51 protein-coding genes (1 of these 51 running past the window's edge) are annotated in these 57,671 nt (G+C 37.0%); 10 read left to right on the top strand and 41 right to left on the bottom strand.

Annotated features, from left to right (window positions below; all coding sequences use genetic code 11):
• The 7 genes from OM074_RS10615 to OM074_RS10585 all read right to left on the bottom strand — a co-directional run.
• Positions 1-172, bottom strand: the beginning of a protein-coding gene (locus OM074_RS10615) for a hypothetical protein (RefSeq protein ID WP_301199453.1). It extends 773 nt beyond the left edge of the window; only the first 172 of its 945 coding nucleotides appear in the window; its start codon is at positions 170-172; its stop codon lies beyond the left edge, outside the window.
• A 362-nt stretch (positions 173-534) separates the two neighbouring features.
• Positions 535-1,917: an RNA/DNA-binding domain-containing protein gene (locus OM074_RS10610; protein WP_301199452.1), complete on the bottom strand. Its 1,383-nt coding sequence runs from the start codon at positions 1,915-1,917 to the stop codon at positions 535-537.
• A 125-nt stretch (positions 1,918-2,042) separates the two neighbouring features.
• A complete protein-coding gene (tnpC, locus tag OM074_RS10605; RefSeq protein WP_301199451.1) occupies positions 2,043-3,668 on the bottom strand; it encodes an IS66 family transposase in 1,626 nt (541 codons plus the stop codon).
• Positions 3,669-3,739: 71 nt separating this feature from the next.
• Complete coding sequence (gene tnpB / locus OM074_RS10600; RefSeq protein ID WP_301199450.1) at positions 3,740-4,099, bottom strand: IS66 family insertion sequence element accessory protein TnpB; 360 nt, start codon at positions 4,097-4,099, stop codon at positions 3,740-3,742.
• 2 nt (positions 4,100-4,101) lie between these two features.
• A complete protein-coding gene (tnpA, locus tag OM074_RS10595; protein ID WP_301199449.1) occupies positions 4,102-4,464 on the bottom strand; it encodes an IS66 family insertion sequence element accessory protein TnpA in 363 nt (120 codons plus the stop codon).
• A gap of 288 nt (positions 4,465-4,752) precedes the next feature.
• Positions 4,753-5,427, bottom strand: coding sequence for a hypothetical protein (locus OM074_RS10590; RefSeq protein WP_301199448.1), 675 nt, complete (start codon positions 5,425-5,427; stop codon positions 4,753-4,755).
• A 185-nt stretch (positions 5,428-5,612) separates the two neighbouring features.
• Positions 5,613-6,500: a phospholipase D-like domain-containing protein gene (locus OM074_RS10585; RefSeq protein WP_301199447.1), complete on the bottom strand. Its 888-nt coding sequence runs from the start codon at positions 6,498-6,500 to the stop codon at positions 5,613-5,615.
• A gap of 1,057 nt (positions 6,501-7,557) precedes the next feature.
• Here OM074_RS10585 and OM074_RS10580 point away from each other — a divergent pair.
• The 7 genes from OM074_RS10580 (at position 7,558) to OM074_RS10550 (ending at position 15,458) form a co-directional block, all read left to right on the top strand.
• Entirely contained in the window at positions 7,558-7,962 is a 405-nt protein-coding gene (locus OM074_RS10580; protein ID WP_301199446.1) for an endonuclease domain-containing protein, read from the top strand.
• Between the two features lie 771 nt (positions 7,963-8,733).
• A complete protein-coding gene (locus OM074_RS10575) occupies positions 8,734-9,285 on the top strand; it encodes a helix-turn-helix domain-containing protein (protein ID WP_301199445.1) in 552 nt (183 codons plus the stop codon).
• Between the two features lie 276 nt (positions 9,286-9,561).
• On the top strand, positions 9,562-11,490 hold the full coding sequence (locus OM074_RS10570; RefSeq protein WP_301199444.1) for a DUF4914 family protein: 1,929 nt from the start codon (positions 9,562-9,564) through the stop codon (positions 11,488-11,490).
• A 368-nt stretch (positions 11,491-11,858) separates the two neighbouring features.
• Entirely contained in the window at positions 11,859-12,488 is a 630-nt protein-coding gene (locus tag OM074_RS10565) for a glutathione peroxidase (protein WP_301199443.1), read from the top strand.
• 70 nt (positions 12,489-12,558) lie between these two features.
• A complete protein-coding gene (locus OM074_RS10560) occupies positions 12,559-12,999 on the top strand; it encodes a MarR family winged helix-turn-helix transcriptional regulator (protein ID WP_301199442.1) in 441 nt (146 codons plus the stop codon).
• Positions 13,000-13,384: 385 nt separating this feature from the next.
• Positions 13,385-14,650, top strand: a complete 1,266-nt coding sequence (locus OM074_RS10555) for an aminotransferase class I/II-fold pyridoxal phosphate-dependent enzyme (RefSeq protein WP_301199441.1) — start codon at positions 13,385-13,387, stop codon at positions 14,648-14,650.
• Between the two features lie 79 nt (positions 14,651-14,729).
• Positions 14,730-15,458, top strand: a complete 729-nt coding sequence (locus OM074_RS10550; protein WP_301199440.1) for a TetR/AcrR family transcriptional regulator — start codon at positions 14,730-14,732, stop codon at positions 15,456-15,458.
• 36 nt (positions 15,459-15,494) lie between these two features.
• Here OM074_RS10550 and OM074_RS10545 read toward each other — a convergent pair whose 3' ends face one another.
• From OM074_RS10545 to OM074_RS10380, 34 genes are all read right to left on the bottom strand, one after another.
• Positions 15,495-16,790 (bottom strand): cryptochrome/photolyase family protein, encoded by a 1,296-nt coding sequence (locus OM074_RS10545; protein ID WP_301199439.1) that lies wholly within the window; start codon positions 16,788-16,790, stop codon positions 15,495-15,497.
• 480 nt (positions 16,791-17,270) lie between these two features.
• Positions 17,271-20,633 (bottom strand): sensor histidine kinase, encoded by a 3,363-nt coding sequence (locus tag OM074_RS10540; protein ID WP_301199438.1) that lies wholly within the window; start codon positions 20,631-20,633, stop codon positions 17,271-17,273.
• 328 nt (positions 20,634-20,961) lie between these two features.
• Positions 20,962-21,438 carry a YkgJ family cysteine cluster protein gene (locus tag OM074_RS10535; RefSeq protein WP_301199437.1) on the bottom strand — a complete coding sequence of 159 codons (477 nt, stop codon included), beginning with the start codon at positions 21,436-21,438 and terminating at the stop codon, positions 20,962-20,964.
• Positions 21,439-21,681: 243 nt separating this feature from the next.
• Positions 21,682-22,842 carry a hypothetical protein gene (locus tag OM074_RS10530; protein WP_301199436.1) on the bottom strand — a complete coding sequence of 387 codons (1,161 nt, stop codon included), beginning with the start codon at positions 22,840-22,842 and terminating at the stop codon, positions 21,682-21,684.
• Between the two features lie 2 nt (positions 22,843-22,844).
• A complete protein-coding gene (flxY, locus tag OM074_RS10525) occupies positions 22,845-24,137 on the bottom strand; it encodes a flexirubin biosynthesis putative acyl-CoA ligase FlxY (protein WP_301199435.1) in 1,293 nt (430 codons plus the stop codon).
• Positions 24,119-25,360 carry an alpha/beta hydrolase gene (locus tag OM074_RS10520; RefSeq protein ID WP_301199434.1) on the bottom strand — a complete coding sequence of 414 codons (1,242 nt, stop codon included), beginning with the start codon at positions 25,358-25,360 and terminating at the stop codon, positions 24,119-24,121. Before OM074_RS10520 ends, flxY begins: the two co-directional genes overlap by 19 nt.
• A 1-nt stretch (position 25,361) precedes the next feature.
• Positions 25,362-26,228: a 4Fe-4S binding protein gene (locus OM074_RS10515; protein WP_301199433.1), complete on the bottom strand. Its 867-nt coding sequence runs from the start codon at positions 26,226-26,228 to the stop codon at positions 25,362-25,364.
• Positions 26,218-27,894 (bottom strand): C45 family autoproteolytic acyltransferase/hydrolase, encoded by a 1,677-nt coding sequence (locus tag OM074_RS10510; protein ID WP_301199432.1) that lies wholly within the window; start codon positions 27,892-27,894, stop codon positions 26,218-26,220. Before OM074_RS10510 ends, OM074_RS10515 begins: the two co-directional genes overlap by 11 nt.
• Before the next feature lie 2 nt (positions 27,895-27,896).
• Positions 27,897-29,462: a phytoene desaturase family protein gene (locus OM074_RS10505; protein WP_301199431.1), complete on the bottom strand. Its 1,566-nt coding sequence runs from the start codon at positions 29,460-29,462 to the stop codon at positions 27,897-27,899.
• Positions 29,463-29,464: 2 nt separating this feature from the next.
• Positions 29,465-30,949: a phytoene desaturase family protein gene (locus OM074_RS10500; RefSeq protein ID WP_301199430.1), complete on the bottom strand. Its 1,485-nt coding sequence runs from the start codon at positions 30,947-30,949 to the stop codon at positions 29,465-29,467.
• Between the two features lies 1 nt (position 30,950).
• Positions 30,951-34,787, bottom strand: coding sequence for a trifunctional MMPL family transporter/lysophospholipid acyltransferase/class I SAM-dependent methyltransferase (locus tag OM074_RS10495; protein ID WP_301199429.1), 3,837 nt, complete (start codon positions 34,785-34,787; stop codon positions 30,951-30,953).
• Positions 34,780-35,976 (bottom strand): DUF2062 domain-containing protein, encoded by a 1,197-nt coding sequence (locus OM074_RS10490; RefSeq protein ID WP_301199428.1) that lies wholly within the window; start codon positions 35,974-35,976, stop codon positions 34,780-34,782. The genes OM074_RS10495 and OM074_RS10490 overlap by 8 nt, the downstream gene beginning before the upstream one ends.
• A gap of 2 nt (positions 35,977-35,978) precedes the next feature.
• Positions 35,979-36,344: an ApeI family dehydratase gene (locus OM074_RS10485; protein ID WP_301199427.1), complete on the bottom strand. Its 366-nt coding sequence runs from the start codon at positions 36,342-36,344 to the stop codon at positions 35,979-35,981.
• Position 36,345: 1 nt separating this feature from the next.
• A complete protein-coding gene (locus OM074_RS10480) occupies positions 36,346-36,933 on the bottom strand; it encodes a hypothetical protein (RefSeq protein WP_301199426.1) in 588 nt (195 codons plus the stop codon).
• Entirely contained in the window at positions 36,896-37,528 is a 633-nt protein-coding gene (lolA2, locus tag OM074_RS10475; protein WP_301199425.1) for a flexirubin biosynthesis/transport protein LolA2, read from the bottom strand. The genes OM074_RS10480 and lolA2 overlap by 38 nt, the downstream gene beginning before the upstream one ends.
• Positions 37,529-37,558: 30 nt before the next feature.
• A complete protein-coding gene (locus tag OM074_RS10470) occupies positions 37,559-38,299 on the bottom strand; it encodes a polysaccharide deacetylase family protein (RefSeq protein ID WP_301199424.1) in 741 nt (246 codons plus the stop codon).
• 2 nt (positions 38,300-38,301) lie between these two features.
• On the bottom strand, positions 38,302-39,285 hold the full coding sequence (locus tag OM074_RS10465) for a beta-ketoacyl synthase chain length factor (RefSeq protein WP_301199423.1): 984 nt from the start codon (positions 39,283-39,285) through the stop codon (positions 38,302-38,304).
• A 1-nt stretch (position 39,286) separates the two neighbouring features.
• A complete protein-coding gene (locus tag OM074_RS10460; RefSeq protein WP_301199422.1) occupies positions 39,287-40,465 on the bottom strand; it encodes a beta-ketoacyl-[acyl-carrier-protein] synthase family protein in 1,179 nt (392 codons plus the stop codon).
• A 29-nt stretch (positions 40,466-40,494) separates the two neighbouring features.
• Positions 40,495-40,752 carry a phosphopantetheine-binding protein gene (locus tag OM074_RS10455; protein ID WP_301199421.1) on the bottom strand — a complete coding sequence of 86 codons (258 nt, stop codon included), beginning with the start codon at positions 40,750-40,752 and terminating at the stop codon, positions 40,495-40,497.
• Between the two features lie 20 nt (positions 40,753-40,772).
• A complete protein-coding gene (locus OM074_RS10450) occupies positions 40,773-41,321 on the bottom strand; it encodes a hypothetical protein (RefSeq protein ID WP_301199420.1) in 549 nt (182 codons plus the stop codon).
• On the bottom strand, positions 41,314-42,432 hold the full coding sequence (locus tag OM074_RS10445; RefSeq protein WP_301199419.1) for a beta-ketoacyl-[acyl-carrier-protein] synthase family protein: 1,119 nt from the start codon (positions 42,430-42,432) through the stop codon (positions 41,314-41,316). The genes OM074_RS10450 and OM074_RS10445 overlap by 8 nt, the downstream gene beginning before the upstream one ends.
• Complete coding sequence (locus OM074_RS10440; protein WP_301199418.1) at positions 42,432-42,851, bottom strand: acyl-CoA thioesterase; 420 nt, start codon at positions 42,849-42,851, stop codon at positions 42,432-42,434. Before OM074_RS10440 ends, OM074_RS10445 begins: the two co-directional genes overlap by 1 nt.
• 3 nt (positions 42,852-42,854) lie before the next feature.
• The gene (locus tag OM074_RS10435; protein ID WP_301199417.1) at positions 42,855-43,505 is read right to left on the bottom strand and encodes a hypothetical protein; all 651 of its coding nucleotides are present in this window, start codon (positions 43,503-43,505) and stop codon (positions 42,855-42,857) included.
• 146 nt (positions 43,506-43,651) lie between these two features.
• Positions 43,652-44,065 (bottom strand): hotdog family protein, encoded by a 414-nt coding sequence (locus OM074_RS10430; protein ID WP_301199416.1) that lies wholly within the window; start codon positions 44,063-44,065, stop codon positions 43,652-43,654.
• Positions 44,066-44,091: 26 nt separating this feature from the next.
• Entirely contained in the window at positions 44,092-45,159 is a 1,068-nt protein-coding gene (locus tag OM074_RS10425) for a methyltransferase (RefSeq protein WP_301199415.1), read from the bottom strand.
• Positions 45,159-46,058: a lysophospholipid acyltransferase family protein gene (locus tag OM074_RS10420; RefSeq protein ID WP_301199414.1), complete on the bottom strand. Its 900-nt coding sequence runs from the start codon at positions 46,056-46,058 to the stop codon at positions 45,159-45,161. Before OM074_RS10420 ends, OM074_RS10425 begins: the two co-directional genes overlap by 1 nt.
• Positions 46,058-46,297, bottom strand: coding sequence for an acyl carrier protein (locus OM074_RS10415; RefSeq protein ID WP_301199413.1), 240 nt, complete (start codon positions 46,295-46,297; stop codon positions 46,058-46,060). Before OM074_RS10415 ends, OM074_RS10420 begins: the two co-directional genes overlap by 1 nt.
• A gap of 8 nt (positions 46,298-46,305) precedes the next feature.
• The gene (locus OM074_RS10410; RefSeq protein WP_301199412.1) at positions 46,306-47,532 is read right to left on the bottom strand and encodes a beta-ketoacyl-[acyl-carrier-protein] synthase family protein; all 1,227 of its coding nucleotides are present in this window, start codon (positions 47,530-47,532) and stop codon (positions 46,306-46,308) included.
• Positions 47,533-47,547: 15 nt separating this feature from the next.
• Positions 47,548-48,273, bottom strand: coding sequence for a flexirubin biosynthesis SDR family reductase FlxB (flxB, locus tag OM074_RS10405; protein WP_301199411.1), 726 nt, complete (start codon positions 48,271-48,273; stop codon positions 47,548-47,550).
• A 53-nt stretch (positions 48,274-48,326) separates the two neighbouring features.
• Positions 48,327-49,874 (bottom strand): flexirubin biosynthesis tyrosine ammonia-lyase FlxA, encoded by a 1,548-nt coding sequence (flxA, locus tag OM074_RS10400; protein WP_301199410.1) that lies wholly within the window; start codon positions 49,872-49,874, stop codon positions 48,327-48,329.
• A 139-nt stretch (positions 49,875-50,013) separates the two neighbouring features.
• A complete protein-coding gene (locus OM074_RS10395) occupies positions 50,014-50,949 on the bottom strand; it encodes an alpha/beta hydrolase (protein WP_301199409.1) in 936 nt (311 codons plus the stop codon).
• Positions 50,950-51,160: 211 nt separating this feature from the next.
• Entirely contained in the window at positions 51,161-51,778 is a 618-nt protein-coding gene (locus OM074_RS10390) for a thiamine diphosphokinase (protein ID WP_301199408.1), read from the bottom strand.
• Positions 51,779-51,780: 2 nt separating this feature from the next.
• Positions 51,781-52,389 (bottom strand): nicotinamide riboside transporter PnuC, encoded by a 609-nt coding sequence (gene pnuC / locus OM074_RS10385; protein ID WP_301199407.1) that lies wholly within the window; start codon positions 52,387-52,389, stop codon positions 51,781-51,783.
• Positions 52,390-52,416: 27 nt separating this feature from the next.
• Complete coding sequence (locus OM074_RS10380) at positions 52,417-54,879, bottom strand: TonB-dependent receptor (protein WP_301199406.1); 2,463 nt, start codon at positions 54,877-54,879, stop codon at positions 52,417-52,419.
• Positions 54,880-55,233: 354 nt separating this feature from the next.
• Between OM074_RS10380 and OM074_RS10375 the strand changes: the two genes are divergently transcribed.
• The 3 genes from OM074_RS10375 to OM074_RS10365 all read left to right on the top strand — a co-directional run bounded on the left by OM074_RS10375 (position 55,234) and on the right by OM074_RS10365 (position 57,493).
• Positions 55,234-55,713, top strand: a complete 480-nt coding sequence (locus OM074_RS10375; RefSeq protein ID WP_301199405.1) for a DUF6452 family protein — start codon at positions 55,234-55,236, stop codon at positions 55,711-55,713.
• Entirely contained in the window at positions 55,691-56,488 is a 798-nt protein-coding gene (locus OM074_RS10370; protein ID WP_301199404.1) for a DUF6048 family protein, read from the top strand. The genes OM074_RS10375 and OM074_RS10370 overlap by 23 nt, the downstream gene beginning before the upstream one ends.
• A gap of 816 nt (positions 56,489-57,304) precedes the next feature.
• On the top strand, positions 57,305-57,493 hold the full coding sequence (locus OM074_RS10365) for a hypothetical protein (protein WP_301199403.1): 189 nt from the start codon (positions 57,305-57,307) through the stop codon (positions 57,491-57,493).
• Positions 57,494-57,671 lie beyond the last annotated feature (178 nt).

Here is a 57,671-nt window from a genome sequence, read left to right as displayed (position 1 = left end):
CCAAGGAACACCCATCATAAGCAACGCCGTCGCCCGACAATCCATATTCCTCTATCAACATATCCATTTCAGGCAATACTCCTATTTTTTGCACATCCTCCTCTTTATCGTTTTCGCAAGAAAAAATGGCGACTGCTAATAATGTCGCAAATAAAAATTTAATGATCTTCATGTTTGTATTTTATGTTTTAATTAATTGGCTTAAAAAAACCTTCCGGGTTTATTGGCATGATGTAAATAAACCCGGAAGGTTTGGCATTGGTGTTTTTCTTTATTTATTCAGCAAAACTACCCAAACACATACTTTGTTTGGATTGATATTCGGATGCTTATTTTTAATTCTTTTTCCAAAAGGAAGGCATATCTTTTCATGTATTTTGGGTGATTTGTTAATAAAGGATAGCGGACGGTGAGTGTATGATTTAGTAAGGAACTACGAAGTTCAAGTCTATCATGATGTCAGCCAAAAATAATACGGCCTAAAAACCAAGACATTAAATTCTTTCAGCGCTGCAACTTATACAAAGTGTTGCATTAGCTTTTCTTCTTCCAGGCAATAATCTTATTTCCAGTCTGACTCATTACCGGCTCAATTAAATCACTATCCCTAAGATTATAAAAATGACGTTTCATTACATTTTCTGATTTCACACCAGTAATTTCTCTTGCTTCACGATTCTTAATTTGAGCGTTTACTTCCAAATACTCCATAATCGTTTCTTCAGGGGAAGCTAAAGGTGTATGAGCAATTGTAACATTTACATAATTTCCTTCCTCCTGAATTATAGGTGGTTTTAATCTAAACTCCTCCATTCTTTGAAAGGCGGTGTTCAAACCTTCACCCATGTCTTTATTTGGGGGATTTTTATATTTATTCAAAACCCTTACAATTTTTGAATTACGAGAAAACCTAGCATCTAAAATATTATCGATTGTCACATACCCAGGTAGTTTCCCCGGACTTTTAATCTCAATCCTATTATTAAAAATCAAAACATGTATATCATCCGATATTGAATAATCACGATGAATAACTGCATTAACTAATATTTCCCAAATTGTTTCTGGTGGATAGCTAACTTTCATTAAACCTTTTGCTCCCATAATTTGAACAGATTCCATAATTTCAGTAATCTTTGAAGCGGCTTGATTAATCTGTTCATTCAAACAACCCTCAATAGAAAACTGTTCTTTCAAATGGATTCTTTCCGGCACCTCCTCAGAAGTATCATACCTACTTACTTTTATACCACACCTTTTGGGCAATAAAGGAATTGGATTATCGCTAAACATCAGTATGCCAGCGGTTCGTGGGTCATATGTCTTTCTATCAACAAGATTTTGATTAACTGTAAAATCAATAGCATCTGATTGTGGTGAATAATCATTTAAGAACTTATTAATTTCATTTGATTCAAAAATATCTTCAGCCAGCGCAGAATTAACAATTGTATCCTCAAAAGAAGATTCACCTTTAGAGAAAGACAATGCTTGTATTTGTGCAGGGTCTTTAATTGGAATTGATTGTGCAGATTGCCGTACATAAATAGTATTATCAGCGGTCTTATGCACAGATTCACTCTTTTCAATTATTATCCTTAAAGCATAATTATCATTACTATCTTTTAGAAATTCAAAAGAGTGGGGAATTGAAGGTGATAGTTCAATAATGTTTTGAAAAACGAAATTAAAAGTTTCTTTATCTTCAATTCCTTCCCACCTTTTTGAAATGTCAGGTTCGTCTTTTTTATCTTTAATTCCAATAATAAACTCTCCTCCGTCTGCATTTGCAAATGCTACTGAGATTTTTTGTATTTTATTTCCTTTGATTCCAAAGGCTTTATTATCATAAAAATGACTTTCCTCTCTATCCGAAAAATCTAGTATCTCTTTCTGTGACAATATTCTTTCTCTCATATTATTTATATTATTAGTGAATCGTAAGCAAGTGGTAAAGTGCGTATTGTAAAATTGAAATACTTGAAGTTCTTTAAAAGTTTATGCAAAACATTCAAAGAACTTTAAAAGTTTTTAGAGATACTTTAATTTGCTTTATCAGCATTAGGTTTAAAATTGTGCGGAAGAAGTTCTGCCAGATCTTTTGTGTAATCATTATCATAGTCATGCACATTATTCAGAAAATAGATAAGCCAGTCTCTAAAGTTGATATCACAAGCTTTACAACAACCAAGCATAGAGTATATAATAGCTGCATTTTCTGCTGCTTCATGATTTCCACAAAACAACCAATTCTTTCTGCCCAAGGCGATAGGTCTAATTGCGTTTTCAGCGAGGTTATTATCTAATTTATATCTTCCATCCAGATGATAACGGGTTAATTTGTGATATATGTTGTAGGTATATCCAATCGCTTTTCCAATCCTTCCTTTAGGTAGTACCTTAGGACACTCCTGTACTAACCATTTTTCAAAAGCTACCATAATTGGATATGCCAAACGAGTACGTAAGTCTGCACGTTGCTCATCCGAAAGATTTTCCTGATCAGCCTGTCTTTCCACATCATAAAGCAGACCTATTTGTTCCAAGGCATAAGAAGCCCTAGCCTTATCTTCTTTTAAAGCCTCTTCAAACTTCCTTCTGGCATGTGCCCAGCAACCAATAGGCAATACTCCCTTCTTATTTTCGTATATATCATAGACTGCATAGCCATCCGTTTGGATAACACCTTGGTAATCTTTAAACAGATGCAATGCGACCTTTTGTGCACGAGAACCCTGATCATAATAAAACAGGACTAGTTTAGGTATCACTGCACGTAACATCCAGATATATCCTTTTACTGTTTTGTGCTTTTCATCATTGACAATCGGGATGGTTGTCTCATCACTTTGAACATAACCGGATTTTAGAATCAATTCCATTAATCTATAATATGCAGGACGCATTAAATCTGCTACACCCGGTATCCAATCATTAACTGTGGATGCCGGAATGAATAAGCCTTCTTGTTTAAGCATTTGAAGCTGACGATAAAGAGGAAGGTGATATACATATTTATTAATGATAAGATCAGCTAATATTGAAGAACCTGCATAACTTTTAGCTATTGGTAAAGCTGGCATAGGGGCAGTAACAACAGTATTTTGTTCATTGCCGGTATCTGCTTTTAAGACATATTTATGACGGATGATTCTTCGTACATAATATCTGGCCGGATTTTTTTCTAAAATCTCAGTGATTTCAGGAGCAAGTTCAACGCAATTCTTATAGTCAATATGTTCGGGATATATATGGCATTCTTCCCTTGGAAGGCCTTCCGGAAGAGGTTTTCTAACCGGATGCTTCTTTTCTTTTACAACAACTCGTTTTAATTTGTACTGTTCTATCTCTTCCTTTGCTGTTGTTGCAAGATCTTTCTCCTCAGGTAGTAAATCGACTCCATCAAAATCAAGCTTTCTTTGTAAGGGATCTTCTTTGATATATTTTTCACTCGATTTCCCCCAAACTTTTCGTTGAAGCCACTGTATTTGTTGCTGCAGCTTATGGATAAGCTGGTCTTTTTCGCCTATTTGTTGTTGAAAAGAGCTTTTTTCTTCCGCAAAGTTTTTTAGGTCAGCAATCTGGCCTTTTAGCCTGGATGTCTCCCTGTAAAACTCATCTCGTTCAAGCAAAAGTTGTTGTAAAAAAGCCTCTTCTTCGTTTGTCATTTCTTCTTTTTGTAAGCACTGTAAATATACTTAAATTCAGCGATATACGGAAGAAAATAACAGTATGATAATTATTGTTTTTCAGGTTTTTTCCAACTCTTTTTATTTGGTTTTGCCACTGTAGGAGAACCTTGTACAATGCTCATTAAATCCTGCCAATTAACTTGTAATGTATTACTGTTTTCATCCATAAAAGGGAGTTTAAAGGATCCTGATTCCAGTTTCATGTGGTAAATGACTAATCCTCCACATTCCATATGCAGAATTTTCATGCTTGTACAATTCCGATTTATAAAGATAAACACATCCCCGTCCTGAACATTCCTGCCCATCTGATTTGTAATCATTCCGCTTAGCGTATAAAAACTTCTACGCATATCTGTAGGATAGGCATACAGATAATAATTCATTGATGAAGTAAGACTAAACATTTTTAATGAATTAACTCTATCAATGAACGTAATGTTTCTAGATCAGCACCATTATCTAGTCTTACCCGGACTCCATTTGGATAGCAAATTTCCAATAAACCTGTTTTATTTATATGTTCCGGTGATTGTTTTGAATTAATCAGGTACTGCTTTTTTCTATTATCCGAAATTGAAGCTTCATTTCTTTCAGTTTTCAGTACTACAGGTACAAATCCGTTTTTAGGTGGCAAGGTGTTTTTCAATTTATTTTGCCAGTAATAAAATGTACCTTCTGCCAACCCCAGGTTGCTACAGTAATCTTTTGCTGTTAATCCGGATGTAACAAAACCTTCGTAAATCTCTCTGAATTTATTTTCGTTTAGCATTTAAATAGTTTTTAAGCCTTCAAACTTAAAAAATGAAATGCTTGATTTTAGACGGGGTTCAGCGGCTGGTTACAGTGAATCCTTTCTCAATTAATACCAATGGTGGATAGATGAAGCTTATGGAGATTAAACAAGCAAACCTTTCAAGACGTTACTGAGCTAAAATTTTATTTGTTTTTATCTTTTCATAATTAAAGCACAAAGATTTGGCGTTATTCAAAAACACTTTACAACATCCAAAACACAACTATATCTGCATGTTTTGCCTCAGATTGGATGTAGTTTTTGTTAATTGTCATTGGGATTGTAGTTCTTATCAAACTTTCTCCATAAATCATAATAAAAAGCCTCTTTATTATCTATCAAATGATAAATTGCATTACTCTGCCATGTGAGAAAATTAGAGATTTTATTCATTGTAATTCGAAAATTATCTAAATCTATATTTGTAATTTTTAGTGAAGGTGCTTTCTCTTTTGAGTTATCTGTTGGATATCTGAAATTCATTGAAAAATTATCGATTTCATCAAATTCAACAATTAACCTTTCGATGTTTTTTAAAATCGATTCTTGTGGTTTTTGCGATTCATCTATGCTTACACTCAATCTATGAAATTCCTTCCATAGATCTGTCAACTTATGGTCACAAGGGAATGTATATTTTTCTATTCTTATATAATTCAGACCATTAATTAATTCTTTTAGACTTAGTTCAATATATTGTCTAGATATGAATACAATTGGATAAACTAATAAATTTGCATTATGAGCACTTCCATCCAATTGAGCAAATAATTTCTCTGATGCTAAACGATATCCTTCTGAATACCTTAAAAACCATTTCTTCCCAGATTTTAATTCAGCATTATGACAATACTCAATATTGAATTCCTTGAATAATTTATCCTTTTCATCCGGCAATTCAATTGAAAAATTGAAATTGTCAAATTCGAATTCTTCCATATTTTCTCTTTTTTTAAAAAACTACATACAACGTTTATAATATAAGCTGTAGCGAACTTAAATGCGGTTTAGTTTCAAGTTACAATGTAGCCAAAGCTGCACCTAAACTAAATAGTCAAATCGACAGATCTGGCGGAGCTGATTAGAGCAACCACCACTTCAATACCCACAAAAATTATCATTTCTTATACATATAGCTGTATAGCATTGTTTATTTGACTTTTATATACTTTTATCAAGTTAATCAGTATTGGTTTCAATTTTTCAAATTCATCATTGTCCCAGTTTTCATACTCGTAATTTTCAAAAATCTCCAAGTCTAATTTAAGCCGTTTCATTTGTCGACCAAAATCAATTTCAAAACCAATCAATCGATTTAATACATTTTCATTAGATCTTAAAAATTCATATATGGCATTTTTAATCTTGTAGGGATAATTAATTCTTAGGTCAATGCGATAATAAACTCCTTTAGGCTCAAGAATTAATTCGAAATTTTCCATAAACTCATTAATCGTTACTACTGTTCCATATCTGTTTTCATTAGTCTTTAAATTTCCTTTTTCAAATCCCATTTCGAGCAGAAAAGTAACTAAAGAGTCAATGAAATCCACTTTTTTTGTTGCCGATTCTCTATTGATTGCTTCAATTCCCTTACTCTCGGTGACATAACAACTATCAATGTAAACGTCAATAAAATCTGTCAACTCTTTGTATTTATCCTCTTCTGTAATATAGTATCCAATGTCGATAGAGGAAGTGTCCGAATATTCATGCAAATTCATTGAGGTAACAACCGCATGTTGTTCATTTAAGTATAGTTTACAATGCAAATTATCAATCTCTATTGGCTCAATACCAATTTGACGAATTTGTTCCACATTATTATCCACGTTCTTGCGTATATACCACTTTATCTTTACTCCCCTTTGTTTTGCTTTTTCAATCCTTTGGGTCAGTTTTTTCCAATATGTGAATTTATTATAGGGTGAAACAATAATTATCTCCTCTTTCGCTTGGTCAAACAATGTCATTATTTTTCCAGAAATCTCTGCTGGTTGAATCAATTCCATTCTCTAAAATCTATATACTTTCTTATTTGCAACTCAGTTTCATACAACGCCGCACAACATCTGGTTAAACCGAACTACATTTATATTTAAATTATAACATACTTAAACCAATTCACTACATATACCATTTTGGCATGCAAAAGCGAGTGGTAAAGTATATCCTTTGTTACTCACAACCCTTTTATCCATAGCCACGATTTATTTATCCAATAAAAGTGCGGCACAGAAAAAAATAACTCTTCCCATACCACACTAAATTATAAACCTAATCTGTGAAATTAATATCACAATTATACAAAGTTAATTGCGCACCCTAAGGTACGTTTAAAATTATTATAGGTTTCAGATAACGAATTATATTTATCAACACAACACAAGTCAACAACACATTAAAGCCTGATTTAATGCCTATTTGTCCATGTATAAATATTTACAATATAAATTTTCATGGTTAATTAATAACTACTTTTAAACTACACTTACACTATACCGATAGGTTTTTAGAACACATATGGCGTTACAGGGAGTGTAAAAACTCTTTTAATGAAGAGGGGTTACTTTAAAATTGGAAGTTTCTCTAAATTATTTACAGCTTGCTCTACCCCAAACCCTTATAGGGGCTTCTGATTTACAGCTTTGTTATTATGTGTGTAAAAGTTTTGGTTCCGGGAAGGGGCAAAGTCCCCTTCAGGGGATATAGGGGTGAATTAGAAGGGGGTATGCTTTAAAACTGATTGTTTCTCAAAATTACTCACAGCTTGCTCTACCCCAAACCCCTGAAGGGGCTTCTAATTTACAGCTTTGTTATTATGAGTGGTACAAGTTTTGGTTTCGAGAAGAAGCAAAGTCCCCTTCAGGGGATATAGGGGTAAATTAGAAGGGGGTATGCTTTAAAACTGATTGTTTCTCAAAATTATTTATCTGCTTTGACACCTTCTGTTTTGGGGATACAGGGGTAGAAATATGCCAACATTATATTTTTAGTTTAGAATTTGTACTAGCGTCCAGATAATATCCTTTAAATTAGATTTTGATAGATAATAAATTCTAAGTCTTTATGTCTGATACTATAGAAAGAAATATGTTTTATGGGGCAAAGCCTATAATCTTTGAAAAAGCCAAATTTTTAAGAAAGAATATGACTTCAGCAGAAAAACTGTTATGGGATGAATTGAAGAATAAAAAGGTGGGAGGCTACCGATTTAGAGCACAACATCCTATAGATATATTTATTGCTGATTTTTATTGTCATAGTTTAAAGCTAGTAATAGAAGTTGATGGGAAGATTCATATAGGACAGAAAGAGTATGACAGTGGCAGGGAACATGAAATGCAGTTTTATGGTATTAGAATTTTAAGGTTTACAAATAAAGAAGTAATGGAGCTGTTGGAAAATGTAATATTAAAAATTCGGAAGGCAATAAAAGAAAGAGAATCTGAAATGGGATATACAATTGATTAGAATGATTTAAAGTTTTTATCAGTGTATGATCCTGGATTTACAGCTTGCACTACCCCAAACCCCTAAAGGGGCTTTTGATTTACAGCTTTGTTATTATGAGTGGTACAAGTTTTGGTTTCGAGAAGAAGCAAAGTCCCCTTCAGGGAATATAGGGGTAAATTAGAAGGGGTTACTTTAAAATTGAAAGTTTCTCAAAATTAGTTACAGCTTGCACTACCCCAAACCCTAAAGGGCTTTTGATTTACAGCTTTGTTATTATGTGCTGTAAAAGTTTTGGTTCCGGGAAGGGGCAAAGTCCCCTTCAGGGGATATAGGGGTGAATTAGAAGGGGTTATGCTTTAAAATTGATAGTTTCTCAAAATTATTTACAGCTTGCACTACCCCAAACCCCTAAAGGGGCTTCTGATTTACAGCTTTGTTATTACGTGCTGTAAAAGTTTTGGTTCCGGGAAGGGGCAAAGTCCCCTTCAGGGGATATAGGGGTGAATTAGAAGGGGTTACTTTAAAACTGATAGTATCTTATCAGGCAGATTTTTTTTATAAAGATTATTGCTTTTCCCGGCATTGCATAAGTAAGCTTCACACAACTCTTAACGCAACAATTGGCATTGATAGTAATAAAGGCCATAAAAACATGACAATTCTCATGATTATACAACAACCATATGTAACTATTTGTAAATAGATGTGAAGTATTGTTTAATATTTTACCCCTCTGATGGTTTGATTTGCCGAATTTGTATCTTTGTTGCGAAAATTGAATAGTATACCATGAAACGCCTTGGAGAACGAATCAAACGCAAAAGAGAAGAATTACACCTGCAACTCAACGAGTTAGCAAAAAAGGTAGGGATCAGTTCCAGTGCACTTTCGCAAATTGAAAAAGCAAAAGCACTGCCCTCTATTACCAACTTAAAACTGATTGCCGATCATTTACACACTACCGTTGGGGAGCTGATTGGTGAAAACGAAACCCTATCAAACAATCCCTTAAAAAAGTTTGATGATATTTCATTTGTAGAAGAAAATGCCTCGGGCTGTTCCTCATATTTATTGTCGAACCACGGCCCCAACAAACACATGGACACCTTGCTACTAAAACTCAAGCCCAACGCCAGTTCCGAAGGGTTAATCCATATGCATCCGGGACAAACATTTTTATTTGTATTAGCCGGTAAAGTAATGGTGGATATGGAGAACAAAAACTATTTGCTGGAACAAAACGACAGCTTTTATTTAAACGCAAACAGACCACATGTAATTACAAACACAACCAGCACGGAATCAATGATTTTATTGGTTTCAACCCCATCATTCAGTTAGTTTTTTTTGCCTATTGCATTAAGTATGGCTTAATAGTGTAAATTTTAACTTAATTTAAATAAATTACCACTTCATTTTTTAAGCCTTGATTAATATATTTGTATCCGAAATATTTTCGCACCCAAAAACAGATATGTAGTAATAAACATATAACCATTATAAAATGAAACGAGCCAGGATGAGTTTTAATGCACAACAGCACCTGATTTAACTGGCGAGTTCCCCGTCTGTCCGGACGGACAGGAATGTGGCAATTGAAAAACAAAATTTAGACACATGACAGATTTAATTGAAGTATTGAAGGGCAAAGGCATCACATTGCCAGAAAACGTTTCAACCTTACTAAAAGAAGCCAAAAGCGTTTCTTTTTTCAACACAACAGAAGAGCTGGCTGATGCAGCAACAAACGGCAAAGAAAATTTAGAATTTGAGGTTAAATACGATATCCCCGGCAAAGGTGAATACACCGAAGCCATTGTACACCGTGTAAAAAACGGGATCTCGGCCAACTACACTGAGCCATATATGCGCCGCAGGGATCCGGGAACCATGGTAATTGCCGACAACAAACCAACTGACAAAACGCTTTTTAAAGATAAGTTTGGCTACGAATTTTCAAAGGTACAGGATGAAACTTTTGAATGGTTGAAGGCCCAGGATCTGGCTGTGTTCTTTTATTTTGCCGGTCGCGCAGGGATTGGCTCGCTGGGTATTGCCATTGCCCCGGCCAATGCAGGTTTCTTTGCTTTAGGCCTGGCCATGTTACAGGAAATGAAGTCGCTGGAAGAGCTTGAGGACGGTATGGAGATTAAGTCATCAATTTTTGTAGCCCCTGTATTCCGCCACACCCACTTTGATGGTAAGCAAGTGGTGGTACACAACCGCACTGAGGATGTTCACGAATTATATTCATACAACTTATACCCAGGCCCTTCGGCCAAAAAAGGCGTATATGGTGTATTGCTGACACAAGGAGAAAAAGAGGGCTGGATAACAGCGCACTGTTCGGCTGTTGAAGCCATTTCACCTTATGATAACATTACTACTTTTATGCACGAGGGTGCCTCGGGCGGTGGTAAATCAGAGTTGCACCAACATATTTTACGCGAGCCGGAAGGAGCCGTATTATTAGGACAAAACTCTGTTACAGGAGAAACCAAGCATATTGAAATTCCAAAGTCATGTGCTTTCCGTCCCGTTGCCGACGATATGGCCTTCTGTCACCCATCTGTACAGGAAAAAGACGGAAAATTGCGTATTGTAGATGCAGAAAACTCATGGTTTGTTCGTGTTGATTCGGTAAACCAGTATGGCGACGACCCAACACTGGAAAAGACCACCATCACACCTAAAGAGCCTTTGTTGTTCTTAAACATCAATACCAACCCGGACTCTACAGCATTAATCTGGGATCACATTGAAGACGAGCCAGGTAAAAAATGTCCGAACCCACGTGTGGTAATCCCCCGTAAAATTATGCCAAATGTAATTGACCGTCCCGTAGCGGTTGATGTGCGTAGCTTTGGATTACGTGCACCGCAATGTACCAAAGGTGAGCCAAGCTACGGTATTGCGGGTATGTTCCATATCTTACCACCTGCATTGGCATGGCTATGGCGCCTGGTTGCACCTCGCGGCCATAAAAACCCAAGTATTGTAAGTGATGGCACTATGCAAAGCGAGGGTGTTGGATCGTACTGGCCATTTGCAACCGGTAAAATGGTAGACCACGCCAACATGCTGCTAAAGCAAATCATTGATACCCCACGCACCACCTTTACTTTGGTGCCTAACCAAAATATTGGTGTATGGAAGGTTGGTTTTAAGCCCCAGCTGTTAATGCGTGAGTATATGACTCGCCGTGGTGCTGCCAAACTACGCGAAGACCAATATCAGGATTCCCGTTGTCCGTTATTGGGTTACGAGTTAAACTACCTTACCATTGAAGGAGCGAAGATTCCTAAACCATTATTGAAAGTATACAAACAGCCAGAAGTAGGGGTTGAAGGTTACGATGCAGGAGCTGCAGAGCTTACTGAATTCTTCAAAAAAGAGTTGAAGCAATACTTACAACCAGGATTACTGGATACAGGAAGGCGCATTATTGAGGCCTGCCTAAACGATGCATCCATTGATGAGTACAACAAGATTGTTCCTATGAGTTTTGAATATGAGTATTCATTTAAAACCATAGAAAACCTATAAGAACAAAGAAACAGGTTTGTATTAAAATAGAAACACCTCCAGTGTTTGGGCAATATTATAACATTATCATTCGCGCCCGATTAAACACTGGAGGTTTCTTGTTTTGCCCCCTATCCTAAAAAAGATAACCAACACGAAAGGGTTGAGATAAAAGTTCACAAATATGCTTTTATCACACACATAAATTCGCAAGTCACTCCTTCACATGCACTTAAACCATTTCGCCAATTACTCAAGTATTATTTTATAATCAAACAAATTCAAAAGAAACCTTTTTATATCGCTTGCGACATATTAAATATTTATTACTTTTGTGTCGTGCACGACATTTTATCTCTTGATTAAAATAATCAATTAAATATTTCTTTATGAAAACAAATGATTCAAACACTACCAGCAAGGTAAAGCAGGAAACATTTAAGCAAAGACTGCTACGAAAGTTGTATCCCACGATACGCAAAATCGGGAAAAAAGGAAAAAACGGGGTTGTGATAGCCAACCCAGACAAAACCAGTCCTAAAAACTCTTTTTACAACTTGAAATTGACCTTAAAAACCGGCACTGTAATTGACTTTTCAGATTACAAAGGCAAAAAGGTTTTGCTTGTAAACACAGCTTCCGATTGTGGCTATACAGGGCAATACAAAGAACTACAAACACTACATGAAAAATTTGGCAAAACATTACAGATAATAGCTTTCCCCTCTAACGATTTTGCAAACCAGGAAAAAGGTGATGATGAAAAAATAGCTCAATTCTGCACCATCAACTATGGAGTAACATTCCCTGTTGCCCCTAAAGGTTGTGTAACCCCAAAAACAAACCAACAGCCGATTTTCAAATGGCTTTCGAGCAAGGGGTTAAACGGCTGGAACGATCATGAACCCGACTGGAATTTTAGCAAATACCTGGTTGATGAAAATGGTATATTGACTCACTATTTCGGGCCTTCCGTTTCCCCTTTGGAGGATGGCTTTTTAAAAGAAATTGCCCTATAAAACAGGCCTCACTAAATTGAATTATTCAATTTTTTGTAATATTGCAGTTCATTCTCCATAACTATTTAACATGGCATACGAACAGCTTAAACTGAAAAATCAATTGTGCTTCCCTATTTACGCAGCATCAAGGTTGATCACAAGGGAATACCAACCATTTTTAGACAGTTTATCCATCACTTATCCACAATATTTAGTTTTAATGGTTTTATGGGAGAATGACTGCCTTGGGGTTAATGATATTGCAAAAAAACTGATCCTCAATACCAATACCATAACGCCGCTGCTTAAACGAATGGAGCAGCAAAACCTGATTTACAGAAGTCGTTCGGACAAAGACGAGCGGAAAGTACTTGTGCAGCTAACCAACAAAGGCAAGGAGCTACAAGAAAAAGCTTCAAAAATTCCTGAAGAACTTGCAAAACGCCTGTTAAACAGCAACATTAAACTGGATGACTTATTAACACTCAAACAAAGCCTCTACGATATTATTAATCTTTTGTCCAAATAATTAATTCCATCACCCAATTTTTATGCAGAAAAAAAGGTGATGATGAAATTGCAATCCGTTTATGCAACACTTCATCTCTCACCTTCAGGATAATCTATAGTAGGGATTCTATAATCTTATGGAATCAAATCGACATCAAAAATAATAACATTATTTATTTTTCATACTTTATGGTTCGTTAAATTACATATAAATAAACCAACCAACACATTTATCCCATAAAACACAAAGACCTCCACTACTATTTCAAAAACAAAAACACACTCATAAAAAGGGCGATACCAAACTACCGCCATGAAAGTCAATTATTAAAACAAATACTTGCATCTATTTACTATTATTGTAAAAACGAACTAAAATAATCATCGTTATAATTTTTAATAGTATGGAAAAACAATTTATGAGCATGAGGGAGTTTATCGATATTCCGGATATGGATACCCATGCATCAGTAGAAAACTTTGAAAGATTTAAGGAGCAGTTTAACCACAACAAAACTTATCCTTATGGCTTTATGGCACAATCAGCAGTAGGCAACAAAATGACTGTAAAGGATTACTACACCCATGAAGTCTTTGAAACCACGAGCTTTGTATCAAACAACTACCTGGGATTATCGCAGCACCCAAAAGTAAAGCAAGCAGCCAAAGATGCCATCGATAAATATGGAGCGGGCACCTGTGCCGCACCGCCAATAGGAGGTTATATTGATATTCACAAAGAACTGGAAGAAAAACTGGCCCGCCTGCACGGTCAGGAAAAGGCCATACTATTTACCTCAGGTTATTCGGCCAACATTGGCGTATTCCAGAATATGTTCAACAAAGCAGATATTGTTTTTGCTGATATGTATGTACATGCCAGTATTTACGATGGATTACGAAACAACACCAACGTTAAAATATACAAGCACAACGACATGAATTACCTTGAGCTGGTTTTAAAAAGGTCGCAAGGAAAATACCGTAACATGACGATAGTGGTTGATGGGGTATTTTCTCAGGACGGTGATTTGGCAAAACTACCAGATATTTGCGACCTGGCAGAAAAATATGGCGCCATGGTTTTTGTTGATGATGCCCATGGAGCCGGCGTATTAGGGAAAGATGGCAAAGGCACCCTGGACCATTTTGGCGTTGAAAACCGCGTTGACCTGGTTATCGGAACTTTCAGCAAGTCAATGGGGACCGCAGGCGGATATATCGCCGGCTCAGAAAAGCTGATCGAATATATGAGACACTTCTCCCGATCCAACATCTTCTCCGTTTCCGTGGCTCCGGCAGTTGTTGCTGCAGCATCAAAAGCAGTCGACTTGTTTTCAGAAGAACCTGAACACATTAAAAACCTTTGGAAAAACACCCATTACCTGAAAACAAAACTCGCTGATATGGGTTACGACACCGGCCATTCTGAAACCCCTATTACCCCATTAATGATAAGGGATGATGAAAAAACTCTGTCTACCGCACGAAAACTATTAGAAAATGGTATTTATGTTGTCCCGGCTATTTATCCGGCAGTAAAAATAAACGATTCCAGGTTTCGGGTAAGCGTTACTGCGCAACACACTCTTTCAGACTTAGATAAATTTTGTAACTTGCTGGCCAAAATCAATAATGAGTATGGACTTGGCATTTCAAGAAACACATGAAACGCTCCCAGGAACCCTGCTCAGACATTGAAAACCAATAACTGTAAACCTTTTAATAAACACAATAATCATTTACAAAATGCCTAGCATAAGAGAAAAAAAAGCAATTGCATCAAGACTCAAGTTAATCAAGACCATTGGGCTGGTACTCAAAGAGAGAGGGTACTCCAAATTAAGCATCAACTTAATTTCAGAAGAATCAGGAGTAGACAAAGCTTTTATCTACCGCCACTATACTGATTTTGACGGACTTTTAAAAGCCTATATCAACCAACAGGACTATTGGCTTAAAAACCTGTCGAAACTGGAGGGGCACCAGATTGAAGACCACCGTGAGTTTATGAAAGGGCTCCTTATTAACCAGTTTAACGATATTTACAACAATGAAGAGCTTCAGCAGTTCTTAATTTGGGAACTGGGAGACAAGGAAGGCTTTACCACTTCGGTTGCCATCCAAAGAGAGATACTTGCCGAGGGATTATACTCGCAGGCCCGCGATGTATTCAACAGATATAACATCAACGCCAACATGATTTATGCCTTTTTTATTGCTGGCATATATTACCTGATACTGCACAAGGAAAAATCTACCTTTGGTGAATTTGATTTTACGGAAAAGCAGGATGTTGAAGAGTTTATAAAAACCCTGAATTGGCTCATCGATCTTGTTTTTGATAAACTGGAAACCGACAATAAAATGGATGATGTTGCCATAAAAGCACACCAAAAAGGCATGGAGGTTGATGATATTGTGGAAATTACAGGTTTATCAAAAAACCGGGTAAACACTTTAATACACAAGTATTAACTAATATTATACAATTCCGACAGGAGGCTCTTTGGTTTATCTCCTGTCGGGTTTTAATTCTGCACGATAAGTATAAATTGCCCTTTCGCGCGCATATTTGTGCTCAACCATTGGTTTGGCACATTTAATTTCCTTTGCAGTAAGCCACTTTTTAATATATTCCATTTGCGGATCAAACTTTACAGCTTGCTGAATAGGATTGAACACCCTAAAGTAAGGCGCCGAATCGCAACCTGTACCAGCCACCCATTGCCAATTACCCACATTGGAAGCCAGTTCAAAATCCAATAGTTTTTCTGCAAAAAACCGTTCTCCCCACCTCCAATCAATCAACAAATGTTTGCACAAAAAACTGGCAACTACCATACGCACCCTATTATGCATATATCCGGTGGCATTCAACTCCCTCATTCCTGCGTCAACCAACAAATAACCAGTTTCCCCGCATTTCCACTTTTCAAACTCCTCCAGGTTATTCCTCCATTTTATACCATCATATTTTTCTTTAAAATTTTTATTAGCCGATAATGGAAAATGATATAATACCTGAATAAAAAACTCACGCCAAATCAATTCATTTAAAAATGTTTCATTATACCTTGCCTGTCTAAACACTTTACGGATACTCAAAGCACCAAACCGAAGAAAAGGCCCCAGTTTACTACTCCCATTCAGGGCAGGATAATCGCGGGTTTCATCATAATCCTTCAAACAATCAAAGGAATACGGCACAACTTTAATACCTGATGGTACAAATCCCAAGTCTGTTAATGTCGGTATATTAAAGCGTCGTTTTATAAAGTTCGCATTTTCAACCAAGGGAAACTCATCAAACGGGCATTCTGCCAAATTACGTAACCACCTGTTTTTATAGGCGGTATACATGGCATAAGGCGATCCATCATTTTTTAAAACATCTGCCTTAGCAAAAATCACATGATCTTTATATAACGAGAAAGGAATACTACGCCAAGACAGAAGATCTTTTACCAGCTCATCCCGTTGAATACCGTATGGTTCATAGTCCTCATTAGCATAAACAGACCGGACATCATATTCACCCAGCAATTCATTCCATACCTCATATGGTTTTCCTTTTTTAACCAGAATACCACTGGAATAACTGCGCAACGCATCAGAAAGACCTGAAAGCAATTCATAAATAAAACCAATCCTTGAATCATCAACCGCAAGTTTATCGGTTATATCTGTATCAAAAATAAAAAGAGGTAAAACGGGGTAATTACCGTTAAGAGATTTATAAAAACCGTAATTGTCATCTAAGCGTAAATCTCTTCTAAACCAGAATATACTAACCTTTTCTTTTGCCATTGCATATAAAACACAAAATAGTTGAATTAGTTTTTAATAAAAGTTGCAGATTAGGGACAACAAAAAAGGTGAAGTACCAAAAACCAGAAAAGTCATTGGAGCTTCACCTTAAGAATAATCTATAGATGGGTTTCTTTGCGGTATCACTTTTATGCCAACAAAAATAACACATTTTTCCATATATGTACTTAATAGTTTACGTTATTTTTGCAATTATCAATATCAAAATACACTATCTTCTTATTTTCAACCCACTTAGCTCTTGCAAAAAACTTTCAGGTGTTTATATTTTAGCATGATTGAGTTCGTTTTTTTCAACAAATCCCAGGTTGGAAAACCAGAAGAGAATCAAATATCAAGATTATTGACTTTTTATTGTTTTCTACGATACTATCAGGAAAAACGTAAAAATTACCATTTAGAACACTAAAAATCAATATTAAATGCCCAAAGGCACCCGAAATGTTTAGGAAATAAAAGTTAAGAAGGTAATTTTTCAACGGGAAGGGTCAATACAAACTCTGATCCTACATCCTTTTTTGAGAAAACACTGAGTTGGCCGTGTAATAAATCTGCCAGTCGTTTTGAAATGGAAAGCCCAAGACCTATCCCCCGGATATTGCTGTATTGATCTTTCTGAAGTTTTACAAACTGCCTAAAGATAACTTCCTGCTCTTCTACTGTCATCCCAACACCGCTATCTTTTACGTACAATTCCAACATGCCATCTTTTTTTCTGGAGCCAAGTTCCACAAAGCCTTTTTGCGTAAACTTCAGCGCATTGCTCATCAGATTGGATAATATCTGCCGGATCCTGTACTCATCCGAAAACAAATGCAACTCCTCACTTTCAACCGTATTTTTCAATCTCAGGTCAAGCCCCTTCACTTTATCATCAAAAACAAAATTTGCAAATACATTCTCAATCAAATCATTAAGATTAAACTCCTTGCAGTTGATTTTAATCTGATTGCTTTCTATAAGCGAAAAATCGAGAATATCCTCAACTAAGTGGAGCAGGACTTCACTATTGTCGCGAATCATCGGAACAAAAGTTTCCTTCTCATCATCACTAATTTCAGGTGTAGTCAACAAGGTGGAGAATCCAATAATCGCATTCATGGGTGTTCTGATTTCATGCGACATATTAGCCAAAAATGATGATTTTAAACGCTCCGACTCTTCTGCCTTTTCTTTTGCCTCTATTAAATCTTCAGTTTGTTCATCAACCAATTCCTGCAAGTGGTTCCTGTGCCTGTTAAGTTCCTCGTTTTGCACCTGAAGCTCCTCTTGTTTGGACTCAAGCTCATCATTTTGCTGTTCAAGAAGTCGGTTTTGCTTATCCAACGTTTCCTTTTGCTCCTCTATCTGTTTGGTTCTTTGCGTAACTTTTTCCTGCAACTTCATTTTATCACGTATCATTTTGCGTTCTCTATGCAAAATGAACGAATACAGCAGAATAAAGACTATGAGAACTTCTATGGCAACAAACCAGGTTGTTTTCCAAAATGGAGGATTAATTATCAGGGACAAACCTGCTCCTTCCTCATTCCAAAGGCCATCGTTATTACTAGCCTTTACCCGGAAAACATACTCCCCTGGATTAAGATTGGTATATACCGCTTTTCTGGAAAGGGGGCTTGCATCATTCCACGACGAATCAAAACCTTCCAACATAAACTTATACTGGTTTTTTACGGGAAAGGTCAGGTTGATTGCCACAAACCTAAATTCAAGCTTTAATTTTGATTTCCAGTCCAATTCCACCGTATTGACAAACTCTGTTCGTTGCCTGGATAAAATGGAATCTTTCAGGCTCTTTTTTTCAGAAGACAGATACAAATCGGTTATGTATACCGGAGGAACAAAATCATTGCTATGCATCTTTTCCGGATAAAAGGCACTAAAGCCATTGTCACCACCAAAAAACAATTGCCCATCATTAGCTTTCAGGACAGATTGCATAAAGAAATTATTCCCATGCAAGCCATCATTCTTATCAAAAGCAGAAGTTGTATGGGTTTCTGTATGATAAATAACGATTCCTGCATCAGTTGAAATCCACACCTGCTTATTAACGTATGCTACCGCCTTAATGGATAGGCCTGCTGTATTTTTATGGATTATATGTTTTTTTAAATCCTTGCCTTCCAGGTTACAACTGTATAAATCGCCACCAAGGGTTCCGAACCAAATATCGTTTTCTCCACCAAAATCCATACTTACCACATTGTCAACATCAACTATCTTATGCATGGTGTCACTTTGTTCATCATATAAAAAAACACCATCTTTAGATGCAGCATATATCTCACCATCGTCAGACTCATACAATACAGGATCCATGTACCTGACAGAGTCCCCGATAAAATATTGGTTTATAAAAGATTTATCCGGTCTATAACAGGCCACATCGCCAAAGGTATAAGCCAACCAAAACCTTTTTTTACTATCAATGAACATTCTCATATAAGAATTGGCACTTAACTGTACCAGTTCAGGAGGCTGAAATTCTTCCAGGGTATAGCTATTATTTTGGGGATTATATTTAATGATTTTTCCTTCCCAGTAAGTAATCCAAATATTCCCATCTGAATCCTGACACAGGGAACGCACAACTTTTAAATTCAGATCAAGCAACTTATTGAGCAAGGTAAATTTCTTTGATTTCCGGTTAAATACATTTACCCCTCCTCCATCCATTCCTATCCAGATATCCCCCTCAAAATCTTCCAAAAAGCAACTGTTAAATCCATAGGAAGGATAATAAGATTGTTGGTCATTTCCTACCTGTGCAAAATGCATTGGGTAATACGTATCAAAACGAGCTTCCTTAGGATTAGCAAAACTGACCCCTCCCCTGGAAGTTCCAACCCAGATAATCCCCTCATAATCCTTATGCAAACAATATACACCGTTGGAACCAATATTCCCGTAACGGAAATTATTGTTTGTAACATGGTGGAATTTATCTGTTTCACGGTTTAATATACTAATACCCCCCTGGTCGATACCAATAAATAAATTGATACTATCCACCTCAAGTATATCGTAAATAATGTTCCCATTAGTACCCGTGGATGTATTCCCATCCGGGTAATAGTCGTAGTTTCCCTTGTCTGGATGAAATTTTGCCAGGCCCACCCCCATATGCCCATACCAGAAATTATCTGCTGAATCTATAAAAAGAGTTTTTTTGCCTATTACCTGCCTTGAGGGATGAGCATCGGGGAAGAACAAAAACGAACTTTGAAGGGGATTAAACCGATAGAGCCCATTTGTATTATTTGTTCCACACCACATGCGCCCTTTACTATCCCAGTCAATACAAGTAAAGGCATTGTCACTTTGTGCAGAATTTACATGGTAAATAAACTTATCGTTACCCCTATCATAGGATAACAAGCCATTTTGGGTAAGCACCCACAAAGTGGAATCAGGTGCTTCTGCAATTTTATTGATAAAACTACTGGACAGGTTGGTTTGGCCAGGTTGTTTAAAATAATAGTTCACAAATCCATCCACCTCTTCAACATACCTGTTCAGCCCATCTTCTGTCCCAATCCAAAGCTGTTTCTTTGAGTCTTCAAAAATACAATAAATGGCATTGCTACTCATTGAGGCAGTATCATTATGTTGATGAAGATACCTCCTGATTTCATAGCCATCATAACGCATTAATCCCAGACGCTGATTGCCAATCCACACATACCCCCTATGATCACGGAATATTGACCGGGTCATATCAATTCCCACATCTGTTTCAAGCGGAGTAAACTTATATTGAGCATCTGCCAGCAACAGAAGTCCTAAGAACAATATGGTTAAACAATACTTTAACATAAACCCAACTATATTTATCCTGAAGCCAAACCTGAAACACTTAACCTATTTATATGCAAAGCATTCAGAAATTCGGCATAGTATTAAATATAACCGCTATAAATAAATATTGCAAGAGCAGAGGGAATATTTAGCATTAAATTTTATACGTCTCCTAATCAAAATCCACAGATAATTTTATGTATTGACAAAAGTGGTTAGTTGGATATAATTTGGATAGTACAATACATTGCATGAGGCATTATTGCTATAGTTTAACAACCTCAATTCAATTAAAATCATAGGGCTCAGGTTAATGTTCCCTTATAAATTTACAAGCAACAACAAACTATAAAGCATGTAAGTCATATTTCCAATTTAATTCCACCTTTAATTGTTCAACAACATTAAATACAATGGGGCATATTTCATAATTCTGAAGTACTCCAGGCATCCTGGATATAAAATTATTTTGATCGAGATATGGGAATAACCTGCACTCATCATAACGGTCGGTATAGATTTTACATTTGTTGCCATCCAGGTTTTTACAAGTAAACCCCCAGGCATACTTATATTTGGAAAGATCTTCTTTAGTTAAATATAACTGCAACACCTCATCCTTTACAGGAGGCCTGATGTTTCTACAACAATTACCACACATAACACAATCTATCTGCGAAGCAACTTTTTCATAAAGTCGATGAACTATATTATCTACTTTATCAGAATCACCATCATTAAGATATGCAACAAAGGCTTTATTCTCTATGCGTTTTTCTTTTGAAATACGCCTAATACATTCAATATCCAACATCAATTTCATAATAGTTTTATATGATTAGAACAAATACATGAAACTATTATCTGATAAAGGCCTCTATGTTCTGTTTGAAACGGTAAATGTAGGTGTTTTGACTGATGAAATAGCGGATGGGTTAAATAAAAATGCATTTTTATAGATGTATTTGAAGAATCCAGGAGAAAAAAGACTATAAATAACAAAGAACCACAAGGTTATCCTTTTGTGATTCTCTGTTTCTGTAGTACAATATTCTAATAGGATTCCTCAACCCTCAACCTCATCGCTTACCTTAAAATAATTTTCAACTGGCGCTGCATACATCTTCAGGAGTCCATCCTTCTGTTTTTTTACTTTTATGGGATCTGATTCCCCATTTACCTTTTGATCGAGCATCTCATAAAAATTCTCAATATCCGCCTGCTCATATTTTATTCCGATATGTTGCTGACTGGTATTTAATATATCAAAAGCCAAATAATTAAATGGGTTTAGTTTATAATCGTGCCAAATCTGGCTATCCATATAATCACATACCTTTTCATGAACATTTGAATTATCCAGCTCGTCAAAATATTTATCAATATAATTGTTAACCGGTTTTCCAAAGGCAATATGGACTTTACCCTTTGACCCTACAATGCCATTTAAAATACTATGGAAATCTTCATCCCGGGCTTTTGTATATTCACCATCTTCTGTTGCCAAAAGTTCTTTTACTTTAAAAATATCACAGGGCTCCAGTTCGTAAGAAATAGAAACCGGACAAATATTGAACTTTTTTAAGGCTGAAATATGGTCTTTTTCTTTTATGGTAAGCATTTTTAACAGCGAGAGCTGTGTTTTATCGAACCCATCTTTAGTACGCCCATCCCGTTGAGCAATCCAGGCCGACTCTTTTTCTTCGGTTAACACCTTTTTGATATACGCAGAATGGATTAATGCATTGCGATAAATATCTACCCTGGAACCACCCCGATAAAAAGTAAACATTTTATTGATTTTACCTACATCAATAATAAACTGGCTGCTCATCAGGTTGCTTCCAAAGGTAATTTGCGATGTTCTATGCCCATGTTTGTTCAAGACATATTGTAATATGGCACTGTCCATCACAATGTCCCTATGGTTTGAAATAAACAGGTAGGACGTATCCCTATCCAGATTTTCGAACCCTGAATAAGAAAATTCTGTACTGGTTTGCTCCAGCACAGATGCCACTGCCGGTCCGCTAAATTTTTGCTGAAAGTCATCAATGGTTCTGATTGTTTGCATTTCAGCCAGTGATTCCTCAACACTCCTACGAAAGAAAATATATTTTAATACCGCATGAAACTCTTCTTTTGCCAATATCCTCTTTAACGCATCCGCAACCTCAAAATCCCGGTAAGGGCGCATTTCATCATAGATTTCTTCAAGCTTAATCATAATTATATTCTCTTATCAATAAAAGTTATGGGTTTTCTACTCAATTCAGGGAACTGTTGTTTCGCAATTTCTATCGGGCTATAAAATTTTACCGACGGAGCTACACGTAGTTTGGCTCTAAAACGATCTTTTATAGATTTTTCAAGCGCATCACATGGATTTTTAGCTCCAATATGTATTTCTATATCATCTGTCCCTATGGTATTTTGGTCAACCAGCACAATATAGTTCTCAACCCCTTCAATATCATTTAACACATCGTAAAGCGCAGGGGGATATAAGGTTGTTCCCTTATATTTAATCATCTGGTTTTTTCGTCCTATTACTGGCCCCAGACGCATGGTGGTCCTGCCACATTCGCAAGGTTCCACATGGTAATTACATATATCTCCCGTTTTAAATCTAAGCAAAGGCATTCCTTCCACACCCAGGGTTGTTATGGTAACTTCTCCTGCTGTGCCCGGGGGAACGTTTTTTCCATGCTCATCTAAAAACTCTACAATAATCATTTCCGGATGGTGATGCCCTCCTTTTTGGCACTCGCAATCGGTGAATGCGGTTCCCATTTCGGTAGAAGCATAAGTAGAATACAGTTCTATATCCCACTTTTCCTTAATCCTTTGTCCAAGTGTATTTAAGGTAAAATCGTCGTTCCTCAGGCTCTCACCAATACAAACAGCCTTTTTGATGCTTGAGTTCATATAATCGATACCATGCTTCTCGGCATATTCTATCAACTTTAGCAAAAATGAAGGCACTGTAACAAGGGCAGTAGGCTTAATCCTTTCGATGGTATCAAACTGTAGTCCCGGGTTACCAGGACCTACCCTTACCACTGCAGCGCCCAGTTTCCTTATCCCCTCATAATAGGCCATCCCAGCCATAAACCTGCGATCGAGAGTAACCATAAGCTGAAAGATATCATCCGGTTTTGCTGTGGCACAGGCAAAAGATATATACTCATTATAGGCCAAACGCTGCAAATCTTTTTCCGTTTCTGCAAACACAACCGGATCGCCGGCCGTACCTGAAGTGGTTAAATAATCAATTATACGTTCTTGTTTCACACACAAAAAATCAGCATTAAACTCTTGCAGGTCTCCTTTTGAGGTTGTTGGAATTTTGGCCAGATCCTCCAGCGTTTGAATCTCATTAATATCAATACCATGCTTTTGAAAAAAGCGCTTATAGTAAGTTGAATTCTGACTAAGGTATTTCAACAGTTCTTTTAGCTTTCCTTCTTGAAACTGTTTGATTTCTTTCTGTGTCTTGGTTTCTATTTCAGGAATATACATTGATTATTGATTTGATGTATAAATAAATTGTTATGCACAAAGAGCTCATCTGTATTGCATTTTGTATGGTTCAGGTGCCTGTTAAAAAAAGAAAGAACGGACTGGTTGATTTTTTCAACTGCAATTTTCCCTTGGGTTTCGCCTATGAATCCCTCAATCTTTTCATCACTTGTTACCACATCATAATAGGGCACATCGCAGAACAGGAAGTGAAGCGCCCCTTTAATTCTCAAATATTCGAGCTCTTTATAATTTCGATAAATATATTCGTTACCAATTTGCCAACTGTATTGGTGATCGCTTTCAATGAGCATCAGTGGTTTTTCCTGTTGGCAGGAAATAACATCTCCAAACTGGAAGCAGTCCATACTTACTCCAGCTTTGATTATTTTGTGTTTTACACATAAATGATTTGATAAGGCCCCGCCAATAGATTGTCCAAAAGCACCAACCCTTTCAAAGTCCATTTTTGCAAAAACCGGATCCTGACTTACCCTATCCCTGAAATAATCAACACAATACATCGAACTAGCTTCCCATTTCCTTATTACCCTGTCAAACCGCCTTAAGTTTCTCAGGTAATATTTAGTAAGGCGCTCCTGGTTCTTTGGTTTTTCAAAGTCGGACAAGGAACGTTGCCTGACCCACCACCACTGAAGGAAGGGCAACGCTGATTTGGCTTTTTGCAGCGAGTTATCCTCTCCTTTCTTTCCTTCTACATTAATTTGCTGATGTTGGTGCGTTATGCTACATACAATAAAACCATTGCTGGCCAGGTTTTCGGTAAACGAGGAATAAATATCACTCAACCCAAAATAATAACCCGGGGTAAACAATATCACAGGAAAGTTTTTTTGCTTTAATGAGATCGGAAGGTTTTCGGTTGTATTAGTATAATAATTGCTGATATCCTCTATCTCTTCCTTTGTGATTCCTTTGGTTTTAAAATTATTGTAAATTTCATCCAGGTTATACCCTTCTAAATATTTTTTATGATGGGAAACATCAACCACACTATCACTTGGATACCATATTTTTACAAACACTTTATCCTCTCTTGAACTTCTCTTTGTAACAACAGGATATGTTATTTCATAAGACCTAGTGCCTATGGAGTAAGAGCCTGTTGGCTCTGGTAAAAAAGAAGATCCTTTATGTTGCGCACCTATGTGTACACACAGTAAAACAATAATAATTAAACACCCAATCCTTTTCACAATCATACTACCTATTTCTTTTATTATGATCTACCTTTATGGCATTATGCTTACATGAGCTGATACATCTCTCACACAATATACATTGCCGATGATCTATCGCCTTATCCTCTTTTACGTATTGCCTGACATCAATTAACATCGGGCATGCCTGTGTGCACTGGTTACATCCCGTACAGTTGGCATCTTCTACCGGAGATACCTTAAAAAAGGAAAATGGCGAAAAAATTCCCGATATAGTAAGGAATGGGCAAAGCAAACGACAATAGGCCCGGCTCCCCAAAAAGAAGGTTAAAAAGAACCCTGTAGATATAACATAGATATTTTCGCCAATGATAAATACTTTTCGCAATGCTTCATCTGCAGCAGGATTGACATAGTAAACAACAATTAAAACTGCAAGGAGAGACACTATGACAAGATATGCCCATGACACATAATTATTGCGCTCTACAGGTTTTTTACAGCTTTTGGTATTGGTTAGTTCAAAGAACAAACCCGTCCAACAGGCCCTGGAACAAAAAGCATTTCCTAACAAAAAAGGTAAAGCCACCCGGGCAATAACTGCCTGAATCAAAGCACCGGTTACCACACCCTCAGCGGTATCAAAAATAATTTCGGAGTATTGAAAATTTACCCCTATAACCAGGCTCAGGTAAAACAATAAAAAACCACCAATAATGGCTTGTACAATCAACCTGAGGAACTGCCGTTTATCGGGATACTTAATCACCAGGCTTCGCACAATGAATTCGGTTATACCGATACCTGTGAAAAGGAAGAAGTACCTAATATCGCGGAATGCCCATACACACAAACCTACAATGACAAAGGTTGTAAAAGACAGCAAAGGAACTAAAAATTTATTTGTCATCTATACTATCCCTTATTTCGTTAATAACTTCAATAATCTGATCTTTATCCACCTTTCTTGGAATTTGATATTTCAAGGCTTTGTTCAGACACTCTAATGCCTTATTATAATCCTGTTTCCTTTTATAATACAATCCTTGTACGTAATAACTATAGTAATAATCAGGGTTTAATGATACTATTTCCTGAATATCCTCGTCAGAGACAGTAATCTTATCCTTTTCTGAAATTCCTTCCAAAATGTTTTTCACCTGATTTTTATAATCCCAATATCTATCTACACCTCCCTGTTTATAGAACTCTGAAGCAGGAACTGCAAGAGAGTCTATACAAGCCCCCTGTTTTTTAATATCAAACGAATCCGCAAAAACTTCGTTGAGATCATAGGCTAAGAAACCATTTTCCTGATATGGGAATTGTGAAACCCACATAAGCAATTTTTTCGGGTTAAACACCACTCCATGATGGCAAATAAGCTGATTCAGGGCTGATTCGTTACCCAGTCCGATATCTTTACCCTTTAGCCCATTTTTATCCCTTAGTACTTCCACAACATCCCTATATGCTATATTCTCCTTCTTCTCAATTAACTCGTAAGTCCGATTTAACCTATATAGACTACAGCTTTCATTAATTGATTCCTGATTAAGCTCGGTGTTAACCAATTCCTTACTCTGAAAATGATTTGTTAATGCCAGACACGACTTGTTGGAATCATATATCGCTGTTTTATCCAGAGACTTTTCAATAACTACCGCTTTATGATCTAGCGCTGAGCTAACAAAGAACGATTCGGAAACAAAAGTTTCGTTACGCTCAATAATCTCAAAAGCCTCCTGAATAGTTTTAGCATATTGAAGAACTTGCCGCGACACCAACGAAACCGGTGTTTTAGCTGAAAACGGGATTCCTGATTTGGCAGAATTTAAGCTTATGGTCAGCCCATGTTCATTCATTCCCGACAGTACACCAATCATACTAGCCCAGGTAATATATGCAAACTTATAACCCTTGTATGGTTTGCAAAAGGCTACAATCTTTTCCCTGGCAAAATTATCACCTGCCGAAAAATCAAGGTTCCTGCCAACATAAATCGAACTGTCATGAGTCAGCTCATCCTGAACACTAAAAGCGGTACAAGCTACAAGGTTCATATTTTGAATAGTATGTCCTATATCGTGTGCTGCATGATAATTAAGCGTGCGGTGATAGGGGTCTCCGATAAAACTAAAATCCTCAGATGCAAACAGGGATATTCCATAAATCTCCTCAAGTAAATCCTTAGGCACATACTCATCCAGATCCTTGTTGAAAATGGTAATAAAATATTTAAGATAATTAAGTGTTCGTTCTGATGGGATGAGGCTTTTTATAAATTCAAAAAAATACTTTTCCTGGTCGGCCCCTAATTTATGGGTTAGCTTACCATTTTTCACCCCCATTTCAAAAGGAGTCCCGGAAACCATCAGCTCATAAACCCCACCATGATTTTTGTGCAACCAGCTATCTCCGCAAAAACTCAAACTATCCGTAATTGTTTCAACCTCCAGTTTCAAGGCCGATTGGTCTTCAATCTCCGGAGGATCCATTACCATGGATTTGAATGAGAAATATAATATGATACCCAGTACCGCGAAAAAAATCAATATGTACTTTAATTTTTTCATTCCTATTCTTTAAATCCTAAATTTTCGTCCTGCACTTCTCTTTCTTCCAAACTGCAGGTGCTAACCTTATGCTTACGTACATCCTTGAGCAAATTGTTTATTCCTTCAATTTCACCACATGTAAGTAACGCTGCTATTGATACGCCTAAAACACCATGCATATTAATATTTTGCCCTGTTAAAAAAAGATTCCTGACCCTGGTTTTAGGCATGATCTGTGAGTCATATGGATTTCTGCTATCCGTTAAAACACCATACATGGCGCCCCTCCTGACACCAGTATAGTCCCGGTATGTCAGCGGACTTGAAGTATATATGGCTTCTATGCAGTTGCGAATATCAGGAAATTGCTTTTCGAGCGCTTGAATAAGCTGTTCCGCTTTTTGTTTCTTCATTTCCTCATACCCTGTCCCCCTTTGACCAATGCTTGTATCTTCCCATTCTGTCATTTCAGCATATTCCATTGGCGTTAAAATGGTAAGACTTTCGGCATATCCCTTGTCCGTTTGGCTTTCGTTTGAATATACCATGTAGCCTTGAGGCCAATTCTGTTCCGAATAGCTATCCAGGGCCCACACATCATTTTCCCGGTAAAAATAGTAATTGGCATTTAAATATTTAAAGCTATTCGCCTTTAATGCAATATATACACTAAAGCATGATATGGTTTGCTCCTGATCTTTCAGCCTTCGTAAAAAGACTTTGCGGATATTTGCTCCTTCCAACATTTCCATGGTTGTCAATGGATCAATGTCGGAGATGTATTTTTTAGCCTTAATTTCATCACCTGAAGCAAGCTTAAGCATGCTTACACAGCCATCTTCACATAACAATTGAGTTACTTTTGATTTGGTGAACACTTTGCCACCATGCTGCTCTATAACCGTTTTGAATGCTTCTGCAATCTGACCTCCGCCTTTTTCCAGTTTCCAGGCGCTTTGCAAATAAAAGAGGTTTATAATTGAATGGATAAACATGGTAGCCGATTCCTTTTTTCCGGCATATAACGAATTCAGTCCGCAAAGGATATTTTGCAAGTCGGTGTTTTGGGTAATAGAGGCCACGAAATCATATACATTTTCATCCAGACCCTTTTTCCTTGGAAGGTCATCTGTTGGCATATCTCTCAGGTTCAAAACATCTACGGCATCATAAATTTCCTGAAGTTTCTGAAAATATAAACCAATAGCCTTTTCCTCTCCGGGGAATTGAAGAACCAATTTTTGCTTAAATCTTTCAACTCCCTGGGGTATGCTAAATTGCTCGCCTCCAATATTCAATATATCAAAACCGTCTTCATCCAGTTTTGAAGCATCTATCTTGTCATAAATATCAAAATACCTGAACAGCGTATTTAATATTTGCCCATCCTCATAACTCCCTATATAGTGCATCCCGGTGTCAAACAACACACCTTTACGCTTAAAATGCTGCAAACAGCCCCCTATCTGATAGTGCTTTTCCAACACCACTACTTTATAGCCTCTCTGGCTCAGAATGCTTCCACATGCAAGGCCTCCCAACCCTGATCCTATTATGGCAATATCGTATGTGCTATTCTTGCTCATCCTCACACATTTATCAGCTTGTTATACAAATACTCTTCTCCCAGCAGACTGGAACATGTAAGTACTGAACTTATTGAAACCCCAAGAATTCCATGCATATTCAGGTTTTGACCCGTAAAGTAAAGGTTTTTTAACCTGGTTTTGGGTACAACAATAGAATAGGAAGGATTTCTATAGTTTTTGATTAACCCATAAGCCGAACCATTTGCCGTACCTGTATAGTCTTTATAAGTTAATGGGGTTGAAGTATAATAAGACTGAATATGATTTCTCAATCCTGGAATCTTCTTTTCAGCCATATCTATCAACTGCTGAGCCTTTTCCTCCTTAAAATTAAGATAGTCGTCTCCGCGTTGCTCAATATGGGTATTGCTCCATCGTTCAACCTCCTTGTAGTTCATATAGGTAATGATCGTTAAACCATCAGCATACTCACCTGTTTTTTTATTATACTGAGTATATAAAAGAAAATTCTCCGGCCAGTCTTTTGTTTCTGTAGTCCAAACATTATTACTTTTAAAATAATGATGATTGTAATTTTGGTACTTCACAGCACCTTTTTTCAGTACAATATAAACCGAGAACATTCCAATGGAATCCTCTAATGATTGGATACGCTTTTTAAATACCTTTTTTAACCCACCTTCTTCCACAAGCGGAATCAAGGTTTTGGGGTGCAGACTAGAAATGTACTCTTTACCCTCAATTATTTCCCCGTTTGCCAATTGTAACCCTGACACTCTTCCTTCCTCTACCTTAACTTTAGTTACTTCGGCATTTCTGATTACAGAACCACCATTTGCCCGGACTCCATTAGCCAATACATTTGCAATTCCACTACCACCTTCCTGAACTCTCCACGAGCTTTTTATAAAAGAATAGCTAATTAATGAATGGGTATATAATGGCGTAATATCTCTTTGTCCGGCATACAATATATTGGTTCCGGCCAACAGCCCCCTTAAGTCGGGATCTGACACCATTTCATTGATAAACCCCGAAGCAGACTGTTCCATATACGGACTATCCATAGCAAAGCCGGTATATTTATCTTCGAGTTTATATAAAGGAAATGAGTTGCATACTTCTGAAAGTTTATTCACATATTTCTGAATACCCTCTGCCTCCTTTGGAAAATAGGAGCTGAGTTTTTCAATATAGGCTTCGTGTCCCTGGGGAATGCTATACTCCTTATCTCCAAGAGAGATAATATCAGATTGATCCTGATCCAGCTGCTTCAGTGAAATATTCCCTATCAAGCCAAACAGCTTGAAGTATCTGTTCAACACCTCCCCATCACCAAGGCTTTCGGTATAGTTCAGCCCTGTATTAAAAACCACCCCATCACGAGCAAATGACTGCATCATACCCCCAATACGGTCGTTTTTATCAACCACACAAACATTATATCCTTCCTTGCTTAAAAGATATGCACATTGCAATCCTGCCAGCCCGCTTCCTACAACAACAATATCATACCGTGCCATATTATTCTTCTTTAGTTAGGATGTAAATTAAGTTAGAGGTGTATTTTGCATTGTCAACTTTCCTGAAAGAAAGGTTGTGGTCCTGTGCAAACTTCTCAATATTCCTGGATGAAAAGAAGGACAACTCGTAATCCATTTTATTAAAACCTAACAGTTTAATAGAAAAGAACTCTGTTAATTGTGTAATGCGCGTACGCTTTTTTAGTTCGGTATCTGCATCACGGATTATAATACAGCCATTATTATTCAGCTTTTCAAAAGCTTTGGAAAGCACTTTTATTTGCCGCTCTTCTGAAAAATAATGAAGCACATCATTAAAAACAAAAACATCAGCAAATTCAAAATTTTCGGTAACAATATCCTTTACTTCAAAAGAAACACGATTTGAATTTATTGCTACCTCCTTTGCCACTGCAATTTTTTCGCCATCATAATCCCATCCAACCAATTCCCGTTGCTCGGAGGTATAACTCAACATATTAGCCATAAAGCCATAGCCACAGCCAACATCGATTATTTTTCCTTGCTTTGGCAATAATTCATCATAAAAGCGATAGTTCTTTTCCAATTTGATTTTCACCCTTAAATACCACTCCAACACCGGCCCTTTAAATACATATTGGTTTATCAGCTTACGGGCAAAAAAATCAACATCTTCTCTTTCCTGGCGCATCAAAGCGTATTGTTCACGATAAAAAGCGGTCATTTTTTTTGCCTGGGGACGATAGGTAATGCCATTTTCAACATCGGCAGCATCAACTTTTACCCTGTCAAAAAACTTCAGGGTAACGTGACCAGCCCTTAAGAAAAACTCTGTTTTTGGCATACAGTTATAAGCCCCGTGAAGTATTACCGGGAGAATGTCAAGACCCAGATAATCGGCCAGACTAAAGGCCCCCTGATGAAAACGATTTATTTTGCCATCTTTAGTCCTGGTGCCTTCAGGGAATATCAATACCGAATACCCCTTGTCTACCTTTTGCTTTATCTTTTCATATCCATTATCAATACCCGTATATATAGGATAAAAATCAATATATCTGATGATCAGTCCATAAAAAGGGTTTTTCCATACCCACTCATTCGTCAGTACAAAAATTTTAGGGTTTAATAACAAGATAAGTGCAATATCAAGATGCGACTGATGGTTGCAGACAATCACTGCAGGCTCTTTAAGATCAAACTTATGCTTATCGACATAATCTTTTTTAAACAAGAAATTTATGCCCACCACCAATTTACAGTTCAAATACAGCAGGTAGTGAATCAGTTTCTTTTTAGCATCGGCAAATAAGGGGGTGTATTTAAACACCAATACCAAAACCGACAAAACCAGCACGCCTGACAGGAAAATGGCAAACGAAACCAGAGAAACCACAACATCGACTAATATGATTGGGAAAACACGTTTTTTACCTTTGGTTTGCGTGAGCAGGTTAAACAAAAAGGGCAGTAGGGTAAAAGTGATTATTATAACCGAAAGAATCCCGAAAATAGTGACCAGGGCAATTGATTTCAGAGCGGGGTGTTGGGCAAAAATCAATACTCCAACACCAATAAGAGTTGTGGTTACGCTCAGTATTATAGACACTTTATAAGGCAAAATACTCCTGCCGCCATATTTATGATTATTGATTAAACCTTGCATAACAAAAATGGAGTAATCAATACCCAATCCAAAAATAAAAGTGCAAATGATTATATTGAAAATATTAAACTCCACATCAAATATGCCCATCAACCCAACTGTCCACTGCCAACTGGCAACAATGGGCACAAATGTTAACAAAGCCAGTTCAAACCTTCCCCAAAATACCAGAACAATCAAAAAGACTACAATCATGGAGTAGCTGATCAGCTTATCAAAATCTTCTCTTAAAATTTCAAAAAACTGATTGGTAAAATACTGCTTGTCGAGTACCAACAGGTCGGATGCTTTGCCCAGCTCATTAAAAAACACGGCTTTTTTTGACTGATCAACTTTACAGATAGACACCAAAGAAATAGCTGAATCTTTTTCATTGATAAGGTTACTTAAAAACAAATCTTTCACCAAACCAATATCCTCGGTACTGATATAATCATACTCTTTTTGAAGCACCTTAAAAAAAGAACGAAAAGTACCCTCCTTAAAATGATGATCCCTTCCGGCATTATCAATATCCCGGGCAACGGTTTCTTTATTCTTGCTATCCCAAAAGTCATTCCATCGCTTTATCCTCTCCTGTTGCGAGCGTTCCGAAACCAACAAGGTATTTACACTGCTAAGTGAACCAATTACACCATCATTGGTGAGTTTATTGAATACCTCCTTGTTATTCTCTAGTTTTTGCAGGGCATCCTCCAGGTTATTACCCGAAGTTACCACATAAATAGCACTGGCAGCCTCTGAGCTTATACTCTTTAGGTTCTGCTCCGCCTTTTGTAAATCATCGGGCAAGTAATTTAAATTGGCTATATCCGCATCAAATCCTATATTTTTTCCTGCAAACGATAAAACAATAGTTAAAATAAAAACTGCCAGTATCCAGGCCTTCTTTTTATGAAAATCATATGAAGCAAACTTATCCACAACAGTATGTTGGTTCGTCTCAAAAACATTTGCTTTCTTTTTAAACATAATGGGCAACAAAACCAGCACAAGTACTGATGATGCAAAAACGCTCATCCCTGCAAACATTCCAAGTTGATTCAATGCCTGAGAATTCACTACATTCAAACATAAAAATGCACTAGCTGTAGTTAAGCTACTCATTATAACCGGATCAGAAATATCCTTAATAATCCCCCTTGCATCATGTCCCATCCTTACATGAGAAAAGTAATGCAAAGAAAAGTCGATTGAGATTCCTATTAAAATAGCTCCTACCCCTAATGCGATGACAGAGATGGTAGGATACATTAAAGAAAGCATTACAATGGCTATTCCAACACCCAGTATAACTGGGAAAAACAATTTGACAAGGACCTTCAGGTTTTTAAAAATAAAAACAAATAAAAGCAGCAATAGTACAACTGCAATACTGATGGTAATGAGAATATCTTTTTGCACCCTATTGGCATTTGCCACTGCAACAGCCGTACCTCCATAATATTCTACATGCACATCTCCTGAAAACGATACATTTAAATATTGATCAATTTTATCGATCAGAATTCTGTTTTGCCTGGTGTTTTTTGAAGAGAATTCAGGATCAACAAAAGCCATGATGTGCTTTTTGTCCCTGGTAAAAATATGCGACCTGTACAATATAAAATTCTTATCCAGCTGAAAAGCCTTTAAACGTTTCAAAAACCTGGGCACCAAACTTAAAGGATCATTCAGAATGTATTTACCTGCCCCAAAACCAGTTGGCGATATAATACTCCTGTAATTTTTCTTCATTAGCACATCCAGCTTTTCCGGAGTCAGGATTGTATCAAGATACTCGTACTCAGCATCCGACATATAAATGGGAAGGTTACGGTAAAAATAATTATATACCTTAGCTGTGGATGATTCATCTACCCTGTTTCTTACATTTTTAACCAGTACCGTATCCTGCCTTAAATAATGCGCTATAGAATCGATTACCTCAATTAACCGTCCTGCATTTATCTGAGATGTATCCTGAAGAGAGGCCGTAAAAACCAACTGATCGGCAAATTGTGAATTGGAGAAAGTTTCGCTCATTTCCGCAATCCGCTCATCCATAGGAATCAAAGATGTAATATCCTCTTCGAATTCAACCTGGGTAGTACAATAAGAAATCAGCCCTATTAATATAATCACAAATGCATATACCCACTTTTTACGGGTTGCAACAACACTATATATCAGCGAAAAGAACTTATGCATTTTGTTTTTTCAACGATTTAAAGAGTGAAATAATAAGATAAGAACAAACATAAAATGCACTTCCCATAATGAATGAAAGCCCTATTGCCCCTATTATATACTGCTTAATATTAGCCGATATGGAAGCAATATCAAGGTCTGCATCAACCTTCCAGCTTCCTTGTCCCATTAAATAGCTCCCTGTAACATAACTCAGATACAAAATAAAGGGGATCATGGGTGGGAGACTAATATTAGCTGCTATAAAAAAGATAGCTTTATTGAGTTTGAACAAATGAGCCAACAAAAAACCAATCAATAACTGATAACCCCAAATAGGAAAAATACCCATAAACACGCCAAAGCCAATTGCCCCAGCAATTTTACCTTTGGTTTCATTTGCGTTTTTAACATAGGTAATATAGATTTCTTTAAGGCTTTTGCCTTTAAATTCCCTGAAAATCATTCTTGGGCGGTGAATCAAAAAGGCCAGTGTAACCAATATAGTATTCAGTACGGTAATCCGGAAAAAGTCCTTAAATGGTCTGAAGTGAGTTACCCTTTCTTCTTGCGATGGATAATAAACATCTATAGGAACACAGGCCACTTTGATACCTTTCCAGGCAGCACGTACAATCACTTCTATTTCGAACTCATATTTATTGCAAAACCATTTCTTTTTTTCCATGGCCCTGATCGGATAAAGACGATATCCAGATTGGGTATCCGGTAGCTTCAGGCCCGTTTCAACCCAAAACCAGAAGTTTGAGAACTTGTTGGCAAACCCGCTGGATTTAGGCTGGTCTTTGCCTTCCATAAACCGGGAACCGATAAACAAACTATTGGGATCTTCTTTTACAGCCTGGATGAAAGTGGCAAGATCACTTGCATAATGCTGACCATCTGAATCCATAGTGACGGCATAGTGATAATCTAACTCCAAAGCTTTTTTAAATCCCTGCCGGATAGCGTACCCTTTCCCTTTATTAGCAGGGTAACTAACAATCTCTATTCCATCAACCTCACTCAATATTTTGGCAGTAGAATCTGTACTTCCATCATTAACAACAATAATGTTTGAGGTATACCTCTTAACATCAGCAATTACTTGTGCCAATGATTTTTCGTTGTTATATGTTGGGATAATGACACAGCATTTTAATGCATCAAACTCCCCTGCCAATTGTATATCCTTTATCCCGTTGCCCATCGTTACTTACTAAAAACTGATCTCATCTTCAAAAAATTCACCTCATCATTTTTCATAAGCGCACTAACAGCAAGGGTTTCTTCCTCCTTCTGTTTTATTGTGAGTTGCAATTGTAGCCCTGGAGTTTTTGAAGGATCAATAAAATTCAGGAATTTTATATCCCTGGCACTCTTTAAACGATACGCTTCGTTAAGTTCGTTGCTAATAATCTCCTGCACCATTTGCACCTGGCATATACCTGGTGTAACAGGCAATCCGGGGAAATGTCCCTTATAAATATCATGGCTGGCATTGAATGTTAATTCAAGAGTCCATACTCCCTCTGCCTTATCAATCACTTTGTATGTAAAAAAATCATTTAACAACATATCAGCTAACTTTTAAAAGAGATAGTTTCATATCAAACTTAATTCCACGGTGTTTAAAATGTATGCCCGAGGGTACACCTTTACTATAATCCTCAAGGTTAACAATGACCCCATTGATAAGCCTTCTTTTGCGGATTTGTTCTAATTCACCATCCACATCTAAGGTATATCGTATTTTTTGCAAATTTTTATACTTCCCATTAGCTACCTTTTTTACCTTTCCCACATTATATATCAGGTAACTAAAATCCTCGGAGAGTGTTTTTTGTGCCATTTTACTTTGAAACAGGCTACTGGCCTTTTTAACAACTATGTTATTATCAACACAATAAAATTCGCATAAAGTAATTCCAACCTCTGTAAGCAGAACGATATTATAATCCTTTTGGGATTGATTGTATTTAAACAACACCAATCCGGAAAATACTTTGCCAAACACCTGCATCTTAGCCTTATACAATGCAGTTTTATGTCCCCTTAACAGCGGCTGTTCAATCTCACTTGACGTACTTTGCCCCTCTTTTGAAATATTTATTGAATGGCATAAAAGGTTACTTAGCAGAAAAAATATGGTCAGGTAAATTTTCATTGAACTTTTTGTTGATAAAATTAATCTCAGTATAATTATCATCCATTTCAAACATGATTACCCTATCCACAGAAAAATCCTTTTTGGCAATCAGCATCTCTATCTTATTTAAAACCTCTTTTAACTCGGCAACTTTAGGTTCTAAAAAAATATGATATTGGGTATCCCTTTCGTATGCTTTAACATTGAAATTTTCATCAGTAAAAATGGTTCCGTTTACCGAACTAATAATCAATTCGCTAACTTTTGAAAACATTTGATTTGATTCAATATCATAATTGCTGGTTTCACCATCTGTTTTAATAGTGAACTTGCCATTGTTAATGGTAATCAAATATTCAAATGGTTCTTTATATTCCCAACGCAGACGGTTGCTTTTATCAAAAAACAGTTTCCCTTTTGAAGTAATAACTGTTTCAAGATATTCCATGTGCTTATCCTGAATAAAGTCACAGCTTATGGTATTTACTCCGGCTGTTTTAGTCTTCATTATCTGCTGGAGCTTATCTACACTAATAGTCGTACCATTTTCTTGTGCAGACAATTGAACTGCCACAACAAATATCAATATTCCAAAAATCAGCTTTTTTATCATATTTCGTATAATTACCCTATTGTTTGTATATCAATTTATAGCAACTGATTTTAAACCCTTTTGGTTACAAAAATCTAATATTTCTTTTAACTCTGTCAGGATGTTTTTATTGGTGTCGTGCAACAAAACAATATCACCAGGCTTAATATTTCGTTTTACCTTATCAACAACCTCTTCTATACTTTTACATGTATCTTTTGTCCGGATACTCCATCCTACACACTTTTTATTACTCCTTTTTATTGCTGCTGCTATCAAATTGTTAGTCACTCCAAAAGGAGGACGAAAAATAGTACATTTTTCAATACCAATAGCTTTCAAGGCATTGTCGGTTTTGGCAATTGAATCCGTAATCCTTTTAACACTCCACCAAGGAAATGAGTTAGCATGTTCCCAGGTATGATTCCCGATGGAATGCCCTTCTGCCAGCATCCTTTTCAAAATAGGTTCATTGTCTTCAACTTTATTTCCAATGCAAAAAAAAGTTGCTTTGGCCTTATATTCCTTTAGCAGATCGAGCACTTTCAGGGTAAGTTCATTGTCCGGACCATCATCAAAGGTTAATGCAATTTCATTCTCTGATGTTTTAAAACTGGATAATGATTTTATAAATAGGTTTAACCTGATGATTGAAACTCCCAGCACTACAATGATTGAATAAACAACCGTAATAAGAGCTACCGGAACCCATAAATTCTGGATACCTGCATCAACAAAAAAGATGCCTGTAAGCATCCCTGAATAAATTGCTGACAGAATCCAAAACCTCATAATTACACCTTGTTTTTAGTCATTAACATGAGGCTATGCTCATTTCCAACCTTATTGTATATCAACACTTTGTTATACTTTTCGGAAGCAATTCGGTTTTTCATCCAGCACTCCGGAACCTTCTGTTCCTCAATTACCTTACATGCCATCCACATGGCAAAAGACGATGCGGTTCCATATTCACCCACAAAAGGTTTATACCACAAATATGGTTTATTGCCAATAACCGAACAAAAATCCATATATCCTGCTTCATCTTCCTGGTTGTTTCCCCCGATCACCAAATCTACTTCATCAAGCTCCAGGCCCATGTCCTTTAATTCTTTCTCAAAATCCACCTTATCTGAGTTAATAATCCGGACACCTTCAAACTTAACTACTGATTCTTCTCTGCTCAATACAAAAAAGCCGGCTCCTTCACCTGGCTTTGTACCTTTATAACAATCCAGCCCTTTAATCAAATCATAAGTAGTTTCCGACATTTCATCTACTCCCCCAACCAATACATTGCTTGCTTTTCCATCCAATATCAACATCTGAGCATCGAGCAATGCTGTTTCAAATGAATTGTGCATTTGTGAAAAAGTAAAATTGTAATTATGGCACTTTAGCAACAAGGCAATTTGTCCGGCAATGGTATTGTGAGTTGACTGAATAAAATGCGTAGGATTGGGAAGTTCTTCCTTTTCCTCGATCAGCTGAGTTAAAAAGCTAGTTGTATCCCTGAGGCATCCCAAAGCGGTTCCTACCACAATGGCATCCGGCTGTTCAATTCCGGCCTGCTTTAATACCGAAAGGCTACATGCTACTCCATTACGGATAATAGGACTCATCCGGCGAAGCAATTTTGGGCTTATATACTTTTTATATTCCGGCTTAACACAATTGTAAAAAGATTCTTCCCCAGATTCAAAATATTCAGGAAGCCCCTTCTCAAAACTCAATTGAGCACTTATAGCATCTGATGACTTAATATAGATATCCATACTATTCAGAAAAAATCACGGTTGAGTTGTTTCCTCCAAACCCAAAAGAATTTGACAATACATGTTTCACCGCCTTATCCTTTAAAACCTCAGTGTTGGGAACCATGTTTAATCCTTCAATCGGGGTTTTAAAATTTAAGTTGGGGTAAATCACATTATTAACTATTGACATGACAGAAAATACAGCTTCGATACCTGCAGCAGCAGCCAAAGTATGACCTGTATACGATTTTGTTGATGAAAACGGAGGTACTTTCCCAATTCCAAAAATACGGTTGATGGCAGTTCCTTCGGAAAGGTCATTGTTATCAGTTCCCGTGCCATGAACATTGATATAATCAATCTGCTCCGGATTCAGCCCACTCATGTCCAATGCTTCATTCATAGATAGATAAGCCCCTTCCCCATCTGGTGAAGAAGCCGTTTGATGGTATGCATCATTGGCATTGGCAAAGCCACTCACCTTACAATATGATTTGTCAACCTCATCAGCTCTTTCCAATACCACATAACCGGCACCTTCCGCAAGGTTTAATCCTTTGCGCCCGGCATCAAAGGGCTTACAAAAATCCTGATCTAATATTTTAAGTGAATTAAAGCCATTCAGGGTAAACATGGTTAAGGCATCAACCCCACCCACAATAACCCTGTCGAGCACCTTATATTTTAACAACCGTACACCATGTATCAAAGCATTGGTTCCTGAAGAACAGGCTGTATTCAAAGTTGTATAATAATCGGTGGCACTAATCAACTCTGCCACTTTTTTTGTTGAATCACCACAGGGGTGGGAATACAAATACGAATAATCCTTTGTTTTCTTCAGATAATTTTGTTCGGTAACATCCATGCCTCCAACCGTAGTTGAAGAAACAATCCCTGTTCTGGATTTCGTTCCGTTGTTTTGTATGGCAAGTTCCTGGGCTTCTTTGGCTGCAACCATAGCTAACAATGTAGTACGGCTAACCCCCTCAATAGAAGTCAAGCCAAGCATTTCTGCCAATTCCTCGTTACTACGCTTCACTTCACCAAGCTTAAAAGCATCTTTATGAACTGTCTCCAGATATTTGATATTATCAATTCCGGTACGCTTATTCACAAGTGATTCAAAGCACTCCTGGGCATTGGTCCCAATGGAACAAATAACACCAAAACCGGTTACTGCAATGTTATCCGACATAGATTATTCGTATTTCCCCGACTAACTAATTATTTTCTATTTTTTTCAATGAAGTCAGCAAGAGTCTGAACTGACTGCATGATGTCTTTTCCCTTTTTAGGATCATCTAATTTAATTCCGTATTCTTTTTCAAGCAAAACGATAATCTCCAATGCATCAATTGAATCCAAGGCCAAACCTTCATCTGCAAATAAAGGATCATTATCCTCGATATCAGAAACTTCAAAATCCTCAAGGTTCAACTGCTCTATTAATTTTGCTTTTAATTCTTCTTTTAATTCGCTCATAACATTTTTAGTTTATTCAATTATTTGGAACACAACATAAGTTGTGCACTATATTCATTATTCATACCCATTTCAAGCCATCCCACAACGGCAAATTTTGTTTGCGTTTCGGCAAAAAGGCTGTCGGTATATTTCAACAGCTCTTCCTTATTATACTTTTCTTGTATAAAAAACATATGCTCGCCATAAAACTTATGCCGGATGCTAATTTCTCCGATAACTATATTGGGCAAGGTATACACAAACACTGCAGGACTAGGTATTTCTGCAATACTATTTTGATAATTAACATCGGTGTTTAGCGAAGAAGAAGCATTGGCAAAAACCAGGGCAACTTCATCAGTCTCTGTTTTGATGTCTTCTACGCCATCCAATAATATTTCTGTAGCCAGGAATCCCAGTTTACACAGGCTATCCATTTTGAAAAACTTACCGTATTTTAAACCAATATGCTTATACAATGACTTAAGAAACGTCACTGTTTCATTGGTATCCCCTTTAAAAAACGTTTCACCATTTAGCTGAACCAAACCTTGTTCAATTATCAGCTCCTTAATTACTTTACTCATGTTTTTTAAAGTATACGGCAGCATTACATCCACCAAAACCCGACATTAATTTTAGCAGCCCTCTAATTGGTGCAGTAATATTTTCAGTTGCCACAGTTATTGGCTCCACTACCCCTTGTTGCTGCAAACCTTTGGTTGCAATTATTTTATTTTCTTTTAATCCACATATGGAAATAATTGATTCGAGTACTCCCGCCGCTCCAAGGGTATGGCCAAAATATCCTTTTAGCCCACTTACAGGAACTTCTGAAAACCCGGACCTGCTGATGGCATGTGATTCCATATCGTCATTATATGGCGTGGCCGTTCCATGCGATGAAATAACATCTACATTTCCTCCATCCTTTAAGGTCTGTTGAATAGCCCTGAACAAGCCTTCTCCGGTTCTTGAGGGTCCCGAAATATGATTGGCATCGTTGCTAATGGCCCCATTCACCAATTCAACAGCACCATTTTTTACTTGCCCATCTGTCTTTGAAATAACAACAGAAGCGACAGCTTCTCCCAATGATAATCCATCACGGTTGGCATCGTATGGTTTACAAGGCTCAGCACTTAACGACTGAAAACTCTGAAAACCGGAGACCACAAATTTTGATAAGATATCTGCTCCCAGAATAACCACATTATTGTATATACCCGAACTTATCAATCGCTTAGCCGTAACCAATGCTGCCACTCCGGAGATACATGCATTTGAAATAACATAAGGAGTACTAACAAATCCGAAGTAATCTGCAATATTCTGAGCAGTATGGGCTAAATATAATCCCTGATTGCCAGCATCACTATTAAGGTATTCTACATTCCCTTTGGTAGTACTGAAAATAAACCCCGTTTCAGGAGACTTTACATCAACTGAGGAAACCACTTCTTTTAAAGATAAGATAGAAAGTTGTTCCAACCTGGAATATCCCTTAATATCCATATTAGCATCCAAGGCAGTGGCAAGAATATTATTATCAATTAAAGCCACAGGGAAAGCAGCATCTGAGAGTTCAGTATTATCCTGAATTGAGATCCCACTTTTACCGGCAATTACGTTTTTATAATTTTCCTCGCTGGTCCATCCCAGCGGTGAAATAATATTATTTGCTCCAACTATAATCATTACAGCACTCCCCATTTTTCTTTCCAGGTTAGATAAAACGGGGGGTTTGTCAATTGCAACTCGCCCTCAGTATCTAAAAACACCTGAATTGTAGTTCCTTTTGCAACAATAACACTATCAGCTACTTTAGAAATTTCATATCTGAAACGTATTTTGGCTGCATCAACACTTTCGAATATGGTTTTCACCTGAAGTTCTTCGCCATACCGAACCTGGTTTTTGTAATCGATATCCACTTTTACAATGGGTGTCATATAACCTTCTTCGTAAACGTCATAATAGCCCAATCCATATTGCTTACCAAAAGCCTCCCTTCCGTCTTCCAGAAACTTAACATAGTTGCCATGCCATACAATATGCATGGAATCCACCTCGCTAAAACGGACCTTTACGTTGGTTATATTGACTAATTCTTTCACTTTCTACTTATATTGTTTTTTCCAGGCTTTGTAACGTTTTCCGGTCACCTCTTTAAAAATATAATATAAAGAACCTGCCCAGTAATTTCTCACACCAAAACCTACCGGTTTAGTAATAAACCTTTCTTCAATTAACTTTTCCCTGGTAGCAATGTTAAATATCTCCAAAACATACGAAGCTTGCACATAGGCTTTATCCATATATTCGGCAACAATAACAATTCCAATACCATCAGTATAATCTATTTGATAACCCGAAAGTATTTGCGAAAGTACATCAGCACTCAGATTGACTCCGGTTTCTGCCTCCAGGCTTTCGTATGAACCTGTTTTATTAACAGCCTCCATCATCCTCAAGTCATAAGTAACCGATGATTTTCTAAGCATTTTTTCGACACTGAATTTTTGCCGTTCATACTTAATCAAATCATTCCAGGCTTTAAAATATCTATCTTTAATAAAGTTTTTGGGATTTTCAGCACCCATATTAACGGCATAAAAATCTCCAATAAGCTTTACTTTTGAATAATCTACCCCCAACCACACATATTGGTAATTGTTTTCGGTAAAAAGGTCTTTGGTTGTTTGAGCCCTTCCATTAATAAACATGGCACAAACAAACAGAACTGGCATTATCCTTTTGATGGCTTCCATAATTTATTTTTTTAGGTTATTTAAAGTAAACAGGTCTTGTATTTTCATACATTAGATTGACTTACATCGTATGTATTACGACCCATCATCAATAAAATTAAATCTATCCTATATCTGATATCTAAAAACGAACGACCTCTTATCCTTTAATCTTCTTTCAAAAAGATATTAAGCACACATTTGGCAACCATTACATCAGAGCTCTTCACAATTCCTTCTGCTACGTTCACCCCCATTGCATTGGTTAAAATCTTCACTTGTGTCTCCAGCACCTCTCCAACCTCAGGTGATTTTACAATCTCCAGTTGTTTTACAGAACCAATAAACCCAACCTTTACCTCACAATCATTACTTTTGGCATTACACCCTTCGAGGGCTGCAGCCGTTTGGGCAATATTTTCAATTAATCCGGCCTCTTGCAGTCTCCCATCAAAAACCAAAGTTGCGTCCTCTTTTATTTCAAAAGATGTTCTGACTTCCGTTTCTGAAAAATCCAACACTTTATCTACAAAAACAAAGGGAGGTCTTTGGGGTATTAATTCTTCAATGCTCCACTGCATGGCTAATAATTGATATGGATTAAAACTTACTTCTTTTTACAGATCAATAGTGTATGGCTAACTCCAATATTCTGAACTGTTTCTTCAACTTCAAGACCAGCCTTTTCCACTAACTTCAGCATATCTTCTGTATGGTACATCTGACTGCATCCATTTGCTATATTGGTAAAATACAATGAAGTAGCATGCAAACTATAAGTTGACGCTTCAAATTCCTGATCATCCCAATAAGTTTCAAGGATATATACTCTTCCGTTTTCATCCAGTGCGTTGTACGAACGGGTTAATAACTGTAAGATATCCTCCTGAGAAAAACAATCCAGAAACTGGCTCATCCAGATAATATCAGCACCTTTAGGGAATGGGTTAGAATGATCCAATAAGTTGATTGGATGCCCATCAACCCTATCGCTAAAGCCGTTCTCTTCAATATTTTTTCTGGCTACGTTCAGCTGTCCGGGTAAATCAAGAATGGTTACCTTAACCTCTTCGTTATACTTCGCACATTGGATAGAAAACTTTCCGGTATTTCCACCAACGTCCAAAATCTGCTTTGGATTGTTTTTAAATACCAAAGGCATAATTTCAGGAAATGCATAATCAGAATAATAGTGGTCGAAAGCAAACCAGCTTTCCTTTACTTTCTCAGGTAGGTGAGCCAAACCTTCGTAAACAGTTGGCCACTCGCCAAACACCTTTAAGCCTGTCGGTTTACCTTCCTTAATTGAATCCTCTAACGTAAACATACCTTCGTAGTTAACATCCTGGGTAAAATCCATGTTAACACGGGTAAGTTCATCACATTGAATATACCAACCTGTTTTGGTGATTTTATAAATATCATCCTCCACAGTAACTAATTCCATACTCAATCCGGCTTCTAACAAAACTTTTACTCCGTAAACAGACAAATCCAGTTCTGAAGCAATATCTTCGATAGTTATACCATTTCTCTTCTTCTTGATTAATTCAAGGATTCCAAGATTTCGCAGCGAAAGGGCTGCCTGGAACATAATTGGGGCGAATGCAATCTTTTGTGCATCGTACTTTGCCTGAAGGGCAGTTTTGTTATCTTTTCCGTAGGTAACAGACATTAGGATTTATTTTTTTCGTTTTCCCAAAATGGGTGATAATTGAACCATTGCAAAGGAAATTGCTCTACCACATCCTGCAAACGATTCACATAATCGGTTAACATTACTTTTATTGACTCATCCCGCAAAGCAGGTTTTCTTTCTTTTGGATAAACTTTTCCTTTAGTAGCAAAGAAATGATAATGGGTATTGGTTTCTTTTACACTAAAAACAAAAGTAATGGGTATGGAATATTTGCTCGCCAAAACCATAGGCCCAATCGGAAACTCAGCCAACTCGCCTAAAAAAGGGATTTTCACTGTTTGGTTTCCTTCCACAAACCTATCGCCATGCATGGCAACAATTTCCTTTCTTTTAAAGGCATCTATAACACCAAAAATATGCGACATGTCGTCCTTAATTGGTATTATATTTACTTTTTTATCGCCAATGGCCTCATGCAAAACATCTTTTAGCTTATCATGTTCTGCTTCAACCATAAGTATGTTGATAACAGAATCAACTCTTTCTAAAAGTTCTCCGGCTACTTCCCAGTTGCCCATGTGGGCTCCAAGCAACAAGCCTCCCTTTTGATCTTTTACAATCTGATGCAGATATTCTTCACCTTCAAAATTAAAAGTAAACTTATCCTTTTGGCCTGAAAGGATTGCAATTTTGTCGATAAGCACTTTGCCTAAAAACACATAGTTTTTATAAATGCTGACTATGGTTTTAAGCTTGCCATACCCCAATCTTACCCTATAAAAGTAACTAATGGATTTTTTATCAGAAAACAACAGATAAAAGAATGAAACAGGCTTAAGGAGCATGTATGCCATCCGGATATCAATTTTTATTAAGCCAATAAAAATTCTATAACCCAATGGCGTTCCTTTTGATTTGCCTGTCCATTTAGCCATTATATATTACTTTCAATATAATTGTATAGGTCATTTAATACGCGGATATCTTTCATTTCTTCACGCTTCACTTTAAACCCGAACTCCTTCTCAATGATGACAACTATATCCACAAAATCAAGACTTTCTAATCCAAGGTCATCAATTAAATGAGCATCATCTGTGATCACTTCTTCATCTATTTCAAACTCGTCAATTAAAAACTCTACAACGATTTCCTTAATCTTGCTTCTTTCCATTTCTATATTTATTTTCTATATTTTGACAAAATGATAGTTGAGTTAGTACCCCCAAATCCAAAGGAATTCGAAAGGATAGTATCCAACTCTTTTTCAGTTGTTTTATTTATGATATTCAATTTTGCAGAAACCTCATCAGGGTTTTCGAAATTGATATTTGGTGCAATAAAAGAATTATGCATCATCAGCGAACTATAAATCAACTCACTGGCTCCTCCCATCCACATTTCATGCCCAGTCATCGACTTGGTTGAACTGATTGGTGTTTGCAGATCGCTGAACAATTTACCCAGGGCTTTGCCTTCCATACTGTCACCTACCGGCGTAGAAGTTGCATGTGCATTGACATAATCAATTTCCTTAGCAGCCATTTTGGCATCTTTCAAACAACGTTCTAACGAAATAGTTGGCCCGATTTCATTGGGCACTGAGATATGGTCGCCGTTTGAAGAAAAACCATACCCTTTGATTTCTGCAACAATATCAGCCCCTCTATTCAAAGCTGACTCAAGGCTTTCTACCACCAAAGAAGCGCCTCCTCCACTAGGGATCAATCCATCCCTGTCCCGGTCAAATGGTCGGGATGCTTGCTGTGGGGCATCATGGCGAACCGAAAATGCAGACAAGCCATCAAAACTTCCCATGGATTCCGGATTGATCTCCTGGCCTCCACCACATAAAACAATATCCTGGTAACCATGTTTAATCAGGAAATAAGCCATCCCAACAGCGTGTGAACTACTGGCACAAGCCCCACTGATGGTGAAGTTGATTCCTTTGAGTTTGAAAATTACAGAAAGGTTCATGGTAATAGTTGAGTTCATGCTCTGAAAAATAGAACCCGAGCCTAACAATGTTGTATCTTTTGTTTCACGAACCCTGTCAATCGATTCAATCACAGGGATTGAAGAACTATCATTCCCATACAGGATTCCCACTTCGTTCTTTTCCAGGAAATCCATGTCAATTTTAGCATTCTCAAAAGCCTCTAAAGTAGCCATATAGGCATACTCTCCTTGCTCAGGAATACCAACTCTTTGACGACGATTTAATAGTTTCTTAAGATTTGGTCGCTCTAAAACACCTGTAAGCATGGAACGGAAGCCAAGCTCTTTACGCTTTAGATCCAAACCAATTCCTGACTTACCCTTATATAATGATGAGGTAACTTCTTCTAAATTTTTACCTAGTACAGAATAGATCCCCATTCCTGAAATTACAACTCTTCTTTCCATTTTTTTAAAGTCTGTTTAGCTATACATTCCACCATTTACGGCAATCGTTTCTCCTGTAATATATGCAGCGCCTTCAGATGCCAGAAATCCAACCACACTGGCTACCTCTTCAGCTTTTCCAAAGCGGTTCAATGGAATATGACGTTTCCAGTCCTTCTCACTGATATTTTCTGTCATCTCGGTTTTAATAAACCCGGGGGCAACACAATTCACTGTTACTTTCTTTTTACCCACTTCCATTGCCAATGATTTGGTAGCAGCCATTACAGCACCTTTAGAAGCAGAATAATTCACCTGTCCGGGATGGCCTTTTTGTCCTGAAAGGGAAACAAGGTTTATGATGCGTCCCCACTTACTCACGATCATCCCTTCCAATACCTGACGTGTAACAAAGAAAAAGCTGTTTTGGTTCGTTGAAATAACCTTATTCCATTCCTCATTACTCATGAAAACCATCAGGTTATCGCTGGTAATACCTGCATTATTTACCAATACATCAATGTATTTATCGTTTTGCTTCATCCATCCTCCCAAAACTTCTTCAACTTTTTGAGGATCGGATACATCAAAAGGAAGCAATTCGGCTTGTCCACCCTCCTGCTCAATTTCAGCTTTTACTTTTTGAGCTTCTTCATGTGCCGATCTATAATTAATAAGGACATAAAAACCTTGTTGAGCCAAATGACAAGAAATGGCTTTCCCAATTCCTCTGGATCCTCCTGTTACCAATGCGTATTTCATATGTGTCTTTTATTTACTTTTAATAATTAAGGCAATTTGAAATATTCCCAAACCTACTCTTTAGGAATTTCTACATTGTTATTAAATAAATAATCTACCACATTGGCGATTTCCTCGTAAAATGGAGTATCTTCCACAAACTTTGGAACAATATTTCTTAATTCATCATATACTTTCTTTGTAGAGGTAGATAGCTTAGATGACGCATCTAGATAATCAACTGCCTGAATCAAAGCCATCATCTCAATAGCTTGTACCTGATAGGCATTATCAATAACCTTTTTAGTTAACAACGCACTGTTGGTTCCCATACTAACAATATCCTGGTTGTCGTTGTTAGTGGTGATGCTATGAACATACATTGAATTTGAAAGAGTCTGGTTTTCGGCTGTTGTTGATGTTGCTGTAAACTGAACACCCTGCATACCAAGATTTAAGCCCAGCACACCCAGATTTACAAATGGAGGTAAAATCTCGTTGATTTTGCTATTGAACAAGAAAGCTGTTTGGCGCTCAGACAACATTGAAACCCTGGTAACGGCAAGCTTCAGCTTATCCATTTCCAAGGATACATAGTCGCCATGGAAATTACCACCGTGATATACATTTTCGTTTTCAACATCAACAATCGGATTATCGCTCACTGAGTTAGCTTCATTTACCACTACTTTAATGGCCGACTCAACAGCCTCATAAACAGGCCCTAATATCTGAGGAACACATCTTAACGAGTAATATTCTTGTACTTTTCGTTTAAAGATCCTTTCATCCACATTTCCTGAAAAAAAGTGATCTTCACGACGGGCAATCAACTCACTATCCTTTAACAACAGTCGCATTGATTCTGCTATTTTGTTTTGCCCTTCATGCTTTTTAACAGAGTTCAGAATTACCGAGAAGTGATCATCAAACGACATCACAATCTCATTCAGCATAACGGAAGCCATTAGCGACCAGTTTAACAACTGCTTTGCCTTGATTACATTAACCAAACCAACCCCTGTCATAACCGAAGTGCCATTTATTAAAGAAAGCCCCTCACGCAACTTTACTTCAATAGGCTTGATATTAAGCTCTTTAAAAACTTCTTTGGTCAATCTGAATTCACCTTTGTAAGTAACGTGACCTTCACCAATCAACACCAGGGCCAGATGAGCCAACTGCACTAAATCACCACTTGCACCAACACCACCGTGTTCTGGCAAAAATGGATATACATCTGCATTAATAAGAGTTTCGAGTAGTTCAAGACAAGATGGGTGAATTCCTGAAAAACCTTGCATAATGGCTCTCATGCGAACCAACATAGAAGCCTTGGCGTAAACGTCAGGAATTTTTTGTCCCGCTCCGGCAGAATGGCTTCTAATAAGGTTATATTGTAAGTCTACCAATTTGTCATCATCAATACGATATTGAGCCATAGGACCCAATCCGGTATTGATTCCATATATAACTTTATTTTCGGCAAATCCTTTAAGGAATTCGTAACTTTGTTTTACTTTTTGTTTTGTTTTCGAATCTATCTTAATTTCTTGATTCCCAAATAGTATACCCTCAACCACTTCAATGGTGAGGTCTTTCTCAGCACTAAGGTCAATCATAATTTAAATATTACACACTTAAGGTTGTTTTTTATCAAAATGCAAAGAAAACAAAATCTAGGTATAAATAAATATATTATAAAAAATTAACCCGAACCACTACATTATTTAGAATAACTTTAAATAAAGGTCGAATATTTCATTGTTTTACAGAAAAATACGCATAATCGCCAATGGGTTTTCCTTTGATTAATGTTGAATAGATCCCCCTAACCTGTTCTGTATTATCCGGCACTTCTCCTGTAAAATAAGAATGTGTATTACCTATTGGAAACTGAAACTTTACTAAAGGCGACATATCAATATAATTCACTGATGGCAATGCAACATGGCTTACGCTATTACCCAATTGGCGTCTGGCCCGTGTAAAAAACTGCAGACCTTTTAGCAAAAAATCATGCTTGTTATACAAAACATAAATACGTCTTTGAATATCTATTTTATTAAGCCATTCACTATGCTTTTTATCGTTTACAGCCGCACTGTTCAAAATTAGGTTGTCGAAAGTATAAAAATCAGAGTTATCCTCCTCCGAATAGATTTCCAGAAAGTAATTTCCGAGGCTATGTGCCAACAAGGAAACATTTCCAAACTCTCCGGATCTCCTTACTTCAGCTGCTAACCCAACAAATGCTTTAAACGAAGGTATACTGGATTCAATTTTTCTTTTGGCTTGCATTAAATTTGAAGGTTTTCCTTTTGAATTTTTAAAAGGCCAATAAAAAAACACCACTGCCACATCATAGGTTTCCTCAATCGACAAGGCTCTTTCATAAACATCAACAAGCTCTTTGCCATAACCATGAACATAAAACAACACATCCCGAACATCTGATGATTTATAATCCATTAGCATACCTCCCAAATTGGCTTTTGCAACTTGTAAAGAGTCTTTGATTCTTTCCACTTTATATAAGGAAAGCTTTCCGCTTGTGTCAATAACATTAGAAATAGCCTCTGAATTTTGGTCAAAGTTGATATAAGCACTGGAAACAAAATACACCTCTTTATTAAACGCTCTTAGATACCCTACAACTGCAATTGCAAACAACAAAGAAATCAAAACCCGTTTCATGCCTACTCCTCCTTTTACGATTAATGTTTATAACTATAACATAAACGAAAGAAAAAGGTTGACATAAAATACGTCAACCTTTAACTGGAGTATCTTGCTATATATAAAAGCCTTTAGTATAACTATATCAGAACCCCGACTAATTCAGCGAAAGCGAATATTTACATCCTGTATCCAGGCAAATATAAAATCATTCTAAATTTTATCGGGATCAATATTTTTGAAATACAATTAAACAACCACCTTCTATATTTAAAGTAAAGCAATTGCTAGTTGACTCATTTAAGGTACCCTGCCACAACATGCTAAACTTCTGGTTCTTTACAGGATATTTTAAGTTTTCGGTAGTTATTATTACATCCGGATGCGATGAAAACAACGAAACCTGCTGCCCCACATAACTGTTAAATTGCTCAGAGGCCACTATTGGGGTAAAAACTCCATGATCAGTCAACATGCTCACCGCGATATGGCCGACATAAGTTGGCAACAAAAACACATTGCCTATCATATGGTCATCGCGCAATCCTGTAGCCCCTAAAATAACCACTTCAGCTATTTCATGATTGATGCACCAGTTAACAGCTTTAGTTAAATCATTTGTTTCCTGATCGCTGCTATGAAACATCTTGCCAGTATATTTTTCCTTCAAATGACCTTGTACCGAATCAAGATCTCCCACAATTATATCGGCCATAAAACCTGCTGCATCCAGTTTATTTACTGCCCCATCGCAGCAAACAATCAAATCGGCATTTTCAAGCTCAGCCAAAGGTATATGATGAGTTGGGAAGGCACCATTGGCCAATACAACCGCCTTTTTCTTCATGATTACAATTTTTTCTCTGCCATATCCAGCTTCACTACCACCAAATCTTTTCTCCACTGAAGATATCCTACAACAGATAATGCTGCATAAAAGAAAAATAATACTGATGTTGGATACAGTCCTTTATAAATATATAACGCCAGGGATACCACATTAACAATGACCCAAACAATCCACTGTTCCAATATTTTTTTGGCCAGCATCCAGGTAGCAACAATACTCAATGCCGTTGTAAAGGCATCCCAATAAGGCAACGGACTATCTGTAAACTCAACAAGCACATAGGATATTCCCAAATAAATAACCAGGCTGCAAAGAACCAGCCCCATGAATAAGGGCCTGGTTACACTCCTCACCTGCAACTCTTCATTTTGATCTGATGATTTTCCCCTCGACCATAAAATCCATCCGTATACACTTATGAGTACGTAATAAAACTGCAACGACATATCTGCATAAAACTTTGATGTATAAAACACAAAAATGTACATTACCGATGTTAAGATACCTACTGGCCACAACCATTTATTCTGCTTTATTTCAAGATAAAGATACAACAGCCCCGAAACCGTTCCGATAATCTCAACTATATTACTGACAATCCATTCCATTATTTTCCTATTCTAAAAATTACAGGATTAAAACTTAAGATTTACCCCACATAAAAAATTAGTTCCAGCCTGTGGGTAATAATACTTCCATATTAGTTCCTCTCCCTGTTCGTACCATTTCCCACCATAAGCATTGTTTTCATATTTCTCATTAAAAACATTGTTTACCTGCACATAAAAAGACATTTCTTTAAACAACACAGGATCCAACGAGTAATGAACCCGAACATTATGCACATGATAGGCATCCAGTTTAAGATTATTGCTGGATGAATTATCGAAATATTGGCTACCCACATATTTACTAACAAAACTAACATCAAAACCCTTAAATGCATCCCAGGAAACAATACTACTTCCCACTTCACCCGGAGAATAACTTATATCTGTAGATCCCAAACTCTTCCCTTTGAATTCTTTATTCCAGTCGGCATCGTAATAAGTGGCATATTCCACAAAGTCTTTTATTTTATTTTGGCTTAAAGTAAAGTTGGCATCCCATTTCAGGTTTTTGAGCAACCTAACACCCCAAACAAGTTCAATACCGGCTCTATAGCTCTCATCCACATTGGTCATAATATCGTAACCAACACTATTCTTCTCCCCGGTTGGAACAAGCTGGTCGCGATAATACATATAATACATATTTATCCCAGCTTTTACTTTTGCCGATGAATAATTATACCCCAGCTCATAATCATATAAAGTTTCCGCCACCGGATAAGATGCCGGATCAGCTTTTGCATCCTTAAAGTTTGTACGGGTAGGCTCCCTTTGGGCTACCGAGAAGGAAGTGTAAACATCCTGCCTGCTGTTAAGTTTATAGAAAACCCCAAACTTTGGATTGAAAAAATTAAAATGATGCTTTTGTATCAAATCCAGACGGTCATCATCAATCCCATCCATTTCATAATCGATATGACGGTATTGCATATCACCATAAACATTCAGCTTGTCGGTTAAATAATAATTAACCTTGCCATAAATATTATAATCTGTTTTTTCACTATCGTTAAAATACCATTGATACCCATTATCTACACCTCCAGACTGTGCCCAAAGGATATTTCCAAAATGATCGCCTTTATACCTGTTCCATGCACCCCCAAGGGTGGCTTCCACCTTGTCCCTTTTATAATTAACAGAAGATGTAAAACCATAAAAATCATTTTCGAGCCATTTTTGGCGGGTCAAATCCGTCTTTTCCACTTCAACTCCATCCACAATTGGGTTATCAAGCCCATAGTAACTATAATCCGTATCATGATAAACATTATCATCATCCTGAAACTGTTCAAAATAACCATGTCCCTGGGTATAATGAAGCGCTGTATTTACATTAATATAAGGCGACAATACCTGCGAATAAAACAACTGATAATGCGTTTGCTTGTAGTTATCTGTTTGGTTGGGATAATATTTTACTTCCCTATTTTTATTGAGATATTCCCCTGCCGGATTATAAGTGCGGTCAGTAACCTTTCCTGCGATATCATATCCGGGATTACCCCACCAACTGATTCCGGTTTCCTGATCACCATTAATAAGGTTAGCTTTTATCATCCCCCCGTTTAAAAAGTATGTACCACTAACAAAAAACGACTCATGATCAGAAAAGGCCCTATCCACATAACCATCAGATTTGAGCTTTGAGATACGGGCATCAAAACTATACTTTCCATCTATAATCCCTGTCCCGGCTTTCAAAGTGTTTCTATAAGTATGGAACGAACCTACCACGCTTTGCACCTCAGCATAGGCCTCCCTGTTTACCTTTTCCGTTTGAAAATTAATGGTAGCACCAAAAGCCGCAGCCCCGTTTGTTGAAGTTCCAACCCCCCGTTGTATTTGTATATTGTCTACTGAGGAAGAAAAATCGGGCATATTTACCCAGAATACACCTTGAGACTCAGAGTCATTTAAAGGTATCCCGTTTATAGTAACATTAATCCGAGAAGCATCCGTACCCCTGATTCTTAAAGCAGAATATCCAATGCCATTACCGGCCTCTGAAGATTCCACCAGTGAAGGGGTCAGGCTCAGCTGATAGGGAATATCCATCCCTGTATTTTCCTTTACCAAATCCCCCTGTGAAATATTTGTAACGGCAACCGGCGTTCGGCTCCCTGCTCGTGTTGAAGAAACGATTACCTCATCGGTAAAAATAGACGAGGACTCCAATGTAAAATCACAGGATATAGATTCGCTGACCTCAATACTTTTTTGAACAGATTCATAACCCAGGTACGAAACCACAAATACATAATCTCCTTTTTTCAGATTGCTTATCTGATAATATCCGGATGAATTTGTTACCGTTCCCTGGTAGGAATCTTTAACAGCAACTGTAGCACCAGGCAAGCTATTCCCTTTTTTATCCGTCACTCTTCCGCTTATAGTAAACTGTGCAAAAATCCCGGATCCAAACCACAGTAAACCACAAACAACCAAAACTCTTTTAAATAAAAAGTTTACCATCTTCTTAATCATTTAAATAAATAGTTAAAAATTAAATATTAATTAAAATGAGGTATTCATAAAGATCAAAAGGTGAAGAGTTAATTCACAAGTTTCCTACGCCGGCATTATCCGGATCAGGTTCATTACCAACCGCCATCGTTGATAAAAGGGTATGATCTCAGCCCGATTTGTTAAGGCACCCCAATATTTCAAAATGCAAAGATAATAGGATTTGATGAAAATAGTACCAACTAATTTATCATGTTTAACCAAAGCTTTATCACAATATCCCCATTCTCCAAAAATAAAACCCATATACAACATGATGAATGGTTCTATTTTTGCTAATATTGCAAAGTCAAAAATTTAAGAACTCCTTTATATATGAAGATCATCATAAAGACCTTATTTTTAGCAATAATAGTTTTGGTTATAGCCTGTAACGAAAGCGATGACTTTTGTCTTTCGAACCAACAATCAGTTCAGGCAGGGTTTTACTCAGCTGAAACCGGTAACGACTCTACGGTTAGTGATGTTTCCTTTATCAGCTTACCCGGCGATGGCATTATTTTGGAAAACGATACGCTATATAACTCGGAGTCGCTATCCAATAGCTTTTTACCTTTATCAATGGCCAGTGACACTACCAAATATCTGGTGAAGATCCTAAACCAAAAAGACACCATCACTTTTATACATTCCAAAGAACTGAGCTTTGTTTCTGAGGAATGTGGATTTGTTTTTAGTTTTGAATTAGATACCGTTATTTATACAGACATCTCTTTTATAGATTCTGTTGCTATAGATTATACCTCAATTAAGTACAACGAAAGCACTGAGAATGTTAAGATTTTTCTTTATTAATATACTGTTTATTGGTTTTACCGCTGCTCTATGCGCCCAAAACTATACAAACCAAACACGATCTAACCAGCAAAGTTATGGTCAAAACCAACAGGACAACCAGCAAGAGGGCACTCCTAAAAAGAAAAAGAAAAAACTGCCATACCCCGACAAAGAAAGGGGATTGTCGATTGGGGTTGATGTGAGCAGGTTTTTGGTTCCGGTTTTAGATAACGACAGAATTGCCTTTGAAGCCAATTTAAAAACAAACTATAAAAAAAGAATGTTTTTGGCCGGCTCTTTAGGATTTGAGAGTGTTTCATTTGAAGACGAATCAACCAACACCCCACCAAAGGACGGCAAGCCCTATTCTTACGAATCGACAGGTATTTATGGCCGGGTTGGGTTCGACTACGACATATTTGTTGTTGAAGAAGAAAACAACAATGACAATATTTTATTTGGATTCAGGTATGGATTTGCCACACAAGAACATGGTGCTGATCAAATCACTATTTCAGACGACCACTGGGGATATTATACAACTTCCATTTCTACCTACTCAGTTACAACCCACTGGTTAGAACTTGTAAGTGGCTTAAGAACTGAATTATTTAACAACCTGTATTTAAACCTGTATGTGAGGTTAAAAACCAAACTGGCATCAAATAACTCCAAAGTGATGGAGCCATATAGGATTCCGGGATTTGGAAGGGGCAGCAATAATATTAGCCTTGGTTTTTCATATGTTGTGGAATACCAGATTCCATGGGGCAATAAAAAAAGGGGGCAGTAATACACAGCCGCTGCAAGACTAGTGCGCCAAAACCTTTTTAAACAATTGTTTTTTGCATTTTTATGCACAACCATGCCAACACTCTATAAAACACATGGTTTTGACCGTTAAATATGAATCTCGTCAATGGAAATGCATCATTCTGACCGTCAAAATCATCCATATCAAAAAATATACTGCTTTTTAACGGATAAAAAAGGATCTCGCTGAGGGAAATGTATCATTTTGACCATTATAAATAGCATGGTCATGGGAAATTAGGGTAAAAAACCATCAGAATGGTTTGTATCCTTTAATATATACCATTAAAATGCATAAATATAATGTTGCCCAGGGCTTTTTTTGCATAAAAATGGTTATTTGGGGCGATTTCCAATGGAGAGGCTCGATTTTTTCCGTCAAAAACATACTTTTTCACAAAAAACATATGTTTTTTGTGATTTACATAGTACATTATTGATTGAACTATAGGGAATTAACCATTTGATACATCGATTTTAAATAGCTGTATATGATTTTGATGATTTAAAAGACCGATTGTTAATAGAACTGTGTGTTTTTAATGGTTTTAAAGACCGATTCTCGTGCAAAATATAACATTTTGATGGATAAAAAGGGTAGCCGCTTCCTTCCGGTTGGGCAAATAATGGTTGAAAAGTGCGATTGCCAGTGATTTTAATGCCCCCCGCTAATGGGCGATTGCATCGCATTCTAAAACGATGCAAATAAAAATATACAATAGGTCAAAACCTTGTAGTATGATAAATATTTCAATGCTATTTTATGTAAGTAAAGGTTTTATAAATGAGTTAACGAATGATTACAATTATCAGAAAAATTGGCAGTTGGTTTTTACAGTTGGGGAATCTTTGCTACAGATTGCAGGGGACTTTCCCTGGTTGGGGAAACCTTGCTGCAAGTTGCAGCAATACCTATATCAGTGAGTTACGTATTTTTGAAAAATATTGTATTTATAATAAAACAGATAGTGGATATATCAAATAACAAAAATTAAAACCACTTTTACTATGAAGAGTAAATTATTGTTGCCAACCTTGGCCTTAACTATTGGAATTATTGGAGGTATATGCCTTAATAGTAAATTCCGTAAACCTAAATCAAGTGACATAGCCAAGTTTGAGGAAATTGTCCGAATCAAAGAGCTGCACCTGATTAAGCACAT

Origin of the sequence: Plebeiibacterium marinum (genome assembly GCF_026013615.1) — a bacterium.
GTDB classification, from domain to species: Bacteria; Bacteroidota; Bacteroidia; order Bacteroidales; family Marinilabiliaceae; genus Saccharicrinis; species Saccharicrinis marinus_A.
This window is presented reverse-complemented; position numbering and strand designations above follow the sequence as displayed.

Bases quoted from the DNA above. Each gene is read 5' to 3' on its own strand.
- OM074_RS10610 (WP_301199452.1), bottom strand. From the start codon at position 1,917: ATGAGAGAAAGAATATTGTCACAGAAAGAGATACTAGATTTTTCGGAT.
- tnpC (WP_301199451.1), bottom strand. From the start codon at position 3,668: ATGACAAACGAAGAAGAGGCTTTTTTACAACAACTTTTGCTTGAACGA.
- tnpB (WP_301199450.1), bottom strand. From the start codon at position 4,099: ATGTTTAGTCTTACTTCATCAATGAATTATTATCTGTATGCCTATCCT.
- tnpA (WP_301199449.1), bottom strand. From the start codon at position 4,464: ATGCTAAACGAAAATAAATTCAGAGAGATTTACGAAGGTTTTGTTACA.
- OM074_RS10590 (WP_301199448.1), bottom strand. From the start codon at position 5,427: ATGGAAGAATTCGAATTTGACAATTTCAATTTTTCAATTGAATTGCCG.
- OM074_RS10585 (WP_301199447.1), bottom strand. From the start codon at position 6,500: ATGGAATTGATTCAACCAGCAGAGATTTCTGGAAAAATAATGACATTG.
- OM074_RS10580 (WP_301199446.1), top strand. From the start codon at position 7,558: ATGTCTGATACTATAGAAAGAAATATGTTTTATGGGGCAAAGCCTATA.
- OM074_RS10575 (WP_301199445.1), top strand. From the start codon at position 8,734: ATGAAACGCCTTGGAGAACGAATCAAACGCAAAAGAGAAGAATTACAC.
- OM074_RS10570 (WP_301199444.1), top strand. From the start codon at position 9,562: ATGACAGATTTAATTGAAGTATTGAAGGGCAAAGGCATCACATTGCCA.
- OM074_RS10565 (WP_301199443.1), top strand. From the start codon at position 11,859: ATGAAAACAAATGATTCAAACACTACCAGCAAGGTAAAGCAGGAAACA.
- OM074_RS10560 (WP_301199442.1), top strand. From the start codon at position 12,559: ATGGCATACGAACAGCTTAAACTGAAAAATCAATTGTGCTTCCCTATT.
- OM074_RS10555 (WP_301199441.1), top strand. From the start codon at position 13,385: ATGGAAAAACAATTTATGAGCATGAGGGAGTTTATCGATATTCCGGAT.
- OM074_RS10550 (WP_301199440.1), top strand. From the start codon at position 14,730: ATGCCTAGCATAAGAGAAAAAAAAGCAATTGCATCAAGACTCAAGTTA.
- OM074_RS10545 (WP_301199439.1), bottom strand. From the start codon at position 16,790: ATGGCAAAAGAAAAGGTTAGTATATTCTGGTTTAGAAGAGATTTACGC.
- OM074_RS10540 (WP_301199438.1), bottom strand. From the start codon at position 20,633: ATGTTAAAGTATTGTTTAACCATATTGTTCTTAGGACTTCTGTTGCTG.
- OM074_RS10535 (WP_301199437.1), bottom strand. From the start codon at position 21,438: ATGAAATTGATGTTGGATATTGAATGTATTAGGCGTATTTCAAAAGAA.
- OM074_RS10530 (WP_301199436.1), bottom strand. From the start codon at position 22,842: ATGATTAAGCTTGAAGAAATCTATGATGAAATGCGCCCTTACCGGGAT.
- flxY (WP_301199435.1), bottom strand. From the start codon at position 24,137: ATGTATATTCCTGAAATAGAAACCAAGACACAGAAAGAAATCAAACAG.
- OM074_RS10520 (WP_301199434.1), bottom strand. From the start codon at position 25,360: ATGATTGTGAAAAGGATTGGGTGTTTAATTATTATTGTTTTACTGTGT.
- OM074_RS10515 (WP_301199433.1), bottom strand. From the start codon at position 26,228: ATGACAAATAAATTTTTAGTTCCTTTGCTGTCTTTTACAACCTTTGTC.
- OM074_RS10510 (WP_301199432.1), bottom strand. From the start codon at position 27,894: ATGAAAAAATTAAAGTACATATTGATTTTTTTCGCGGTACTGGGTATC.
- OM074_RS10505 (WP_301199431.1), bottom strand. From the start codon at position 29,462: ATGAGCAAGAATAGCACATACGATATTGCCATAATAGGATCAGGGTTG.
- OM074_RS10500 (WP_301199430.1), bottom strand. From the start codon at position 30,949: ATGGCACGGTATGATATTGTTGTTGTAGGAAGCGGGCTGGCAGGATTG.
- OM074_RS10495 (WP_301199429.1), bottom strand. From the start codon at position 34,787: ATGCATAAGTTCTTTTCGCTGATATATAGTGTTGTTGCAACCCGTAAA.
- OM074_RS10490 (WP_301199428.1), bottom strand. From the start codon at position 35,976: ATGGGCAACGGGATAAAGGATATACAATTGGCAGGGGAGTTTGATGCA.
- OM074_RS10485 (WP_301199427.1), bottom strand. From the start codon at position 36,344: ATGTTGTTAAATGATTTTTTTACATACAAAGTGATTGATAAGGCAGAG.
- OM074_RS10480 (WP_301199426.1), bottom strand. From the start codon at position 36,933: ATGAAAATTTACCTGACCATATTTTTTCTGCTAAGTAACCTTTTATGC.
- lolA2 (WP_301199425.1), bottom strand. From the start codon at position 37,528: ATGATAAAAAAGCTGATTTTTGGAATATTGATATTTGTTGTGGCAGTT.
- OM074_RS10470 (WP_301199424.1), bottom strand. From the start codon at position 38,299: ATGAGGTTTTGGATTCTGTCAGCAATTTATTCAGGGATGCTTACAGGC.
- OM074_RS10465 (WP_301199423.1), bottom strand. From the start codon at position 39,285: ATGGATATCTATATTAAGTCATCAGATGCTATAAGTGCTCAATTGAGT.
- OM074_RS10460 (WP_301199422.1), bottom strand. From the start codon at position 40,465: ATGTCGGATAACATTGCAGTAACCGGTTTTGGTGTTATTTGTTCCATT.
- OM074_RS10455 (WP_301199421.1), bottom strand. From the start codon at position 40,752: ATGAGCGAATTAAAAGAAGAATTAAAAGCAAAATTAATAGAGCAGTTG.
- OM074_RS10450 (WP_301199420.1), bottom strand. From the start codon at position 41,321: ATGAGTAAAGTAATTAAGGAGCTGATAATTGAACAAGGTTTGGTTCAG.
- OM074_RS10445 (WP_301199419.1), bottom strand. From the start codon at position 42,432: ATGATTATAGTTGGAGCAAATAATATTATTTCACCGCTGGGATGGACC.
- OM074_RS10435 (WP_301199417.1), bottom strand. From the start codon at position 43,505: ATGGAAGCCATCAAAAGGATAATGCCAGTTCTGTTTGTTTGTGCCATG.
- OM074_RS10430 (WP_301199416.1), bottom strand. From the start codon at position 44,065: ATGCAGTGGAGCATTGAAGAATTAATACCCCAAAGACCTCCCTTTGTT.
- OM074_RS10425 (WP_301199415.1), bottom strand. From the start codon at position 45,159: ATGTCTGTTACCTACGGAAAAGATAACAAAACTGCCCTTCAGGCAAAG.
- OM074_RS10420 (WP_301199414.1), bottom strand. From the start codon at position 46,058: ATGGCTAAATGGACAGGCAAATCAAAAGGAACGCCATTGGGTTATAGA.
- OM074_RS10415 (WP_301199413.1), bottom strand. From the start codon at position 46,297: ATGGAAAGAAGCAAGATTAAGGAAATCGTTGTAGAGTTTTTAATTGAC.
- OM074_RS10410 (WP_301199412.1), bottom strand. From the start codon at position 47,532: ATGGAAAGAAGAGTTGTAATTTCAGGAATGGGGATCTATTCTGTACTA.
- flxB (WP_301199411.1), bottom strand. From the start codon at position 48,273: ATGAAATACGCATTGGTAACAGGAGGATCCAGAGGAATTGGGAAAGCC.
- flxA (WP_301199410.1), bottom strand. From the start codon at position 49,874: ATGATTGACCTTAGTGCTGAGAAAGACCTCACCATTGAAGTGGTTGAG.
- OM074_RS10395 (WP_301199409.1), bottom strand. From the start codon at position 50,949: ATGAAACGGGTTTTGATTTCTTTGTTGTTTGCAATTGCAGTTGTAGGG.
- OM074_RS10390 (WP_301199408.1), bottom strand. From the start codon at position 51,778: ATGAAGAAAAAGGCGGTTGTATTGGCCAATGGTGCCTTCCCAACTCAT.
- pnuC (WP_301199407.1), bottom strand. From the start codon at position 52,389: ATGGAATGGATTGTCAGTAATATAGTTGAGATTATCGGAACGGTTTCG.
- OM074_RS10380 (WP_301199406.1), bottom strand. From the start codon at position 54,879: ATGATTAAGAAGATGGTAAACTTTTTATTTAAAAGAGTTTTGGTTGTT.
- OM074_RS10375 (WP_301199405.1), top strand. From the start codon at position 55,234: ATGAAGATCATCATAAAGACCTTATTTTTAGCAATAATAGTTTTGGTT.
- OM074_RS10370 (WP_301199404.1), top strand. From the start codon at position 55,691: ATGTTAAGATTTTTCTTTATTAATATACTGTTTATTGGTTTTACCGCT.
- OM074_RS10365 (WP_301199403.1), top strand. From the start codon at position 57,305: ATGATTACAATTATCAGAAAAATTGGCAGTTGGTTTTTACAGTTGGGG.